General features: G+C 71.1%; 56 protein-coding genes, 1 tRNA gene and 1 riboswitch (2 of these 58 cut by a window edge). Of the genes, 39 read left to right on the top strand and 18 right to left on the bottom strand.

What is annotated here, in order from left to right:
• The 14 genes from ABLE68_RS14395 to ABLE68_RS14460 form a co-directional block, all read left to right on the top strand.
• Positions 1-255, top strand: the 3' end of a protein-coding gene (locus ABLE68_RS14395; RefSeq protein WP_348872236.1) for an NtaA/DmoA family FMN-dependent monooxygenase. It extends 1,083 nt beyond the left edge of the window; the window shows 255 of its 1,338 coding nt (coding positions 1,084-1,338); its start codon lies beyond the left edge, outside the window; its stop codon occupies positions 253-255.
• Between the two features lie 43 nt (positions 256-298).
• Complete coding sequence (locus ABLE68_RS14400) at positions 299-1,876, top strand: ABC transporter substrate-binding protein (protein WP_348872237.1); 1,578 nt, start codon at positions 299-301, stop codon at positions 1,874-1,876.
• Complete coding sequence (locus ABLE68_RS14405) at positions 1,873-2,916, top strand: ABC transporter permease (RefSeq protein WP_348872238.1); 1,044 nt, start codon at positions 1,873-1,875, stop codon at positions 2,914-2,916. The genes ABLE68_RS14400 and ABLE68_RS14405 overlap by 4 nt, the downstream gene beginning before the upstream one ends.
• Positions 2,913-3,854: an ABC transporter permease gene (locus ABLE68_RS14410; protein WP_348872239.1), complete on the top strand. Its 942-nt coding sequence runs from the start codon at positions 2,913-2,915 to the stop codon at positions 3,852-3,854. The genes ABLE68_RS14405 and ABLE68_RS14410 overlap by 4 nt, the downstream gene beginning before the upstream one ends.
• On the top strand, positions 3,838-4,842 hold the full coding sequence (locus ABLE68_RS14415) for an ABC transporter ATP-binding protein (protein ID WP_348872242.1): 1,005 nt from the start codon (positions 3,838-3,840) through the stop codon (positions 4,840-4,842). The genes ABLE68_RS14410 and ABLE68_RS14415 overlap by 17 nt, the downstream gene beginning before the upstream one ends.
• Positions 4,839-5,858 carry an ABC transporter ATP-binding protein gene (locus tag ABLE68_RS14420; RefSeq protein WP_348872243.1) on the top strand — a complete coding sequence of 340 codons (1,020 nt, stop codon included), beginning with the start codon at positions 4,839-4,841 and terminating at the stop codon, positions 5,856-5,858. The genes ABLE68_RS14415 and ABLE68_RS14420 overlap by 4 nt, the downstream gene beginning before the upstream one ends.
• Positions 5,855-6,982, top strand: a complete 1,128-nt coding sequence (locus ABLE68_RS14425; protein WP_348872245.1) for an LLM class flavin-dependent oxidoreductase — start codon at positions 5,855-5,857, stop codon at positions 6,980-6,982. The genes ABLE68_RS14420 and ABLE68_RS14425 overlap by 4 nt, the downstream gene beginning before the upstream one ends.
• Before the next feature lie 13 nt (positions 6,983-6,995).
• Positions 6,996-8,117 (top strand): LLM class flavin-dependent oxidoreductase, encoded by a 1,122-nt coding sequence (locus ABLE68_RS14430; protein WP_348872248.1) that lies wholly within the window; start codon positions 6,996-6,998, stop codon positions 8,115-8,117.
• A complete protein-coding gene (locus ABLE68_RS14435) occupies positions 8,104-9,252 on the top strand; it encodes a CaiB/BaiF CoA transferase family protein (protein WP_348872249.1) in 1,149 nt (382 codons plus the stop codon). Before ABLE68_RS14430 ends, ABLE68_RS14435 begins: the two co-directional genes overlap by 14 nt.
• Entirely contained in the window at positions 9,249-9,863 is a 615-nt protein-coding gene (locus tag ABLE68_RS14440) for an enoyl-CoA hydratase/isomerase family protein (RefSeq protein ID WP_348872250.1), read from the top strand. The genes ABLE68_RS14435 and ABLE68_RS14440 overlap by 4 nt, the downstream gene beginning before the upstream one ends.
• A gap of 104 nt (positions 9,864-9,967) precedes the next feature.
• A complete protein-coding gene (locus tag ABLE68_RS14445) occupies positions 9,968-10,516 on the top strand; it encodes a cysteine dioxygenase family protein (protein ID WP_348872251.1) in 549 nt (182 codons plus the stop codon).
• A gap of 11 nt (positions 10,517-10,527) precedes the next feature.
• Positions 10,528-11,235, top strand: coding sequence for an alpha/beta hydrolase (locus ABLE68_RS14450; RefSeq protein ID WP_348872253.1), 708 nt, complete (start codon positions 10,528-10,530; stop codon positions 11,233-11,235).
• Complete coding sequence (locus ABLE68_RS14455) at positions 11,232-11,732, top strand: NADPH-dependent FMN reductase (protein WP_348872255.1); 501 nt, start codon at positions 11,232-11,234, stop codon at positions 11,730-11,732. The genes ABLE68_RS14450 and ABLE68_RS14455 overlap by 4 nt, the downstream gene beginning before the upstream one ends.
• A complete protein-coding gene (locus tag ABLE68_RS14460) occupies positions 11,729-12,256 on the top strand; it encodes a flavin reductase family protein (protein WP_348872256.1) in 528 nt (175 codons plus the stop codon). The genes ABLE68_RS14455 and ABLE68_RS14460 overlap by 4 nt, the downstream gene beginning before the upstream one ends.
• 12 nt (positions 12,257-12,268) lie before the next feature.
• On the opposite strand, the gene ABLE68_RS14465 is transcribed toward ABLE68_RS14460, so the two are convergent.
• A tRNA-Arg gene (locus ABLE68_RS14465) sits at positions 12,269-12,342 on the bottom strand.
• A 263-nt stretch (positions 12,343-12,605) separates the two neighbouring features.
• Between ABLE68_RS14465 and ABLE68_RS14470 the strand changes: the two genes are divergently transcribed.
• On the top strand, positions 12,606-13,313 hold the full coding sequence (locus ABLE68_RS14470; protein WP_348872257.1) for a LuxR C-terminal-related transcriptional regulator: 708 nt from the start codon (positions 12,606-12,608) through the stop codon (positions 13,311-13,313).
• Here ABLE68_RS14470 and ABLE68_RS14475 read toward each other — a convergent pair.
• Positions 13,297-15,657, bottom strand: coding sequence for an arylsulfatase (locus ABLE68_RS14475; RefSeq protein WP_348872258.1), 2,361 nt, complete (start codon positions 15,655-15,657; stop codon positions 13,297-13,299). The genes ABLE68_RS14470 and ABLE68_RS14475 overlap by 17 nt on opposite strands.
• Before the next feature lie 278 nt (positions 15,658-15,935).
• A riboswitch (cyclic di-AMP (ydaO/yuaA leader) is annotated at positions 15,936-16,093 on the top strand.
• A 9-nt stretch (positions 16,094-16,102) separates the two neighbouring features.
• On the opposite strand from ABLE68_RS14475, the gene ABLE68_RS14480 reads away from it, so the two are divergent.
• Positions 16,103-16,441, top strand: coding sequence for a transglycosylase family protein (locus tag ABLE68_RS14480; RefSeq protein WP_348872260.1), 339 nt, complete (start codon positions 16,103-16,105; stop codon positions 16,439-16,441).
• Positions 16,442-16,454: 13 nt separating this feature from the next.
• On the opposite strand, the gene ABLE68_RS14485 is transcribed toward ABLE68_RS14480, so the two are convergent.
• Both ABLE68_RS14485 and ABLE68_RS14490 read right to left on the bottom strand, forming a co-directional pair.
• Entirely contained in the window at positions 16,455-17,345 is an 891-nt protein-coding gene (locus tag ABLE68_RS14485; RefSeq protein WP_348872262.1) for a Dyp-type peroxidase, read from the bottom strand.
• Between the two features lies 1 nt (position 17,346).
• A complete protein-coding gene (locus tag ABLE68_RS14490) occupies positions 17,347-18,723 on the bottom strand; it encodes an aminopeptidase P family protein (RefSeq protein WP_348872263.1) in 1,377 nt (458 codons plus the stop codon).
• Positions 18,724-18,782: 59 nt separating this feature from the next.
• Here ABLE68_RS14490 and ABLE68_RS14495 point away from each other — a divergent pair, with 59 nt between their 5' ends.
• The 5 genes from ABLE68_RS14495 to ettA all read left to right on the top strand — a co-directional run bounded on the left by ABLE68_RS14495 (position 18,783) and on the right by ettA (position 25,609).
• Positions 18,783-19,916: a PrsW family intramembrane metalloprotease gene (locus tag ABLE68_RS14495; protein WP_348872264.1), complete on the top strand. Its 1,134-nt coding sequence runs from the start codon at positions 18,783-18,785 to the stop codon at positions 19,914-19,916.
• The gene (locus ABLE68_RS14500) at positions 19,913-21,619 is read left to right on the top strand and encodes a dynamin family protein (protein ID WP_348872266.1); all 1,707 of its coding nucleotides are present in this window, start codon (positions 19,913-19,915) and stop codon (positions 21,617-21,619) included. Before ABLE68_RS14495 ends, ABLE68_RS14500 begins: the two co-directional genes overlap by 4 nt.
• A 72-nt stretch (positions 21,620-21,691) precedes the next feature.
• Positions 21,692-23,347, top strand: a complete 1,656-nt coding sequence (locus ABLE68_RS14505; protein ID WP_348872268.1) for a GTPase family protein — start codon at positions 21,692-21,694, stop codon at positions 23,345-23,347.
• 129 nt (positions 23,348-23,476) lie between these two features.
• Positions 23,477-23,878 (top strand): single-stranded DNA-binding protein, encoded by a 402-nt coding sequence (ssb, locus tag ABLE68_RS14510; RefSeq protein ID WP_348872270.1) that lies wholly within the window; start codon positions 23,477-23,479, stop codon positions 23,876-23,878.
• A gap of 48 nt (positions 23,879-23,926) precedes the next feature.
• Complete coding sequence (gene ettA / locus ABLE68_RS14515; RefSeq protein WP_348872272.1) at positions 23,927-25,609, top strand: energy-dependent translational throttle protein EttA; 1,683 nt, start codon at positions 23,927-23,929, stop codon at positions 25,607-25,609.
• A gap of 120 nt (positions 25,610-25,729) precedes the next feature.
• On the opposite strand, the gene ABLE68_RS14520 is transcribed toward ettA, so the two are convergent.
• The 3 genes from ABLE68_RS14520 to ABLE68_RS14530 form a co-directional block, all read right to left on the bottom strand.
• Entirely contained in the window at positions 25,730-26,230 is a 501-nt protein-coding gene (locus tag ABLE68_RS14520; RefSeq protein ID WP_348872274.1) for a MarR family winged helix-turn-helix transcriptional regulator, read from the bottom strand.
• Between the two features lie 186 nt (positions 26,231-26,416).
• Positions 26,417-27,631 (bottom strand): acetyl-CoA C-acetyltransferase, encoded by a 1,215-nt coding sequence (locus ABLE68_RS14525; RefSeq protein WP_348872276.1) that lies wholly within the window; start codon positions 27,629-27,631, stop codon positions 26,417-26,419.
• 81 nt (positions 27,632-27,712) lie between these two features.
• A complete protein-coding gene (locus ABLE68_RS14530; protein WP_348872279.1) occupies positions 27,713-28,333 on the bottom strand; it encodes a TetR/AcrR family transcriptional regulator in 621 nt (206 codons plus the stop codon).
• 117 nt (positions 28,334-28,450) lie between these two features.
• Here ABLE68_RS14530 and ABLE68_RS14535 point away from each other — a divergent pair, with 117 nt between their 5' ends.
• Positions 28,451-28,630: a hypothetical protein gene (locus ABLE68_RS14535; protein WP_348872282.1), complete on the top strand. Its 180-nt coding sequence runs from the start codon at positions 28,451-28,453 to the stop codon at positions 28,628-28,630.
• Positions 28,631-28,686: 56 nt separating this feature from the next.
• Positions 28,687-29,538 carry an acyl-CoA thioesterase gene (locus ABLE68_RS14540; protein WP_348872284.1) on the top strand — a complete coding sequence of 284 codons (852 nt, stop codon included), beginning with the start codon at positions 28,687-28,689 and terminating at the stop codon, positions 29,536-29,538.
• Here ABLE68_RS14540 and ABLE68_RS14545 read toward each other — a convergent pair.
• From ABLE68_RS14545 to ABLE68_RS14560, 4 genes are all read right to left on the bottom strand, one after another.
• A complete protein-coding gene (locus ABLE68_RS14545; RefSeq protein ID WP_348872286.1) occupies positions 29,502-30,071 on the bottom strand; it encodes an RNA polymerase sigma factor in 570 nt (189 codons plus the stop codon). The genes ABLE68_RS14540 and ABLE68_RS14545 overlap by 37 nt on opposite strands.
• Positions 30,072-30,079: 8 nt before the next feature.
• A complete protein-coding gene (locus ABLE68_RS14550) occupies positions 30,080-30,793 on the bottom strand; it encodes a hypothetical protein (protein ID WP_348872288.1) in 714 nt (237 codons plus the stop codon).
• 25 nt (positions 30,794-30,818) lie between these two features.
• Positions 30,819-31,355: a hypothetical protein gene (locus ABLE68_RS14555; RefSeq protein ID WP_348872290.1), complete on the bottom strand. Its 537-nt coding sequence runs from the start codon at positions 31,353-31,355 to the stop codon at positions 30,819-30,821.
• 102 nt (positions 31,356-31,457) lie between these two features.
• Positions 31,458-31,832: a globin gene (locus ABLE68_RS14560; protein WP_348872292.1), complete on the bottom strand. Its 375-nt coding sequence runs from the start codon at positions 31,830-31,832 to the stop codon at positions 31,458-31,460.
• A 98-nt stretch (positions 31,833-31,930) separates the two neighbouring features.
• On the opposite strand from ABLE68_RS14560, the gene ABLE68_RS14565 reads away from it, so the two are divergent.
• Positions 31,931-32,356, top strand: coding sequence for an OsmC family protein (locus ABLE68_RS14565; RefSeq protein ID WP_056153779.1), 426 nt, complete (start codon positions 31,931-31,933; stop codon positions 32,354-32,356).
• Between the two features lie 7 nt (positions 32,357-32,363).
• Here ABLE68_RS14565 and ABLE68_RS14570 read toward each other — a convergent pair whose 3' ends face one another.
• Positions 32,364-33,389, bottom strand: coding sequence for a mechanosensitive ion channel family protein (locus tag ABLE68_RS14570; RefSeq protein WP_348872293.1), 1,026 nt, complete (start codon positions 33,387-33,389; stop codon positions 32,364-32,366).
• 62 nt (positions 33,390-33,451) lie between these two features.
• Here ABLE68_RS14570 and ABLE68_RS14575 point away from each other — a divergent pair, with 62 nt between their 5' ends.
• Entirely contained in the window at positions 33,452-33,805 is a 354-nt protein-coding gene (locus ABLE68_RS14575) for a hypothetical protein (RefSeq protein ID WP_348872295.1), read from the top strand.
• Positions 33,792-34,178 carry a DUF5130 family protein gene (locus tag ABLE68_RS14580; RefSeq protein WP_348872296.1) on the top strand — a complete coding sequence of 129 codons (387 nt, stop codon included), beginning with the start codon at positions 33,792-33,794 and terminating at the stop codon, positions 34,176-34,178. Before ABLE68_RS14575 ends, ABLE68_RS14580 begins: the two co-directional genes overlap by 14 nt.
• 189 nt (positions 34,179-34,367) lie before the next feature.
• On the opposite strand, the gene pepN is transcribed toward ABLE68_RS14580, so the two are convergent.
• Positions 34,368-36,914 carry an aminopeptidase N gene (pepN, locus tag ABLE68_RS14585; RefSeq protein ID WP_348872298.1) on the bottom strand — a complete coding sequence of 849 codons (2,547 nt, stop codon included), beginning with the start codon at positions 36,912-36,914 and terminating at the stop codon, positions 34,368-34,370.
• A gap of 62 nt (positions 36,915-36,976) precedes the next feature.
• On the opposite strand from pepN, the gene chrA reads away from it, so the two are divergent.
• The 7 genes from chrA (at position 36,977) to ABLE68_RS14620 (ending at position 44,694) form a co-directional block, all read left to right on the top strand.
• Positions 36,977-38,332 (top strand): chromate efflux transporter, encoded by a 1,356-nt coding sequence (chrA, locus tag ABLE68_RS14590; protein WP_348872299.1) that lies wholly within the window; start codon positions 36,977-36,979, stop codon positions 38,330-38,332.
• A gap of 38 nt (positions 38,333-38,370) precedes the next feature.
• Positions 38,371-38,979: a mycothiol-dependent nitroreductase Rv2466c family protein gene (locus tag ABLE68_RS14595; RefSeq protein WP_348872301.1), complete on the top strand. Its 609-nt coding sequence runs from the start codon at positions 38,371-38,373 to the stop codon at positions 38,977-38,979.
• Positions 38,980-39,044: 65 nt separating this feature from the next.
• Positions 39,045-40,727 (top strand): sensor histidine kinase, encoded by a 1,683-nt coding sequence (locus tag ABLE68_RS14600; RefSeq protein ID WP_348872303.1) that lies wholly within the window; start codon positions 39,045-39,047, stop codon positions 40,725-40,727.
• 73 nt (positions 40,728-40,800) lie between these two features.
• A complete protein-coding gene (metG, locus tag ABLE68_RS14605; RefSeq protein WP_348872304.1) occupies positions 40,801-42,591 on the top strand; it encodes a methionine--tRNA ligase in 1,791 nt (596 codons plus the stop codon).
• On the top strand, positions 42,591-43,259 hold the full coding sequence (locus tag ABLE68_RS14610; RefSeq protein ID WP_348872306.1) for a glutamine amidotransferase-related protein: 669 nt from the start codon (positions 42,591-42,593) through the stop codon (positions 43,257-43,259). Before metG ends, ABLE68_RS14610 begins: the two co-directional genes overlap by 1 nt.
• The gene (locus ABLE68_RS14615; protein ID WP_348872308.1) at positions 43,252-44,064 is read left to right on the top strand and encodes a class I SAM-dependent methyltransferase; all 813 of its coding nucleotides are present in this window, start codon (positions 43,252-43,254) and stop codon (positions 44,062-44,064) included. The genes ABLE68_RS14610 and ABLE68_RS14615 overlap by 8 nt, the downstream gene beginning before the upstream one ends.
• Positions 44,065-44,082: 18 nt before the next feature.
• Positions 44,083-44,694, top strand: coding sequence for a LysE family translocator (locus ABLE68_RS14620; protein WP_348872311.1), 612 nt, complete (start codon positions 44,083-44,085; stop codon positions 44,692-44,694).
• On the opposite strand, the gene arfB is transcribed toward ABLE68_RS14620, so the two are convergent.
• The gene (gene arfB / locus ABLE68_RS14625; RefSeq protein ID WP_348872312.1) at positions 44,691-45,119 is read right to left on the bottom strand and encodes an alternative ribosome rescue aminoacyl-tRNA hydrolase ArfB; all 429 of its coding nucleotides are present in this window, start codon (positions 45,117-45,119) and stop codon (positions 44,691-44,693) included. The genes ABLE68_RS14620 and arfB overlap by 4 nt on opposite strands.
• A complete protein-coding gene (locus ABLE68_RS14630; RefSeq protein ID WP_348872314.1) occupies positions 45,116-45,523 on the bottom strand; it encodes a CoA-binding protein in 408 nt (135 codons plus the stop codon). Before ABLE68_RS14630 ends, arfB begins: the two co-directional genes overlap by 4 nt.
• 133 nt (positions 45,524-45,656) lie before the next feature.
• Here ABLE68_RS14630 and ABLE68_RS14635 point away from each other — a divergent pair, with 133 nt between their 5' ends.
• Entirely contained in the window at positions 45,657-46,997 is a 1,341-nt protein-coding gene (locus ABLE68_RS14635; RefSeq protein WP_348872317.1) for an Ig-like domain-containing protein, read from the top strand.
• 84 nt (positions 46,998-47,081) lie between these two features.
• Positions 47,082-48,254, top strand: a complete 1,173-nt coding sequence (locus ABLE68_RS14640; protein WP_348872318.1) for an acyl-CoA dehydrogenase family protein — start codon at positions 47,082-47,084, stop codon at positions 48,252-48,254.
• 1 nt (position 48,255) lies between these two features.
• On the opposite strand, the gene ABLE68_RS14645 is transcribed toward ABLE68_RS14640, so the two are convergent.
• Positions 48,256-48,753 (bottom strand): DUF2231 domain-containing protein, encoded by a 498-nt coding sequence (locus tag ABLE68_RS14645; protein ID WP_348872320.1) that lies wholly within the window; start codon positions 48,751-48,753, stop codon positions 48,256-48,258.
• Positions 48,754-48,880: 127 nt separating this feature from the next.
• Between ABLE68_RS14645 and ABLE68_RS14650 the strand changes: the two genes are divergently transcribed.
• Positions 48,881-49,615: a dienelactone hydrolase family protein gene (locus ABLE68_RS14650; protein ID WP_348872323.1), complete on the top strand. Its 735-nt coding sequence runs from the start codon at positions 48,881-48,883 to the stop codon at positions 49,613-49,615.
• A gap of 9 nt (positions 49,616-49,624) precedes the next feature.
• Positions 49,625-50,896 carry a phenylacetate--CoA ligase PaaK gene (paaK, locus tag ABLE68_RS14655; protein ID WP_348872325.1) on the top strand — a complete coding sequence of 424 codons (1,272 nt, stop codon included), beginning with the start codon at positions 49,625-49,627 and terminating at the stop codon, positions 50,894-50,896.
• Here the strand turns inward: paaK and ABLE68_RS14660 are convergent.
• Positions 50,893-51,759, bottom strand: a complete 867-nt coding sequence (locus ABLE68_RS14660) for a crotonase/enoyl-CoA hydratase family protein (RefSeq protein ID WP_348872326.1) — start codon at positions 51,757-51,759, stop codon at positions 50,893-50,895. The two genes, paaK and ABLE68_RS14660, sit on opposite strands and share 4 nt — an antisense overlap.
• Positions 51,756-53,024, bottom strand: a complete 1,269-nt coding sequence (locus tag ABLE68_RS14665) for an LCP family protein (protein ID WP_348872327.1) — start codon at positions 53,022-53,024, stop codon at positions 51,756-51,758. The genes ABLE68_RS14660 and ABLE68_RS14665 overlap by 4 nt, the downstream gene beginning before the upstream one ends.
• Positions 53,025-53,159: 135 nt before the next feature.
• On the opposite strand from ABLE68_RS14665, the gene ABLE68_RS14670 reads away from it, so the two are divergent.
• Entirely contained in the window at positions 53,160-54,584 is a 1,425-nt protein-coding gene (locus ABLE68_RS14670; protein WP_348872328.1) for an LCP family protein, read from the top strand.
• 46 nt (positions 54,585-54,630) lie between these two features.
• On the top strand, positions 54,631-55,537 hold the 5' portion of the coding sequence (locus tag ABLE68_RS14675) for a 5'-3' exonuclease (RefSeq protein WP_348872330.1). 131 nt of this gene lie beyond the right edge of the window; the window shows 907 of its 1,038 coding nt (coding positions 1-907); it begins with the start codon at positions 54,631-54,633; its stop codon lies off the right edge, out of view.

Genomic DNA, 55,537 nt, shown 5'->3' on the forward strand with positions numbered 1-55,537 from the left:
CGCCAGTTCCGCAAGAGCGAGTTCGTCGGGACGGCCGAGACGGTCGCCGACAAGCTCATCGAGTGGTGGGACGCCCGCGCCTGTGACGGCTTCAACGTCGGCGTCGACCACCCGGCCAACTTCCGGCGCGTGGTCGACGAGCTGGTCCCCGTGCTCCAGGAGCGCGGCGTCTTCCGCAGCGACTACGAGCACTCCACCCTCCGCGGGCATCTCGGGATCCCCGTTCCTCCCAACCGGTACGCCACCGCCGGCTGACCGACCACCCCCGTACCCCGAAAAAACGAGACCGAGGTCCTTCATGTCCCGCGCCCTGATCCGCACCCAGAAGTCCGACAGCCCAGCACCCATCGCCCTCAGCAGGCGCCGACTCCTCGGCATCGGGCTGGGCGCCGGAGCGCTGTTCGCCCTCGACGCCTGCGGCGGCACCTCCGGGTCGACCGGGGCCGGCTCCGCCGGCGGCACCGGCACGATCACCTGGGCCTGGCAGCTGCCGACGACCTGGGACCCGGTGACCTCGTCGGCCGGCTCCGACGTCCAGATGCTCGCGCTGACGTACGACGCGCTCACCGCGCTCGACAAGTCCGGCAACGCGGTCGGGTGGCTCGCCGAGAGCTGGAAGTACAACAGCGACGGCACCCAGGTCACGTTCACGCTGCGGCCCGGCCTCAAGTTCTCCGACGGCTCGAAGCTGGACGCCGCCGCCGTGGCGAAGTCCATCAACCGGGCCCGCACCGAGGAGGGATCGCTGGTCGCGCCGCAGATGCTGGACGTCAAGGACGTGACCGCGAAGGGCGCCCTCGACGTGGTCGTGGACCTGACCGCGACGAACTACCAGTACCCGCTGCTGTTCGCCGGCAAGACGGGAATGGTCGTCAACCCGGCCGTCTTCGAGAAGGACGCGAAGTCGTTGGCGACCCAGCCGGCCGGATCCGGCCCGTTCGCGCTGACCTCGTACACGCAGAACGACCACGCCGAGCTGAAGAAGAACCCGAACTTCTACCTCGCCGACGAGATCAAGGTCGACGAGTTCAAGCTCTACCCGCAGCCCGACCCGGCGACGGCGGTGGCCTCGGCGAGCTCGGGCCAGTACAACGTCGTACGGATCCCCGCCTCCGGCATCGACGCCGCGAAAAAGGCCGGGCTCGAGGTGCAGGTCCTCGACTCGATGTTCGTGTCGGTGCTCGACGTCAACACGACCAAGGCGCCCTTCGACAACCCGGCCGTCGTCGAGGCGCTGCACTACGGCATCGACCGCGAGGGCATCAAGAAGACCACGAACTTCGGCGTGGGCGACGTGAACTACCAGCCCTTCCCGCAGGGGTACGTCGGCCACAACGACGACCTCGACGACATCTACGCCTACAACCCCGACAAGGCGAGGCAGATCCTCGCCGACGCCGGCCTGAAGGACGGCGTGAAGGGGACCTTCTCCGTCCCGGCGCCGACGCCGCCGGCCGCCGAGCAGATCCAGGCTCAGCTCAAGGACATCGGGATCGACCTGGAGATCGAGACCATCCCGCTCACGCAGTTCACGCAGCTCGTCTACATCGACCACTCGAAGGCGCTCGTGTACGACGGGTTCGCCGGCCGGGAGTCGCCCGTGCAGGCCTTCCAGGTGCTGTTCAGCGACACCGGCCTGATGAACCCGGCGCGCGGGACCAACGCCGCGCTCCAGAAGCAGCTGGAGAAGGTGCGTGCGACACCGACCGACGACGCGTCGTACCCGGCCCTGCTCCAGGAGGCCACCAAGCTCGCGGTGACCAACTTCCCGAACACGTTCCTCTACGACGCGCCGTCGGTGATCGTCCGGGCGAAGTCCGTCTCCGAGCTGCAGCAGCTCCCGAGCCTTCGCCGCTGGGAGGGCATCACCGCATGACCTCCACCACCCTGACTGCCGTCCCCGTCGCGCCTCGCACCCGGCGCGACGGGGCGGCGCACCACGTGCTCGCGGTCGCCCGGCCGTTCGGGCGCCTGGTGCTGACCACGGTCACGGTGCTCTTCCTCGCCTCCGTCGTGACGTTCGCCCTCGGTGCGCTGAGCAAGAGCAACCCGGCCGCCGCCGTGCTGGGGGAGACCGCGACGCCGGACGACATCGCCCGGATGAACCACCAGTTCGGTCTCGACCAGCCCCTCGTCCCTCGCTACTTCACCTGGCTCGGGAACGCCCTGCACGGAGACCTGGGCCAGTCGTGGTTCACGACCGTGCCGGTGTCCGACTCGATCCGGCAGGCACTGCCCGTCGACCTGTCGATCGCGCTGCTGGCCCTGGTGCTGGCGATCGTGATGGGCGTCGCGGCCGGTGTCGGCGCGGCGCTGCGCGAGGGCGGCCTCGTCGACCGGGCGGTCACGGTGGTCTGCTCGATCGTCGCGACACTCCCGCCGTTCGTGATCGGCATCGCCCTGATCGTGCTGCTCTCGGTGAAGGCCCAGCTGCTCCCGGCCGGTGGCTACGTCGCCTTCGACCAGAGCCCGACCCAGTGGCTGCGGTTCGCGATCATGCCGGCGCTGGCGCTGAGCCTCGAGGTGGCCGCCAACATCGCCCGACAGCTGCGCACCTCGCTCGTCGGCGCGCTCCGGGAGAACTACGCGATCGGCGCCGAGATGCGTGGCTACTCGCGACGCCGGGTGCTCTTCGGTCACGTGCTCCGCAACGCGATCGCGCCGACGCTGGCGGTGATCGGCATGGCGATCCCTCTCATCATCGGCGGCGCCGTGATGACCGAGAAGCTCTTCAACCTCCCGGGCATCGCCCAGCTCGCGCTCCAGTCGGCGCAGCGCGGCGACGTGCCCGTCGTCCTCGGCACCCTCCTGGTGACCGCGGTGATCGTGCTCGCCGGCAGCCTGGTGATCAACGCCCTCCAGGTGCTGCTCAACCCCGCCGCCCGTCGCGGCGGCGCCCACGGAGGTCCCCGATGACAACGGTCCGCAACCTGCTCCGGATCCCGAGCGCCCGCGTGGCGCTGGTGATCCTCGGCGCCGTCGTGTTCCTCGCGATCTTCGGCGAGCGGCTCGCGCCGCACGACCCGCTCCACCAGTTCCCCGACGTGCTCGCCAACCCGAGCGGCCACTACCTGCTCGGCACCGACTACGTCGGCCGCGACGTGCTCAGCCGGCTGATGGCCGGCACCCGGCTCTCGGTCATCGGCGCTCTCGAGGCGGTCGCCGTCGGGCTCGTCCTCGGCGTACCGACCGGACTGGCGTCGGTGTGGATGGGCCGCGCCGGCGAGTGGGTCTCGCTGCGGATCAGCGACACCCTGATGATCCTGCCCTTCACGGTCTTCGCGATCGCGGTGGCCGGCACCCTCGGCAACGGGCTGCACCAGGCGATGATCGCGGTCGGCGTGCTGACCAGCCCCGGCTTCTTCCGGATCACCCGTGCGGTGGCGCTCGGCCTGCGGACGACGCAGTACGTCGAGGCTGCCGAGCTGATGGGCGCCTCGCGCTGGTGGACCCTGCGCACCCACATCTGGACCAAGATCCTGCCCAACGTCGCGGTCGCCGGGGCGCACGCGATGGGCACCGCGCTGCTGATCGTCGCGTCCCTGTCGTTCCTCGGACTCGGCATCGTCCCGCCGACACCGACCTGGGGCGGCATGCTCTCGGCCGACCTCGGCTTCCTGGAGCAGCAGGCCTGGGCACCGATCTTCCCGGGGGTCCTGCTGATGCTCACCGTCGGCGCGCTCAACATCCTGGCCGACTGCATCCGCGAGGCGAGCACGGGCCAGGTCCGCCGCCGACGCAGCCTCTGGACCCGCGCCACCACGCGACGCGACAACACCCCCATCGGCGTACCGGCTCTGGCCGGCGGTGTCGTCGTGACCGAAGAGGAGGACCAGCGTGTCTACGCTGCTTGAGCCCCGCACCGACGCCGCTCCGATGCTCGACGTCGAGCGTCTGCAGGTCAGCGTCGGCGACAACCTGGTCGCCGTCCGCGACGTGTCGTTCGAGATCCGCAAGGGCGAGTCGGTCGGCCTGGTCGGCGAGTCCGGCTCCGGCAAGACGCTCACCTGCCGCGCGGTGCTCGGCCTCCTGCCCGAGAGCGGCGAGGTCGACCACGGCTCGATCGTGCTCGGCAACGGGTCGGACTCGGTCGACCTCACCACGGCACGGCGCGGCACCTGGAACCAGATCCGCGGCACCCGGATCGCCGCGGTCTTCCAGGACCCGGCGTCCTACCTCAACCCCTCGCTCACGGTCGGTCACCAGGTCGACGAGCAGCTGCGGGTCCGCGGGGGGCTCAAGCGCAAGGACGCCCGGGCGCGCACCCTCGAGCTCTTGACCGAGGTCGGCATCCACGACGCGGCGAACGTCTACCACCAGTACCCGTTCGAGCTCTCCGGCGGGATGCTGCAACGCGTCATCATCGCGATCGCGGTGTCGCTCAACCCGGAGCTGCTGATCGCCGACGAGGCGACGACCGCGCTGGACACCGTCGTCCAGGCCGAGATCCTCGAGCTGCTCCGGCGGCTGCGGCGTACCCACCAGCTCAGCCTGCTGCTGGTCACCCACGACCTCGCGGTCGTCGCGGAGACCTGCGAACGGGTGCTGGTGATGTACGGCGGAGAGATCGTCGAGAGCGGGCCCACCGAGCAGGTGCTGGGCGATCCTCAGCACCCCTACACCCAGGCGCTGATGCGCGTCGCCTCCATCGGCGACTGGTCGCGGCGCACTCTCGACACCATCGCCGGACAGCCGCCGGCGGCGGGGGAGGAGCTGCCCGGCTGCCGGTTCGCTCCGCGGTGCCAGTACGCCGCCCCCGCGTGCGTCGAGCGCCCGGTCCCGCTGGTCGACCTGGGTGGCGACCGCGCCGCCCGCTGCGTCCGCGTGGGGGTGACGGCATGAGCGCCCCCCTGCTCCGGGTGACCGACCTGTCGGTCACCTACGCCAAGCCGCGCCGCGGCACCAACGTCGGCACCGGTGCCGCCCTCAACGGTGCGACCCTCGAGGTCCACCGCGGCGAGATCGTCGGCATCGTCGGCGAGACCGGCAGCGGGAAGACGACGCTCGCCCGCGCCACGGTCGGGCTGGTCGCGCCGGCCGCAGGCGAGATCGAGTTCGACGGTCAGGACCTCGGCTCGTTCAAGGGCCGCGCGCTGCGCGACTTCCGACGGGCCGGGCAGGTGCAGCTGGTCTTCCAGGACCCGCTGCGCTCGCTCGACCCCGACCTCACGGTCGCCCGGATCGTCGGTGAACCGCTCGACATCGCCGGTGGCCGCTCCTCGAAGGAGAAGGCGGCACTCGTCGACGAGGCGCTCACGCAGGTCGGGCTCGACGCGGCCTCGGTCCGCGGTCGCAGGCCGCGCCAGCTCTCCGGGGGTCAGCGGCAGCGGGTCTCCCTGGCTCGCGCGATCGTCACGAAGCCAAAGCTGCTCTTCTGCGACGAGCCGGTCAGCGCGCTCGACGTCTCCAACCGCAACCTGGTGCTCAACCTGCTCGACCGGCTGCGCCGCGACCTCGACCTGGCGGTCGTGCTCATCGCGCACGACCTCTCGTCGCTGGCCGGCATCGCCGACCGGGTCGCGGTCTTCTACCGCAGCCGGTTGGTCGAGCACGGTCCGACGCGCGACGTGCTGGAGAACCCGGCACACCCCTACACGGCCCTGCTCACCGCGTCTGCCCCGAGCGTCGAGCGGCACCACGAGATCCGCCCGTCCGACGTACGCCTCGACGACGACAGCCGTGCCGGGTGGGTGGCTGAGGGCGGCTGCGTCTTCGCGGCCCGCTGCCGCTTCGCCCACGACGCCTGCCGCACCCAACCGCCCCTCGAGCGCCTCGACGGCGCCGACCACCGCTCGGCCGCCTGCTACGTCGCCGGCCAGTGGGAGACCCAGCCCGTGTCCCAGAAGGAGTCCGCATGACCGACCTCGAGTTCATCGGCATCACCGCCACCCAGCGCGTCGCCACCGAGGGCGGTGGCAGCGCCGTCACCGCCGGCTTCCACACGCACACCGAGGTGGGCGCTCCGGTCGGCCCGCTGGTCGACAAGGAGTTCGCGGCGGAGCTCGCCCGCACCCACGAGGCCTCGGGCTTCGACCGGGTGCTGATCGCCCACTCCTCGTCGATGCCCGACGGCTTCGTGATCGCCGACCAGACCCTCGAGGCGACCGACACGCTCAAGGTGCTGCTCGCGCACCGGCCCGGCTTCTGGGCGCCGACCATCGCGGCCCGTGCCTACGCCACGCTCGACGCCTTCCACCCCGGCCGGGTGGCGATGCACGTGATCACGGGCGGGGACGACGCCGACCAGCAGCGCGACGGCGACTACCTGACCAAGGAGGAGCGCTACCGGCGCACGGACGACTTCCTCACCGTGGTCCGCAAGGAGTGGGAGTCGACGACGCCGTTCGACCACGAGGGCGAGTTCTACAAGGTCACGGGCGCGTGGTCGTCGATCCGCCCCGAGCCGACCATCCCGATCTACTTCGGCGGGGCGTCCGACGACGCGATCCGGGTCGGTGGCAAGCACGCGGACGCCTACGCCTTCTGGGGCGAGCCGCTCGACGGCATCCGCCAGCGGATCGCGGAGGTCCGGGCCGCGGCGGCGCCGTACGGACGCAACCCGAGGTTCTCGGTGAGCCTGCGCCCGATCGTCGCCGACACGGAGGAGGAGGCCTGGGCCCGCGCCGAGGACATCCTCGCCCGCGCCAAGGCCAAGGCCGACGGCGTGGACCCCGGCCAGGTGCGCGCGATGGGCCAGACCGCGGTCGGCTCTCGGCGCCTGGTCGCGGCCGCGGAGGAGTCCGACGTCCACGACACCCGTCTCTGGACCGCCCTCGCCAAGGTCACCGGCGGCGCCGGCAACTCGACCTCGCTGGTCGGCACCTACGAGCAGGTCGCCGCCGGACTCCTCGACTACGTCGACCTGGGCGTCACGACCCTCCTCATCCGCGGCTTCGACCCGTTCGAGGACGCCAAGAAGTACGCCCGCGTGATCGACCTGGTCCGCGCCGGCGCCCACGACCGCCCGGCTCTGGCCGGCTGACAGGAGACCTGACATGACGTACGACGACGTGGAGATCCTCGGCATGATCGGCACCGCCGACGCCTCCGAGATCCGACCCCCCAGCGGCCCGGTGATCGACCCGGACTACACCGCCCGCTTCGCGAAGGCCCACGAGGACGGCGGCTTCGACCGGGTCCTCATCGGCTACGGCTCCGGCTGGTCCGAGGGCAACCAGGTGGCGGCGTACGTCGCCGGCCACACCGAGCGCCTCGGGCTGCTCATCGCCCACCGTCCCGGCGTCGTGCACCCGACGCTCGCGTCGCGGACGTTCTCGACCTTGGACCAGTTCAGCAAGGGGCGGGTCGCGCTCAACATCGTGACCGGCAGCAGCAACGTCGAGCAGCGCCGCGAGGGCGACTACGTGCCCCACGACGAGCGCTACTCGCGCACCGACGAGTACCTCGGCATCCTGCGCGACGCCTGGGACACCCGCGGTCCGCGCGACCACGAGGGCATCTACTACCGGTTCGAGGGCTTCGACCCGCAGGTCTTCCCCTACCAGGACCGCCACCTCGAGCTCTTCTTCGGCGGCAGCTCGCCGGCGGCGTACGTCGTCGGCTCGAAGCGCGCGGACACCTACATGCTGTGGGGCGAGCCGCTCAAGGAGACGGGCGACCAGATCGCCACGGTCTCCCAGCGGGCCGCCGAGGCCGGTCGCGCGCATCGGCCGCGGATCTCGGTCTCCTTCCGGCCGATCCTCGGGCGCACCGACGCCGAGGCCTGGGAGCGCGCGCACGGCATCCTCGACACGATCAACGGCGCGGTCGGCGCGCAGTTCAAGGAGAAGGTCAGCAAGCTCCACCCCCAGGGTGCGGCGCCGGAGAACGCCGGCTCGCAGCGGCTGCTCGCGGTCGCCGAGAAGGGCGAGCTGCACGACCGCTGCCTGTGGACCCCCACCACGAAGGCGGTCGGTGGTGGCGGCAACTCCACCGCTCTGGTCGGCTCGCCCGAGACCGTCGCGGCGGCGATCCTCGACTACGTCGAGATCGGCGTCGACACCGTGCTCATCCGGGGCTACGACCCGCTCCAGGACGCCATCGACTACGGGCGCGACCTGCTGCCCCTGGTCCGCCAGGAGCTCGCCCACCGAACGTTGACCCGTGCGACCGCTTGACGGAGTGCGGGTCGTCGAGCTCGCCCACGTCGCCGCCGGGCCGTTCGCGGGCATGCTGCTCGCGGACCTCGGCGCCGACGTGGTCAAGATCGAGCCCCCGACCGGTGACCAGATGCGCGGCTGGCCGCCCTTCGCGAGTGACGGCGACGAGCGGTTCAGCCACAACTTCGCATCGGTCAACCGCAACAAGCGCTCGGTGGTCGCCGACCTCAAGGACCCGGCCGACCTCCAGCGCGCTCGCGACCTGATCGCGGCGGCCGACGTCGTGGTCGAGAACTACCGGCCGGGCGTGCTCGACCGGCTCGGACTCGGCTACGACACCGTCAGCGAAGGCCACCCCGGGCTCGTCTACTGCTCGATCTCCGGCTACGGACTCACCAGTCCCTACGTCAACGACGGCGCGTACGACGTCGTGATCCAGGGCATGTCCGGCCTGATGAGCGTGACCGGTCCGGCCGACGGCGGTCCGGCCAAGGCCGGGGTGCCGGTCGGAGACTTCGCGGCCGGCCTCTACGCGGCGTACACGATCGCAGCACTGCTTCCGCAGGTCGGTCGCACCGGCGTCTCGGTGCGCGTCGACTGCCCGATGCTGGACTGCCTGCTGGGCATCTCGGCCCTGCAGACCAGTGAGTACTGGGGATCCGGGCACGAGCCCGGCCGGCTCGGCACGGCGCACCCGCGCAACGCGCCCTACCAGGGCTTCACCGCGGCCGACGGCGACTTCACCGTCGCGGCCGGCAACGACCGGCTCTGGGCGGCGGTCGCGGATGTCGTCGGGCTGCCCGAGCTGGTCGCCGACCCGCGATTCCTGACCCAGCTCGACCGGGTCGCCCACCAGCACCAGCTCGAGGCACTGCTCCAGCAGCGGTTCGCGCTGCGCAAGCGGGAGGAGTGGCTCACCGAGCTGCGCGCCCGGGGGGTGCCGTGCGGTCCGCTCAACACCTTCGGCGAGATCCTCGCCGACCCGCACGTCGAGGCGACCGGTCTGGTCGGTGAGCTCGACGTACCGGTCGCGGGACCGACGCCGACCGTGGTCTTCCCGGTGCGCATCGAGGGTCAGGACGCCCGGCTCGACCGGGCTGCCCCGGTGCTGGGCGCGGATGTGGACGTGTACGACGAGTGGGTGAGCGCATGAGCCTCCTCGTCGACCGCGGTGCGGCGTGGACGGTCACGCTCCACCGGCCCGACCGCGCCAACGCGCTCTCCGCCGAGCTCGTCGAGGACCTCCACGAGGTGCTCGACGAGGCGGACGAGGAGTGTCCCGGGGCGCTGGTGCTCCGGGGCAACCAGCGCCACTTCGCGGCCGGCTTCGACCTCGGCGGGCTGGCCCACGAGTCGGATGCCTCGTTGGCGCTGCGGTTCCTGCGGATCGGCCTGCTCCTCGAGCGGCTGCTCTCCGCGCCGTACGTCACCGTCGCGGTCGCCGAGGGGGCGGCCGTCGGCGCGGGTGCCGATCTGGTGCTCGCCTGCGACCACCGGCTGGTCGACCCGTCCGTGACGCTCCGCTTCCCGGGCAGCGCCTTCGGCGTCGTCCTCGGCGCCCGACGCCGGACCGAGCTCGGCGCGCACCAGGTGACCGGGTCTCCGTCCTCGCTCGACGCCACCCTGCGCGCGGCACCACCCACCCGTCCACCGCACGACGCCGACACCGAGCTCGCCGACCTGGCCCGCTCGGTCGCCGTGCCGGGCCTGCGCGACCGCATCGCGGCCTACGCCGGCCTCACTCTTCAGAAGGAGATCGCATGAGTCACCCCACGAAATCCTCAGCCTCCCCCGCTTCGCTCCTCCGTCCGACGATTCCGCGGGGACCCCGACAGGCGACCCAGCAGATCGTCCCCGTCCGCAGCGAGGTGCCCGAGATCGCGGCCTTCGCGCAGACCGTGCAGGAGCTGGTCCGATCGGGCCTCGACGAGAAGTCGCTGACCGCGGCGATCCAGGCCGAGCTCACCGAGGTGCTCGCAGCCGGCTTCGAGCTGCCGGCCGACAAGGTCCAGCCCGACACCGAGCGCTACGTGATGTATCCGCTGCACGTCGCCGAGGACGGCTCCTTCTCGATCGCGAGCGCGGTCTGGAACGTCGGGCAGGGCACGCCCGTGCACGGCCACGAGACCTGGGGCGTCGTCGGGATCTACAGCGGCGTCGAGGTCGAGACCCGCTACGAGAAGCCGACCGTCCCCGACGTACCTCTCGTTGCCGAGGGCACCGACGAGTGGGGCGCCGGCCAGGTGACCGTCTGCTGCACCACCGACGACGACGTGCACCAGGTCCGCTGCGGCGGCGACGTCCCCGTCGTCGGGATCCACGTCTACGGCGCCGACATCGGCACACTGCCGCGCCGTTCCTACGACCCGGACACCGGTGCCGTGCACTGGTTCACCTCCAGCTGGGCCCACCGATGAGGAGCACTCAGATGACACACACCGAGATCACCGCCTGGGACGAGCCGGTCGGCGGTACGCCGCGTGGCACCGTCGTGGTCCTGCCGGGCCGCGGCGAGACGCCCGCGTCGTACGCCCGCTTCGGCGGGCGGCTCTCCGCCGACGCCTACAAGGTGCGGCTGGTGCCGCTCTCGCTGGACGACGTCGACGATGCCGTCGTCGCGGTGGAGAAGCTGCTCGCCGACGAGTCGCTGCCGTCGCCGAAGGTGCTGCTCGGCACCGATGCCGGAGCGACCCTCGTCGCCACGGTTGCCGAGTCGCTGCCGGTGGACGCCGCCGTGATCGCGGGCATCGTGCTGCCGGAGTCGGCCGAAGTCGACTCGTGGTCCGACGAGGTCGAGGCGCGCTCGGCGTGCCCGGTGCACCGACGGGTGATCGAGGAGGACGAGGACTTCGGTCGAGGGGCGCTCAGCCAGCCGCTGCCGTGGACCTCGGTCGACCTGGTGGCGCCGACGAAGCCGACGCTCGTCCTGCACGGCACCGCCGACGTGGTCACGCCGCCGAGCGTCGTGGAGCCCTACCTCGGTGCCTCGACCGCTCGCGTGCGGCTGGTCGAGGGCGGTCGTCACGACGTGCTCAACGACCTGTCGCACCGGTCGGTGGCGGCCACGATCGTGCTCTTCCTCGAGTCGCTCCGGCTCGGGTCCGACCTTCCCGACGTCGTCACGGCAGCCCGATGAGCGGCATCGCCGTCGTCGTCGGCAACCCGAAGCCGGCCAGCCGCACACTGGCGGCCGCGACGTACGTCGCCCGCGAGCTGGCCGGCGAGCCGGACCTCGTGGTCGACCTCGCCACCCTCGGGCCCGCCATGCTCGACTGGTCCGACCCGACCGTCGCCGACCTCGTCGCGCAGGTCGGTGCCGCCGACCTGGTCGTCGTCGCCAGCCCGACGTACAAGGGCACCTACACGGGGCTGCTCAAGCTCTTCCTCGACCGGTTCGCCGGCGGGACCGGGCTGAGCGGGCTCGCCGTACCTCTGATGCTCGGCGGCGGCCCTGCCCACTCCCTCGCGCCCGAGCTGTCGCTGCGGCCGGTGCTCACCGAGATCGGCGGCACCGTGCCCGGCCGAGGGCTCTACGTCCTCGACGCGCAGCACGACGACCCGGCGGCGTACGCCGACTGGCTCGACCGCACCCGACCGACAGTCACCACCCTCCTGAAAGGACGTGCCGCGTGACCGCCTCGACGCTGTCCACCAACCTGACCACCAACCAGGACCTCGATCCTGCCCGGCTCCGTCAGGCCTTCGGCATCTTCCCGTCGGGGGTCGTCGCCGTGGCCGCCGAGGTCGACGGCAGGCCGGTCGGCCTCGCTGCGAGCTCGTTCGCGTCCGTGAGCCTCGACCCGCCCCTGGTGTCGATCAACCTGGCGGTCTCGTCGAAGACGTGGCCCGTCCTGCGCCGCGCCGACCACCTCGGCGTGACCGTCCTGGCCGACCACCACGACGTGGTCTGCCGCCAGCTCGCCGGTCCGGTCGACGAGCGTTTCGACGAGATCGCCTACACGGTCGCGCCCGGGGGAGCCGTCACCCTCGACGAGGGCCTGGCGCAGTTCGACTGCACGATCTACCAGGAGGTCGAGGCGGGCGACCACGTCCTCGTGCTGCTCGAGCTCCACTCCGTGCGCCACGTCGACCACGCCGACGCCAGCACGCCGCTGGTCTTCCACCGCAGCGCCTTCGGCAAGCTCCAGCAGGGCTGATGCCGACCGCGGTGCCCCCGGCAGGATTCGAACCTGCGACCTAGAGATTAGAAGGCTCTTGCTCTATCCAGCTGAGCTACAGGGGCGGGAGTCCGGAAGCCAGCCCCGCTGTGCTTCCGCCCCGGCAGATTATGCAGCACCGTCCACCTGAGGACATGAACTGAGGGCTTGCGGGGCACTGCTCCCGTACCGCACGCGGCTGGGTGAAGCCTCACGCCACTGCTGCGGGGACTCGAGGTCGAGTTGCATGGCCCGTCGCTCACTCTGCGGCGGGTCATGGCCACGTCCCGGTCCAACCCTTTGGGGTGAAAGGTTTGGGTCGGGCTGCGGCGACGGGAAAGATTCCCGCATGCGTAGCAACGAACCTGTGCGCGTCAGCGTCGTGAGTCCGCAGCCGATCGTCGCGGCCGGTGTCGCTGGCCTGCTGGCTCGGCACCCGGACCGGGTCGAGCTCGTGCCCACGCCACGCCTCGGGCAGCCCGGTGTGTCCGACGCCGAGCTGTCGGTGGAACCGGACGTGGTGCTGTACGACGCCATCGGGATGCTCCGCGGCGATGGCCGCGACCTGGATCACCTGGTCGACCACGCGACGTCGCACGTCCTCGTGATCTCCCACGACCTGCGCCCGGACCTGGCGAGCCGGGCCTTGCAGCGCGGGGCGCAGGGGTACTTCTCGCTGGCGGTCGACACTGACGACCTGCTGGCTGCGATCGACTCGGCGGTGACGGGCTGGGTGGTCGGCGACGCGGGGGAGGACCCGACCGTCGGCTCCGGGGTGAGTGCCGCCGCGGCCCTGCGCAACGGCAACACCGTGGGGCTCTCGGACCGCGAGGCCGAGACGCTGTCACTGATCGCGCAGGGGCGGAGCAACAAGGAGATCGCCGCCCAGCTCTACCTGTCGATCAACTCGGTCAAGACCTACATCCGCACGACCTACCAGAAGATCGGGGTCACCAGTCGCTCGCAGGCGGTGAGCTGGGCCATCCAGAACGGCATCAGCCCCGAGCCCGGCACGACCCGGGGCGACCGCGGGACCGGGGCTACTGCCGGGTCGTGATGATCCGCATCCGCTCCTCCGGCGTGATCAGGTGGTCGCTGTCGTCGGCGTCCTCGCCGAGGTCGATCTGGACGCGGTGGATGCGACCGGTGAACTCGCTGCCACGGGTGTCGTAGTCGTCGCTGACCTGCGTCCCGGTGTCGGAGCCGAGGTCGAGCGTCTCGTCCGTCGAGAAGATGAGCGGGACGGTGTGCTCGATGCGCCCGCCGCCGACCCTGCCGCCGTCGACGTAGAGGTCGACGGTTCCGCCCTTGCCCAGACCTCCGCCGTCGTACGCGAACTCGACCCGGACCTGGTGGTCTCCCGCCGCTACCTGGGTGTCGCCGCGCACGTGGAACCGCTCGAGGCCGAAGAGGTTGTAGCAGTACGTGGGACGACCCTCGAGCAGGTAGAGGCTCCAGCCGCCGAACGCCCCGCCCTGGGCCACGATGACCCCGGATGCGCCCCCGTCGGGGACGTGGATGTCAGCGGTGACGGCGTGCGACTTGTTCTTCACGTTGAGCACGGTGTTCTCGGTCAGTCGCCGCATGCCCCCGAAGAGCAGCTGGCGGGTGCCGCTCACCAGGCTGGGACGGCCGGCGAGGACGGGGTCGAACCGTTCCACGCGGCGGTCGTCGAGGGGGAAGACGTTGTACTTCGCCGCCTCGAGGAGGAACTTGCGCTGCAGGTCGGCGAGTCTGTCGGGGTGCTCGGCGGCGACGTCGTGGGCCTGGGTCCAGTCGTCGGGCGCGTAGAGCTCCCACACGTCGTCGTCCATCGCGCCCGGGGTCGTCGGGTCCCAGGGGATCGAGTGCCGCGTCACGGCGGTCCAGCCCCGGTGGTAGATGCCGCGGTTGACGAACATCTCGAAGTACTGGATGTCGTGCCGGTCGGCGGCACCGGCCTCGTCGAAGGTGTAGGCCATGCTGACGCCCTCGTAGGGCTTCTGCTGCACGCCGTGGACGAACGTGGGCTCGGGGAGCCCGGCGGCTTCGAGCACGGTGGGCGCCACGTCGATGACGTGGTGGAACTGGTTGCGGATCTCTCCGCGGGCGTCGATGCCACCCGGCCAGTGCACGATCGTGCCGTTGCGGGTGCCGCCCCAGTGGGAGGCGACCTGCTTGGTCCACTGGTACGGCGTGTTCATGGCGTGCGCCCAGCCCACGGCGTAGTGGTTGTACGCCGACGGCGTGCCGAAGTCGTCGATGCGCTCCGCCATGAACTCGGTGGTCTGGAGGGCCGTCGCGCCGTTGAGGTTGATCAGCTCGTTGAACGTGCCGTGGAGGTCGCCCTCGGCCGATGCGCCGTTGTCGCCGATGATCACGTAGACGAGGGTGTCGTCGAGGATCTCCAGCTCGGCCAGCGCGTCGATCAGGCGCCCGACGTGGTGGTCGGTGTGCTCGAGGAAGCCGGCGTACACCTCCATCTGGCGGGCGAGCACCGGCTTGAGGTCGTCGGGCATCTCGTCCCAGCCGGGGATTTGCTCGTGGCGCTCGGTCAGGTCGGCGTCCTCCGGCACGACGCCGAGAGCCTTCTGGCGCGCGATGGTCTCCTCGCGCAGCGCGTCCCAGCCCTGGTCGAACCTGCCCTTGTACCTGTCCGACCACTCGACCGGCACGTGGTGGGGAGCGTGGGTGGCCCCGGGGGCGAAGTAGGCGAAGAACGGCTTGTCCGGCATCAGCGCCTTCTGCTGCTGCACCCAGGCGATCGCGTGGTCGGTCATGTCCTCGGTGAAGTGGTAGCCCTCCTCCGGCGTACGGTCCGGCTCGACGGGGGTGGTGTCGCTGTAGATCGCCGGGGCGTACTGGTTGGTCTCGCCGCCGAGGAACCCGTAGAAGTGCTCGAACCCGCCGCCGCCGGACGGCCAGTTGTCGAAGGGCCCCATCGGGCTGGTCTGCCAGACCGGCACCTCGTGGCACTTGCCGAACTGGGCAGTGGAGTAGCCGTTGAGCTTGAGCGTCTCGGCCAGCGGGGCGCAGGTGTTGGGCCGCAGCGAGCTGTAGCCCGGCGCCGAGGTCGCGATCTCGGTGATGCCGCCCATGCCCACCGTGTGGTGGTTGCGGCCCGAGAGCAGCGCCGCCCGGGTCGGCGAGCAGAGCGCCGTCGTGTGGAAGCGGGTGTAGCGCAGGCCCTGTTCGGCGAGCCGGTCGAACGTGGGGGTGTTGATCGGCCCGCCGAAGGCGCTGGAGGCCCCGAACCCGCAGTCGTCGATCAGGACGACCAGGACGTTGGGCGCGCCCTCCGGGGGCAGCAGCGGCACGATCGGCGGGAAGGCCGTGTCCGGGTCCTTGGCGTCGTACGTGACGGGGCCGCGCGCTGCCTGGTCGGGGATGGGAAGCACCTGACGCTGCACGGTCTCGGTCACGACGACTCCTTGTCTGCTCGCCGCCGCTCCACCGCGATCGGCAGCTCATCGTGGCCGTCGATCCAGGGACGTCGCGCCACCCGAACCGGGTGAAGCGGCGGGGTAGTCACGGACGTTGTGGTGGCTCCACGGGCAAATCGACCACCACGACGTCCGTGACTACCCCTGAACGAAGTGGCGCGTCTCACGCCCGCACCGCCCGGTCTCGATTTGAGGTCGGGTGGGGCGGTCTGCCTACCCTCGACGGGTCCCGGCACACCGGGACGGCCACCCGGGCACGCCGAGTCCTGTCCGGTCGGGGGGTCCCGCATCACAGCACGGACAGGAGCGGGGGAACCAGGTTCCTCGGGTCGCGACGCGACCCTCGGGGTGAAGCCACATCGATGGCCGGGCAACTCCAGCCCGAACCCGACAGCTAACTCCGCAGGCGTCGTAGGAGTCCTTCATGCGCATGCGCACCCTGCTGTCCACGGCTGCCCTCGCGGCCACCACCATCACCCCCGTCGTCGCGATGAGCGCCCCGGCGGACGCCACCCCCACCCGGACCTGGGACCGGATCGCTCGCTGCGAGTCGGGCGGCAACTGGCACATCAACACCGGCAACGGCTACTTCGGTGGCCTGCAGATCAGCAGCGGCACCTGGCACGGGTACGGCGGCGGCAAGTTCGCCCGGATCCCGAGCCGCGCCAGCAAGGCCCAGCAGATCCGCGTCGCCGAGCGGATCCAGAACGGTCAGGGCTGGGGCGCGTGGCCGACCTGCTCGCAGCGGGCCGGCGTGCGCTGACCCTGACCCGGGTTCAGTCCTCGGGCGTGGCGAAGGTCAGCAGGTCGCTCGCCGAGGGCACGAAGTAGTAGCCGCCCGTGAGCGGCGTCGAGTAGCGAGTCAGCTCGTCTCGTACGCCGCCACGGCCGGCCATGCTGTCGAGCATGTCGGCGAGCGGCGCCTGCGTGGCGCTGAAGCCGACGAAGACGGTGCCGTGGTCGGTCACGGTGCCGTACGGCGTGTTGCGCCGGAAGATCTGACCGAACTCCTCCTGGTCCGTGCGGGCCACGTGGGAGGTCGCGGGCTTGTCCTCGAGCTCGATGCTGTCCGGCTTGGTCCGGCCGATCACCTGCTCCTGCTGGTCCTGGCTCAACGCGCTCCACGCCGCGGCGTCGTGCGCCCACTTCTGCAGCAGCAGCACCGACCCGCCCTCACCGGGGGAGCCGTCGGGCACCAGCACCTCGGTCGGGGCGAGCAGCAGCGAGTGGTTCTCCGACCCGTCGATGAAGCCGGTCAGGTCGAGGTCGCGGTGGTAGGACCAGCTGACGATCTCCTCGGCCACGACCGCCACGTCGCGCAGCGCCGCGATCATCTCGGTCGCCGCGTCGAAGACCACGTCGTACGACGCCCCCGCGATCCACAGCACCAGGTCGTGCTGGGTCGCGGGCATCGTGAATCCCTCGATCCCGTCGACCGGCTCGTCGAAGCCGTGCAGGTCCTCCGGCGTCCGGTCCGGCGCGACGGCACGCCACACCTCCGGACGGAACCCGGTCACCAGGTTGACCCCGCCCATCGTCGTCCGCGGCTCGGTGAGGTCGGCGACGGCGGACACCAGTGCCGCAGCGTCCGCGCCCGTCAGGTCGAGCTCGAGATAGGTGTGGGCGAGGTTGCCGAGCGCGAAGATCCCGGTCTGGGGGACGGTCACCTCAGCGCCGGTGCTCGCCCATCCACGCCTCGACGTCGGTCGAGGTGCGGGGGAGCGCGGCGGAGAGGTTGCGCGAGCCGTCGGCGGTGACCACGATGTCGTCCTCGATCCGGATGCCGATGCCGCGGAGCTCCTCGGGGACGAGCAGGTCGTCCTCCTGGAAGTAGAGGCCCGGCTCGACGGTCAGCACCATGCCCTCGGCGAGCGTGCCCTCGGCGTACGCCGCCGGCGCGGCCTGGCCGCAGTCGTGGACGTCCATGCCGAGCATGTGGCTGGTGCCGTGGAGCGTCCAGCGCGCGTAGACCCGGCTCTCGGGGTCGAGCGCCTCCTCGGCGCTGACCGGCAGCAGCTGCATCGCCTCGAGTCCGTGCGCCAGCACCTCCATCGCGGCGTTGTGGGCGGCCCGGAAGGGCTCACCGGGCCGGATCGCGTCGATGCCGGCCTGCTGGGCGTTGTAGACGAGGTCGTAGAGCTCGCGCTGCAGGTCGGTGAAGCGGCCGTCGATCGGCAGCGTGCGGGTGACGTCGGCGGTGTAGAGCAAGCGGTTCTCGACACCCATGTCGAGCAGCACCAGCTGGCCGGGGGTGATCGGTCCGGAGTTCTCGATCCAGTGCAGCGTCGTGGCGTGGGAACCGCCCCCGACGATCGAGTCGTAGCCGATGTCGTTGCCCATCGCCCGGGCCCGGCGGAAGAAGGTGCCCTCGATCCAGCGCTCGCCGTACTTCAGGACGTCGTCCCACTCGCGCACGGAGTCCTCGAAGCCGAGCGTGGTGATGTCGCACGCCTCCTGGAGCTGCGCGACCTCCCAGTCGTCCTTGATCAGCCGCAGCTCGGAGGCGACCCGGGTCAGCTCGGGGTCGACGTCCAGCACCCGCGTCTTGCGGTCGCCGTCGTCGTACGACGGGAGCTCGTCGATGTGGCGGACCTCGATGCCGAGGGAGTCCGAGATCTCCTTGAGCGAGGGACGACGGCCGGCCCAGAGCTCGCCGTACTGCCGGTCGCGGAAGAACTCGTCGGTCTCGCGCGAGGAGCGCGGCCGGGCGTAGAGCACGGACTCGCCGTCGTCGACGACCAGCACGGCGTCGCTCGTCTGGTTGCCCGAGAAGTAGGTGTGGGCCGTGTCGGGCCGGAACCGGTAGTCGGTGTCGTAGGCGCGCACCTTGTAGGTGCCGGCCGGCAGCACCAGCCGCTCGCCGGGGAAGGCCTCCGCGAGCTTCGCGCGGCGCTGTGCGGCAGGTCCGGCGACGGGCTCGACCGCGAGGTCGAGGTCGCGGTCACCCCAGCCCTGGCGCATGAAGGCGGCGTAGGCGGCGGGGACGGCCGGGTCGTGCGACTCGGTCTTCGGCTCGGCGGTCTCAGGAGTGGTCTGCTCGCTCACGCACCTCACTCTACGCCGGGAGTCGGGGCTCGAAGAGTGCCCCCGATAGGCTGCGGGCCATGCCCGGAACCCGCCGTGAGAGCGCCGCGTCGTCGGTCGCCTTCACGGTGGTCGTCACGGTGCTGGTCTGCCTCGGCGCCCTCGCGATCCTCGCGATCCTGGCCTTCGCGGGTGCTCCGCGGACGGTCGTCCTGGCCACCGCGCTCGCGGCCGTCCCGGTCGGTCCGCTGGTCGCCTGCTACCTCTGGCTGGACCGTTATGAGCCCGAGCCGCGGAGCATGCTCGCCTCGGGTCTGCTCTGGGGCTCGTTCGTGGCGACCGCCGCCGCGATCGTGCTGCAGGGCCTCGGTGGCCTCATGGGTGGCGTCACCGACCGGCTCTCGCTCGAGCTGGTCGCGCCGCTGACCGAGGAGCTCTGCAAGGGGCTCTTCCTCTTCCTCCTGCTGTGGTGGCGTCGCGGCGAGCTCGACGGCGTCCTCGACGGGATCGTCTACGCCGGCATGGTCGGCATCGGCTTCGCCTTCACCGAGAACATCCTCTACCTGGCCGCGGCGTACAACGGCACCGACGGCATGGGCCCGGGCGGCATCGAGGCCGTCACGACGACGTTCGTGGTGCGCTGCGTCGTCAGCCCCTTCGCGCACCCCCTCTTCACCGCGTTCACCGGCATCGGCGTCGGCCTGGCCGTCAACGCCCGCAGCCGCGGTGCCCGCGCGCTGTGGCCGCTCGCCGGTCTCGCCTGCGCCGTGGTCGCGCACGCCACCTGGAACACCGCGACCGTCTACGGCGCCGACAGCTTCGGGATCGCGTACGTCGTCCTGATGGCGCCCGTCTTCGTCGGCATCGCCTCGCTGGCCATCTGGTCGCGGAGCTCGGAGCGCCGGCTGCTGGCCTCGGCGCTCACCGACGCCGCCAACCGCGGCCTGGTCCCGGCGACCGACATCGGCTGGGTCGTCGACCTCGGTGCGCGCCGCCGCAGCCGCGCCTACGCACGCAGCGTCGGCGGCAAGCCGGGCGAGCGGGCGATGCGCGACTACCAGCAGGCGACCATCGAGCTCGGCTTCCTCCACTACCGTTACCTGCGGGGCACGCCGCCGCCGGACTACGCCGCCCGCGGCCAGCAGTTCCTCCAGCGCATCGACGAGCTCCGCCCGACGATCGCTTTCCCCGGACAGGTGGTACCCACCCGATGACGGTCTCTCCCGACCACGACTCCCGCATGCTCACGGCGCTGGTGCAGCTCCGTGGCGCGCTGCAGGACGCCCGGCTGCCGCTGGACGTCGCCGGGGTGGAGGAGCGTCGTACGTCGCGCCAGCAGCTGGTCGACCAGCTCGAGGACTACGTGCTGCCGCGGCAGATGAGCGTCGAGGCCCCGCTGCTCGCGGTGGTCGGTGGATCGACCGGCGCGGGCAAGTCCACTCTGGTCAACTCGATTGTCGGCCACCGGGTGACCGCCTCGGGGCTGCTGCGCCCGACCACCCGGTCACCGGTCCTCGTGCACCACCCCGACGACGCCCACTGGTTCGGCCAGGACCGCCTCCTGCCCGACCTGGTCCGGGTCGACCACTCGACCGACGACCCCGACTCGCTCCAGCTGGTCGCCTCCGACACCGTGCCCGTCGGCCTGGCGATCCTCGACGCACCCGACGTCGACTCGGTCGAGGAGCGCAACCGGCTGCTCGCCGCCCAGCTGCTCGCCGCCGGCGACCTGTGGCTCTTCGTGACGTCGGCAGCGCGCTACTCCGACCAGGTGCCGTGGGACTACCTCAAGCGGGCCGCCGAGCGCTCGACGTCGGTCGCGATCGTGCTCGACCGCACCCCGGCCGACGCGATCAGCACCGTCGCCGCCCACCTGGCCCGGATGCTCGCGAGCCGCGGTCTCAAGGACTCGCCCCTGTTCACCGTCAACGAGGCGCCGGTCGACGAGGACGGGCTGCTGGCGCCCGCCGAGGTCGCCGACATCCGCACCTGGCTCGTCTCGCTGGCCGGCGACAACGGCGCCCGCGACGCCGTCGTACGCCAGACCCTCGACGGCACCGTGCGCACCCTCGGGCGCCAGGCGCACGTCATCGCCGACGCCGTCACCGAGCAGATCACCGCGCTCGACGAGCTCCGGACGGCTGCCACCGCGGCGTACGCCGAGGCCGAGGCTGCTGCTCTGGCAGCCACGACCGACGGCTCGCTGCTGCGGGGCGAGGTCGCCGCGCGCTGGCGGGAGTTCGTCGGGACCGGCGAGCTGCTCAAGTCGCTCGACAACAAGGTGAGCCGGCTGCGCGAGCGGGTGGTCAGCGCGGTCAAGGGCACCGCCCAGCAGGCCGACCGCGTCAGCGTCGCCGTCGAGGCCGGTCTCGAGCTCATGGTCCTCGACCACGCCGAGAGTGCCGCCGGAGCCGCCCGGGCAGCCTGGGACGAGCTCGGCACGGCCGGTCCCGTGGTCGCCGCGGCCGAGGGCGACCTCGGTCGCGCCTCACGCGACCTGCGTCGCCGGGCGGAGGGCGAGGTCCGCGCCTGGCAGCAGGAGCTGGCCGACCTCGTGAAGACGCACGGCGCCGCGGAGCGCAGCTCCCGCTACCTCGCGTACGGCGCCCGGGGCCTGGCCGTGACGCTGGCCGTGGTCTCGCTGGCCGACGACTCCGACACCAGCGGATCGAGCGTCGCGGTCGGTCACACGCTGCTGGACGCCGTCTTCGGCGCCGACCAGACCCGCACCCTCGTCGCGCAGGCCCGCGCCGGGCTGCAGCGGCGGGTGTCGGCGCTCCTCGAGGGCGAGCGGGGCCGCTATCTCGGCCTCCTCGACGCCGTGGACCTGCCCCCTGACGCGGCGCAGGTGCTGCGCTCCGCGGCCCGTCGGGTCGACGACCGCCGCTTCGAGCAGAGCCGTCCGGGGGGCGACTGAGGCGTGCCCTAGGGTGGGAGCGCACTGTTTTCACGGCAACACCACCGCCCTGCGGGCGGGTCGAGGGAGAAGATGACGTCCTTGCTCGAGGGGACCGGCCGACTGGTCACCCGCGGTACCGACATCGGTGCGCGCATCGAGGGCCTCGACGATGCCAACCGGGCCGCGCGCGGCCGGCTCGACGACGCCCTGGTGGACGAGTCCGCCGAGGTCGTCGAGCGAGCGGCCGGCCGGCTGCGACTGTCGGCGACCCACACCGTGGTCGCCATCGCGGGCGCCACCGGGTCGGGCAAGTCGTCGACCTTCAACGCGTTGACCGGCCTGGAGCTCTCCGCCGTCGGCGTACGCCGTCCCACGACGTCGTGGGCCACCGCCTGCGTGTGGGGCCGCGACGGTGCCGACGAGCTGCTCGACTGGCTCGGGATCCCGCCGCGCCACCAGACCACCCGTGACTCGATGCTCGACCTCGGCCGCGGCGAGAGCCAGGGCGAGCTCGACGGCGTCGTGCTCCTCGACCTCCCCGACCACGACTCGACCGAGGTGGCCCACCACCTCGAGGTCGACCGGCTGGTCGCGCTCGCCGACGTGCTCGTGTGGGTCCTCGACCCGCAGAAGTACGCCGACGCAGCCATCCACGACCGCTACCTCGCGCCCTCGGCCGAGCAGCAGGACGTGATGCTGGTCGTGCTCAACCACATCGACACCGTGCCCGAGGACCGGCGCGAGTCGATGCTCGCCGACATCCGCCGGCTGCTCGACGACGACGGCCTCGACCGGGTGCCCGTCCTCGCGGTGAGCGCTCGGCAGGGTACCGGCATCCCCGAGCTGCGCGCCGAGATCGGGCGCCGCGCCGCCGAGAAGCAGTCCACGCGGGCGCGCCTCGACGGCGACGTGCGTGGCATGGCCGCGAAGGTGGCCGAGGTCTCCGGTGACGGCGCCACCCGCGTCGTCGAGACCACCCGGCTCACCGCCCTCGACGACGCCTTCGCCGAGGCCGCGGGCGTGCCCGTGGTCGTCGAGGCCGTCGAGCGCTCGCTGCGCATGCGCGGCTTCCGGGCCACCGGCTGGCCCGTGCTCGGGTGGCTCGGTGGCATCAAGCAGGACCCCCTCAAGCGTCTCGACCTCGACCTGGGTGAGGACGGTCGGGCGCTGAGCGGTCGCTCCCGGACCGCGCTGCCGGAGGCGACCCAGGTCCAGCGGGCCCGGGTCGACACCGAGGTCCGCACCCTCGCCGACGACGTCAGCGACGGACTCGCCGCCCCGTGGGTCGAGTCCGTACGCCGGGCCTCCGTCTCACGGCTCGACGAGCTCGGTGACCGCCTCGACGCCGGTCTCGCGGCCACCGACCTCGGTGCCGCCAGGCTGCCCGCGTGGTGCGGGCTGGTCCGCGTCGTCCAGTGGCTGCTGCTGCTCGCCGCCGTCGTCGGCCTCGGCTGGACCGGGGTGCTGCTCGGGACCGGCAAGCTCCAGGACTCCGACACCCCGCAGGTGGCCGGGATCGCCGTGGCTCTCGTGCTCCTCGTCGGCGGGGTCGTGGTCGGCCTGCTCCTCGGGCTGCTGTCGCGTCTGCTCGTCGGGCGGATGGCGCGGCGTCGCGCCGAGGAGGCCGACGTACGCCTGCGGCACGCGGTCAACGAGGTCACCCACGAGCTGGTGGTCGAGCCGGTCGAGGCCGAGCTGATGGCCTACACGACTGTCCGCAACGGGCTGGTCAAGGCCCAGTCCTAGGCCACCAACCCTCCACAGGGCGCCCCTCGGGCGGCCTTCTCCACAGGCGTCCCCTCCGGGCGGCCCGGTCGTCGGTGCTGCCGCCCAGTCTCGATCTGTCGCACCGACCGATCGAGGCAAGGAGACCTCATGAACGAAACACAGATCACGCTCCAGGGCTGGCTCGGGGGAGACGTCGTCCTCCGCAAGGCGGGCGAGGTCCCGGTCGCCAACTTCCGGGTCGCGTCCACCCCACGCCGCTTCAACCGACGCACCGAGTCGTGGGGAGACGCGCCGACGCAGTGGTACACCGTCAACGTCTGGCGGGCGCTCGCCGACAACTGCGCGCAGTCGCTGCGCCGCGGCGACCCGGTGGTCGTGCACGGACGGCTCAACGTGCAGGTCTACGTCAACGCCGACAACATCGAGGTGACGACGTTCGAGATCGAGGCCGACCACGTGGGCCACGACCTGAGCCGGGGGACCAGCGCGTTCACCCGCACGCCGCGAGCGGTGCCTACCGGGGACGAGGCAGCGGTCACGGCCGCCTGATCACCCCGATCGGGTCTCCGAGCCTGCGGCCCCGTAGGCTCGGGGACCATGGCGGAATATGTGTTCACCCTGCGCAATGTGCGCAAGGCCCATGGCGACAAGGTCGTCCTCGACAACGTGACCCTCTCGTTCCTCCACGGGGCGAAGATCGGCGTGGTCGGGCCCAACGGAACCGGCAAGTCCTCGCTGTTCAAGATCATGGCCGGGCTCGACAAGGCCAACAACGGCGACGCGATCCTCGACCCCAACGCCACGGTCGGGATGCTGCAGCAGGAGCCGCCGCTGACCGAGGGCAAGACCGTGCTGGAGAACGTCGAGGAGGCGGTCTCCGAGCTCAAGGGCAAGATGGCCCGGCTCGACGAGCTCTACATGATGATGGGCGACCCCGACGCCGACCTCGACAAGGTCAACGCGGAGGCCGGCGACCTCCAGAGCGAGCTCGACGCCGCCAACGTGTGGGACCTCGACAGCCGTCTCGACCAGGCCATGGACGCGCTGCGCTGCCCGCCGCCGGACGCGATCGTCGACAACCTCTCCGGTGGCGAGCGCCGCCGGGTCGCGCTCTGCAAGCTGCTCCTCCAGCAGCCCGACCTGCTGCTGCTCGACGAGCCCACCAACCACCTCGACGCCGAGTCGGTCCAGTGGCTCGAGGGCCACCTCAAGGACTACCCGGGCGCCGTCCTCGCGATCACCCACGACCGTTACTTCCTCGACAACGTCGCCGAGTGGATCCTCGAGCTCGACCGGGGTCAGACCCACCCCTACGAGGGCAACTACACGACCTACCTCGAGACCAAGAAGGAACGCCTCAAGATCGAGGGGCAGAAGGACGCCAAGCGCGCCAAGATGCTGGAGAAGGAGCTCGAGTGGGTCCGCTCCAACGCCAAGGCCCGACAGACCAAGAGCCGCTCGCGTCTCGCGCGCTACGAGGAGATGGCGGCCGACGCCGACCGGATGCGCAAGATCGACACCTCCGAGATCAACATCCCGGCCGGTCCGCGCCTCGGTGACATCGTGCTCGAGGCCCGCGACCTGACCAAGGGCTTCGAAGGTCGCACCCTCATGCACGACCTGTCGTTCACGCTGCCGCGCGCCGGCATCGTCGGCGTCATCGGTCCCAACGGCGTCGGCAAGACCACGCTCTTCCGGATGATCACCGGCTCCGAGCAGCCCGACCAGGGCGAGCTCAAGGTCGGCACGACCGTGAAGCTGTCGTACGTCGACCAGAGCCGCGGCGGCATCGACCCCAACAAGAACGTCTGGGAGGTCGTCTCCGACGGGCTCGACTTCATCAAGGTCGCCAACTTCGAGATGAACTCCCGCGCCTACGTCGCGTCGTTCGGCTTCAAGGGTCCCGACCAGCAGAAGAAGGCCGGCGTCCTCTCCGGTGGTGAGCGCAACCGTCTCAACCTCGCGCTCACCCTGAAGATGGGCGGCAACCTGCTGCTGCTCGACGAGCCCACCAACGACCTCGACGTGGAGACCCTGTCGTCGCTCGAGGACGCGATCCTCGACTTCCCGGGCTGCGCCGTGGTCACCTCCCACGACCGGTGGTTCCTCGACCGCGTCGCGACCCACATCCTCGCCTGGGAGGGCGACGACGAGGACACGGCCAAGTGGTTCTGGTTCGAGGGCAACTTCGCGTCCTACGAGGAGAACAAGATCGAGCGCCTCGGCCTCGAGGCGGCCCGCCCGCACCGGGTCACCCACCGCAAGCTCACGCGCGACTAGCTCGTCGGTTGAGGAGGTTGCGCTAGCAACCGTCTCGAAACCCGGTGAGACGAACGGCGTCGTCGTTCGTCTCACCGGGTGTCGATACGCCCGTCGCTCTCTTCTGATCCGCTTCGCGGATCAGGAGCGACGCATCTCCATTTCTGGGTGCCCGGCGACGAGGTTGTCGGAGACGGCGTTCATCACCCGGCCGACGGCGGCGAAGTCCTCCGGGCTGACCAGGTCGACGAGGTGCTCACGCACGCCGCCGACGTGGACGTGCGCCATCCGTCGGAGCAGGGAGTAGCCCTTGTCGGTCATCGTGGCGACGACGCCGCGGCCGTCCTCAGGGGAGCTACCCCGCTCGACGAGGCCGGCGCGCTCCATCCGGGCGATCGTGTGGGTGACCCGGCTGCGGCTGTGGGCGAGCGCGTCCGCGAGCTGCGCCATGCGCATCTGACGACCCTCGCGCTCGGAGAGGCGGACCAGGATCTCGTACTCGACCAGCGACAGCTCGCAGGCGCGGTGCAGGTCGTCGTCGAGGCGGCCGAGGAGGAGGGTCATCCCCATCAGCAACGCCCGCCAGGAGCGCTGCTCGTCCTCGCTCAGCCAGTTGGTCAGGGGACCCCCGATGTCCGTCACCCGGGCAGTGTAGACATGCCCGCCCCTGGTCCAGACACCCCAAACGGCCCCCGGGATGATCCCAGGGGCCGTTCGGAGGAGCAGGAGGCTAGATGCGACGTCTCGACGCGGCGGTCGCGACCTCGTGCCTCGGTCGCGCGGCCCGCTCGACCACCATCAGCAAATCTCGCGGTCGCTGCGCTCGCGCTAGATCCGCTCGAGGATCAGGGCCATGCCCTGACCGCCGCCGACGCACATCGTGATGAGTCCGGTGGACTTGTCGTGCCAGTCGAGCGAGTTGAGCATCGTGTTCTGCAGGCGAGCACCGGTCATGCCGAAGGGGTGGCCGACCGCGATCGCGCCACCGTTGACGTTGAGGCGGTCGATGTCGATGCCGAGGTCCTGGTAGGACGGCACGACCTGGGCCGCGAACGCCTCGTTGATCTCGACCAGGTCGATGTCGCCGATGCTCATGCCGGCGTACTTCAGCGCGTTCCTGGTCGCCTCGACCGGGCCGAGGCCCATGATCTCGGGGGAGAGGCCGGAAACGCCGGTGGAGACGATCCGGGCGAGCGGGGTCAGCCCGAGCTCGGCGGCCTTGGTGTCGGACATGACGATGACCGCGGCCGCGCCGTCGTTGAGCGCACAGCAGTTGCCCGCGGTGACCACGCCGTCGGGGCGGAAGACCGGCTTGAGGTCCTTGATCCCGTCGTAGGTCACGCCGGCGCGCGGGCCGTCGTCGGTGCTGACCACGGTGCCGGACGGCGTGGTGACGGGCGTGATCTCGCGCGCCCAGAAGCCGTCGTTGATGGCCTTCTCGGCGAGGTTCTGCGAGCGCACGCCGAACTCGTCGAGCTCCTGGCGGCTCAGCCCGCGCAGCTTGGCGACATTCTCGGCCGTCTGGCCCATGGCGATGTAGACGTCGGGGAGCTGGCCGTCCTCGCGAGGGTCGTGCCAGCCCTGACCGCCCTCGGCGGTCTTGTCGGTGCGGGCCTTGGCCTCGTCGAACGCGTGGTTGTGGGTGTCGGGCCAGTGGTCGGAGGTGCCCTTGGCGAAGCGGGACACCGTCTCGACGCCGGCCGAGATGAAGACGTCGCCCTCGCCGGCCTTGATCGCGTGGAACGCCATCCGGGTGGTCTGCACGGAGGACGAGCAGTAGCGGGTGATCGTCGCGCCGGGGACGTCGTCCATGCCGTTGAGCACGTTGACGACGCGCGCCATGTTGTTGCCGGACTCGCCACCCGGGAGCCCGCAGCCGAGGTAGTGGTCGTCGATCGTGCTGGGGTCCAGCGCCGGGATCTTGTCCAGCGCGGTCTTCACGATGAAGGCGGTGAGGTCATCGGGGCGGAACTCGGTCAGCGACCCCTTGTTGGCCCGACCGATAGGGGTGCGGGCTGCGGAAACGATGACTGCCTCGGGCATGGGAACTCCGTTTCAAGGGGATCGGTGCTGCTGCGGGAGCCACAGTAGCCCCGCCCGCTCATCGCGCAGATGAGGCGTACGTCACGCCGGCTCGTGCGCCGCCAGCGAGGTGCCGAGCAGCTCGAGCGAGCGGGTCAGGAAGGTCCGCCGCTGGTCGTCGGGCTTGAGGAGCGCCGCGAGCAGGATGCCGTCGTACGACGCGACCAGGGCCTCGGCCCGCGCGGCACTGTGCTCCTTGCCGGTGGCCTCCATGATCGTTGCAACGATCTCGACCAGGCGTGAGCGGTGGTCGGCGAGGAGCTGGGCGAGGGCGTCGTCCCGGGTGGCGGCCATGGTCAGCTCGAGCCGGGCGACCAGCAGCTCGCGCTGGTCGACCCAGCGCTCGAAGAGCTCCAGAGCTCCCTCGACCCCGGCGGCCTCGCCGCCGTCCTCGAGGGTGCAGCGGAGCTGCTCGGCGAGCGCGTTGACGTCGGCGAGCAGGGCGGCCGCGACGTACTCGGTGAGAGCCGCCTCGAGCGCGGCGCGGGTGCGCAGGTAGGCCGAGCAGCTGCCCTCGGGCAGTCCGGCCCGCCGGTCGACGGCGCGGTGGGTGAGCCCGCGGAGCCCCTCGTCGGTGATGACGTGGAGGGCGGCGTCGAGCAGCTGCCGGCGCCGCGGGCTGAGCGCGGGCGCCTGCTCCTCGGGAGCTTCCGGGTCGGGCATGGACACCTTCCAGCAGGTCTGTGACCGGAGACACTACCCGCCCGGGTTGCGTTCTCCGTTGCGGTCGGCGTACCTTCTACTTACGTAGAAACTCTACATTCGTAGAAAGGAATCGTGATGACCGTCATCACCCCGCTCGGTTCGTTCATGATCATCGCTTTCCTCGTGCTCGGCACCGTCGCCGCCATCGTCTCCGCCGGCGTCCTGGTCCAGTTCGTGGCCTCCAACCGCAAGGTCCGCCTGGCCCGTCACGAGTCGATCCCGACGTACTACCGCGGCCTGGCCGCCACCCACTGATCCTCGCGTCGGACGCCGGCGGGCCCAGCCCGCCGGCGTCTGGCAGCATCAGCGGCGTGCGACACCGCTACTCCTGCCCGATGCGCTGGGCCGACATGGACCAGCTCGGGCACATCAACAACGTCGTCTACGTGGACTACCTCCAAGAGGCCCGCGTCGACATGATGCGTGCGCACGGCCCGACGGCCGCGCCCGGTGAGCTGGCCTTCAGCACCGTCGTGGTGCGCCACGAGGTCACCTACACCGCACCGCTGAACTTCGAGCACCGCCCGGTCACCGTCGAGTGCTGGGTCACCCAGATCCGAGCCGCCTCGTTCACGATGGCCTACGAGGTCTTCCACGAGGATCCCGACGGGGAGCGCCGGGTCTACCTCCGCGCCAAGACCGTGCTCACGCCGTACGTCTTCGAGACGGAGAGCCCGCGGCGGATCGCGGGGAACGAGCGGGAGATGCTGACCCGGTTCCTCGAGCCCGAGGCCGCGACACCGCGGACGCCGTTCCCGGCCCAGCGCCCCGACGTGGCGGTGCACTACCCGGTCAACGTGCGGTTCTCCGACGTCGACGTCTACGGGCACGTCAACAACGTGAAGTACTTCGAGTACTTCCAGGAGGCGCGGATCTCGCTGTTCTCCGGCCTCTGGGACTTCGGCGCCGTCACGGTCGTCGTCGCCCAGACCGATGTGGACTACCGGGTCCCGATCCTCTTCCGCGCCGAGGCGTACGACGCGTGGTCGTGGATCTCCCGCGTCGGGGAGCGGTCGATCACCGTCGAGTCGGTGATCGGCGACGGTGACGCGGTGCTGGCCCGCGCCCGGGTCGTGATCGTCTTCTTCGACCAGGAGACCCAGCGCTCGACGCGGCCGCCCGAGGCCTACCTCGACAAGCTGCGGGCCCTGCTGTCGCCCTGATCCGGCTCCCCGCGCCGTAGCCGCCGCAGGCCGCGGTGATGAGCGACCCGGACCGCGACGGCGCTCATCCCGAGGGCGCGCGCCGTCGCCTCGACGTCGAGGCCGACGACGTCCAGGCAGCCCACGACGTCGCGCTCACGCGGCGGCAGGCTCGCCAGAGCACGCAGGATCCAGTCCCGGCCGACGAACGCCGACTCCGGACCGGCGACGGCCGGAGGGTCGTCGAGCCGGTGCAGGTCGGTGGGATGGGTGTTCCTGCGCTGGCTGCGGCGGTGGACGTTGCCGTCGAGCTTGCGGGCGATGCCGAAGAGCCAGCCCGCGAACTCCGACGAGGTGCCGGTGAAGCCGTGCACCTTGTCCGCGGCGGTCAGCCAGGCCTCGGCGGCCAGGTCCTCGGCCGAGACCGCCGCGTCACCGGTGGAACGGGCGCCGAGCCAGACCACCAAACGTCCACCGTGGGCGCGGTAGAGAGCGCGCCACGCCTCGGCATCGCCTCTCTTGGCGGCCGCCACCACGTCGTCGTCGGTGCTCACGTGCGTCGTCAGTCGTCCGTTCCCAGGCCGGACGGCTCGACGGAGGGCGACGCGTCGTCCGGACCCTCCCCGTCGTCCTCAGCCTGGTTGCCCGGATCCGGGTCGGTCTCGGAGGTGCCGTCGGACTGGTCGTCCGAGCCGTCCGCGGTGCCGTCGGACTGGTTGTCCGACTGGTCGTCGGACCCGTCGTCGCTGTGGTCGCCGCTCTGGTGGCCGCTCGGCTGTCCGGACTGGTCGTCGCCTGCGTGGTCGTCGGCTGCGTGGTCGTCGCCTGCGTGGTCGCTGCCGGCATGGTCGGTGGGCCCGTGGTCGGCACCGGACGACGGTTGGTCCTCGAGCTCGATCCCCGTCGACGTCGTCGTCCGTTCAGTGGCGGGGCTCCGGCTCGCGGACGGGTCGGGCGACGCGTTCGCGTGCTCGCTCGCGCGAGGCGTGGTGCTGGGTCGGCTGTCGGAAGGGGGACGGCTGGCCGGGGGGACGGGTGGCGGCGACGGGTCCGGAGCGTCGCCGCGGCCGAGACCAGCAACCCAGGCGATGCCGACCACGACCGCGGCCACGCTCACCGCGGCCAGGGCGACACGCCATCCGGCGCGCGGTGGTGCCGCGCCGACGGACGCGGGCCCGGCCGCGGCGAGCGAGCTCAGCTGGGCGAGGAACACCTCGTCCGGCTCGAGGACGGGTGCCTCGACCCTGAGGTCAGCCCGGCTGATCGGTTCGGTCATCGATGTGTCCTACCCCGGAGCGGGGTCAGTCGTCCTGGTTGCCGTTGTCGTGGTTCGCCGAGCCCTGCTCGTCGTCCTGACCGTCGTCGTCCGAGCCCTGGTCGTCGTTGTCGTCGCCCTGGTCGTCATCCTGCCCGACCTGGGTCCCGTGGTCGTCGTCCCCGTCGGCGTGATCGCCGTGGTGAGAGTCCTCGGGCGCCTCGGTCTCGGGTGCCTCGGTCTCGGGCGCCTCGGTCTCGGGCGCCTCGGTCTCGGGCGCCTCGGTCTCGGGTGCCTCGGTCTCGGACTCGTCGGCCGGAGCGGGCGTCACCTCGTGCGTCGAGCCGTGCTTGGACCCGTGCTTCGAGCCGTGCTTGGACCCGTGCTTGGACCCGTGCTTAGTGCGGGCCTCGGCCGCGCGGGCCTGCCCGTGCTCGGCGTGGGAGCTCACGGTGTGGCCGTTGCCGTTGACGACCGGAGACGGAGCGTCCGATCCGCCCTGGGTGGCGTACGCCGTACCGAACGCGAGTGCGCCCGAGAGTGCTGCCGCCGCGCCAACGGCGGTGATGGTGGTCCTGCGCATGCGGGGCCTCCTGTGTCAGGGATGGCGGTTGGTCCGCCCTTCACCCCACACCTGTCGCGAGACCGGCCCTGCGTTACACGTGACCCGAGAAATCTTTCGGGATCACTCGAAGGTGTTGACCATGAACTGCGCCGCGTGGGTGACGTAGTCCCAGAACTGCGCGTCCTGCTCGGGCGTGAGCGACACCTCGTCGAGCCCGGCGCGGAAGTGCATCAACCAGTGGTCCTTGGTCTCCGGCGTGACCGCGAACGGCGCGTGCCGCATCCGCAGCCGCGGGTGGCCCCGGGTGTCGGAGTAGGTGGTCGGGCCGCCCCAGTACTGCACCAGGAAGAGCAGGAAGCGCTCCTCCGCGGGCCCGAGGTCCTGCTCCGGGTAGAGCGGCCGCAGCACCGGGTCCTCGGCGACGCCCTCGTAGAACTTCGCCACGATCCGACGGAAGGTCTCGAAGCCGCCGATCTCCTCGTAGAACGTGGTCATGCATCCCATTGTGACGAGGGGGTCACCAGGGCCCGACACCGGCGTGCCAGACTCGCGCCAACCAGTCTTTTCGGCAACGCACGAGGAGTGATCCGCACATGGCTACGACCCGCAACGCCAGCACTCACTGGGAGGGCACCCTCTTCGAGGGCGCCGGCCAGGTCACGCTGGAGTCTTCCGGCACCGGCACGTACGACGTCTCCTGGGCCTCCCGCGCCGAGGACGCGAACGGCAAGACCAGCCCCGAGGAGCTGATCGCTGCTGCCCACTCGTCCTGCTTCTCGATGGCCCTCTCCAACGGCCTGGCCAAGGCCGGTACGCCGGCCACCTCGCTCGACACGAGTGCCGCGGTCGACTTCGTGCCGGGCACCGGCATCACCGAGATCCGCCTGACCGTGAAGGGCGTCGTCCCCGGCATGAGCGAGGAGGACTTCGTCGCCGCCGCCGAGGGCGCCAAGGTCGGCTGCCCGGTGAGCCAGGCGCTGGCCGCCGTACCGATCAAGCTCGAGGCCTCGCTGGGCTGACGCCCGCTCAGGCTCCGGTGACGGGCTCCTCTTCGTCCGAAGAGGGGCCCGTCGGCGTCTCGTCGCGGTGCCACACGACCCGCTGCGGCAGCGGGATCTCGATGCCCTCGTGGTCGAAGCGGGCCTTGATCCTCTGGCGCAGCGCGCGGGCGACGCCCCACTGCTCCATCGGGGCCGTCTTGAGCAGCACCCGCAGGGTGACCGACTCCGGCCCGAAGACCTCCACGCCGGTGACCTCCGGCTCCTCGATGATCACGCCGCTGAAGTCCTCGTCGTCCCACAGGTCGTGGGCGACCTCGCGGAGCACCTGCTGCACGCGGACCAGGTCCTCGCGGTAGGCGACGTTGACGTCGACGACCGCGCGCGACCAGTTCTGGCTCATGTTGCCGACGCGGACGATCGCGCCGTTGGGGACGTACCAGACCGTGCCGCTGAGGTCGCGCAGCCGGGTGACCCGCAGGCTGACCGCCTCGACGGTGCCGCTGGCCTCGCCCACGTCGACCACGTCGCCGACGCCGTACTGGTCCTCGACGATCATGAAGATGCCGGACAGGAAGTCGCGCACCAGCGACTGGGCGCCGAAGCCGAGTGCCAGTCCGAGGATGCCGGCCGAGGCGATGATCGGGGCGATGTTGACCCCGAGCTCGCTCAGGACCATCGTCCCGATGATGGCGACCAGGATGCCGGTGATGATGCTCTTCAGCAGGTCACCCATCGTCTTGGCGCGCTGGACGCGACGGGTCGAGGTCGCCAGGTCCTGGGCCGACGAGGTCGCCGCGGTCCTGCCGCGCAGCCCGAACCGGCTGACGCCGTTGGGCAGCATGCCGTCCTCGGCTCGGGCGACGAGCCGGTCGACGAGCCGGTGCAGGATCCACCGGACGATGAAGAAGAGGACGACCAACCAGGCGATCGCGAGGGGCTTCCCGATGAGGATGTCGGAGGCGTTGGCGAGCTTCTGGTTGTCGGTCCAGCCGAAGACCGCATTGCACAGAGCGTCGGAGCTGTCGCAGGTCACGTCGTCGAAGCCGAACATGGGCCCCATGTCTACAGCACCGGGCAACGGTGTCGAAACACGGAGCCGATACGCTTTGCCCCGTGACCACGAAGCTCGCGCACCTCGCCCGTCGTACCTCTGTCGTCCTCGTTGCGGGGGCGCTCGTCGTTGCTGCCGGCGGTCCGGCCGGGGCGGACGTGCCGGAAGGCTGGAGCGACCCGAAGGCGGTCGACCCCTGGCATGCCGCGCTGCTGCTCGCGGGCGTCCCGCTGCTGATGTTCCTGGTCATCACGCTGCTGGTGGTGATCCCCGGTCTCGTCAAGGGTGAGCGGTTCACGCCGGGCGGCGTCGCGACCCAGGACGAGTGGTTCGGCGGCCCCAGCAAGGGCACCGCCGAGCTGCCCGCGCCGGACACCGAGGAGTCGAAGGCGGGTGGCGCAAGTGCCCGTTGGTGAGTTCAACAGCGCGGAGCGCTACCGCATCGACGAGGCGATCCGCCAGGCCGAGCAGGTCTCGCGCTTCGAGTTCAGCGTCTTCGTCGGCCGCGCCGGTGCCGACCCGCGCGCGTTCGCGACGCAGCTGCACAACTCCCTGGTCGCGCCGTCCCGCAGCATCCTGATCATGCTCGACCCGCCCGCGCGGGCCCTCGAGATCGTCACCGGCGGCACCGTCCGCCGCTCGCTCAGCGACCAGGAGGTCGAGCTGACGACGCTGCAGATGCAGACGTCGTTCGCGAACGGCGACCTCGTGGGCGGCCTGCTCCGCGGCATCCAGATGCTCGCCGACCACGCCCGCGCCCCGGAGACACTGCACGCCGAGCAGCCCTGAGGGCAGCAGCGGCGCGCGAGGAACGAACGCGTCGCGTGGGCTGCACCAGATTGAGCAAGCTCCGCGGCTGAGGGACGAAGCCGCGACGGCGCGTCGAAATCCGGTGAGACGACCCAGGGCGGTGACCACGGAGGTCTCCGCCCTGGATCAGTTCCGGGGTCTCGAGGTTCGACCACCGGTTGGTGTACGTCAGGCCTGGGCGTCGCGCTTCTGGTTGGCCAGGGCGCGGGCCACGTCGGCCCGGCCCTCGCGCACGTAGCGCTTGGCGGCCGGGTTGGCCGGGGAGGACTCGAGCCAGGCGTCGACGCGGTCGAGGAGCTCCTGGCTGGCGAGCTGCTTCGGGAACATGAACTCCAGCGCGGTCGAGGCGCGCTGGGTGCCCTTCTCCTCCCACAGCGTGTCGGCCGCGGCGAGGTACTTCTCGACGTACGGCGTGAGCACCTCGTCCTGCCCGTAGACCTGGAAGGCGAGCACCACGCTGCGCTGGGTCTCGTTGGCCACGTCGTCGCGGACCATCGCGATCTCCCACGCCTCGGCCTTGGCCTCGGCGGTCGGGCGGAGCGCCCGCGCGGCGGCGGCGTGCTCCTGCCCGGAGATCGTGTTGTCGCGCTCCAGCTCCGCGGCGATCCGGTCGGCGTCGGCGCGACCGTTGCGGGCCAGGCCGTTGAGCAGCACCCAGCGCAGGTCGGTGTCGACCGCGAGCCCCTCGAGGACCAGGGACCCGTCGAGCAGCTGCTCGAGGTCGGTCAGCGCGGACTCGCTGTGCGCGGCACCCGCGAACGCGCGGGCGAAGGACAGCTGGTGGTCGCTGCCCGCCTCGGCGTTCTCGAGGAGCTTGCGCAGGCCCTGCTCCCACGTGGCGCGCAGCGCGGTGCGGTTGGCGGGTGCGGAGTACTGCGTCACGGCCAGGGCCGCGTAGACCGGGATCCGGCTCACGCCGGACGGGTCGGTCTCGGTGCCGATCGCGCTGAGCACCAGCGTCACGAAGTCGGTCGCGCTCATCTCGCCGTCGCGGGTCATGTCCCACGCCGCGCCCCAGCAGAGAGCCCGCGCCAGCGAGTCGTCGAGGGTCGCGAGGCCGCTGACGACCGTGGTCAGCGAGCGCTCGTCGAGGCGGATCTTCGCGTAGGCGAGGTCGCCGTCGTTGAGCAGCAGCAGGTCGGGCTGCTTCTGGCCGACCAGCTCGGGGACCTCGGTCAGGTCGCCGTGCACGTCGATCTCGAAGGACGCCCGGCGGACCAGGTGACCGTCCACCTCGTCGTAGGCGCCGATGCCGATCCGGTGGCGGCGCAGGGTCGGCCACTCGTCGGTCGCGGTCTGGCGTACGGCGAACGACGCGTAGCTGCCGTCCGCGTCGAGCTCGAACTCCGGCGAGAGGGTGTTGACGCCCGCGGTCTGCAGCCACTCCTGCGCCCAGGACTCGAGGTCGCGGCCGGAGGACTTCTCCAGGGCGGCCAGCAGGTCCTTGAACTCGGTGTTCGAGAAGGCGTGGTCCTTGAAGTAGGCGCGCACGCCCTCGAGGAAGTTGTCGAGGCCGACCCAGGCCACCAGCTGCTTGAGCACCGAGGCGCCCTTGGCGTAGGTGATGCCGTCGAAGTTGACCTCCACCGCGCGCAGGTCGACGTTGTCGGCCGCGATCGGGTGGGTGCTGGGCAGCTGGTCCTGGCGGTAGGCCCAGTTCTTGCGGACGTTGGTGAAGCCGGTCCAGGCGTCGTCGAACTCGGTGACCTCGACGGCGGCGTGGTAGCAGGCCCACTCGGCGAACGACTCGTTGAGCCAGAGGTCGTCCCACCAGCGCATGGTGACGAGGTCGCCGAACCACATGTGCGCCATCTCGTGGAGGATCACCTCGACGCGGAAGGCGTAGAACATCCGGTCCTGGCGGCTGCGGGGGAGGTACTCGTCGCGCAGCGTCACGCAGCCGGCGTTCTCCATCGCGCCCATGTTGTACTCCGGCACGTAGAGCTGGTCGTACTTGCCGAACGGGTAGGGGAAGTCGAAGGCGTCCTCGAAGTAGGCGAAGCCCTGCTCGGTGACCTTCACGAGCTCGTCGACGTCGAGGTGCTCGACGAGGGACTGGCGGCAGTAGTGGCCGAGCGGGATGTCGCCGTACTTGCCGGCGTACGTGTGCTGGACCTCGTGGTACTCACCGGCGACGATCGCGGTGACGTACGTCGAGAGCGGCTTGGTCGGCGCGAAGCGCCAGACGGCCTTGGCGTCGCCCAGCGCCTCGGGCTCGGGCGACGGGGAGTTGGAGACGACCTTCCAGTGGTCGGGCGCGGTCACGGTGAACGTGAACGGCGCCTTCAGGTCGGGCTGCTCGAAGGTCGTGTAGACGCGACGCGCGTCCGGGACCTCGAACTGCGAGTAGAGGTAGACCCGGTCGTCAGCGGGGTCGACGAAGCGGTGCAGGCCCTCACCCGTGCGCGAGTAGGGGAGGTCGGCGGTGACGACCAGCTCGTTGTCGGCCGCGAGACCGGTCAGTGCGATCCGGCTGTCGGCGTAGGCGGTGGCCGGGTCGATCGACGCTCCGTTGAGGGTGATCGCGTGGATCGTCCCGTCGACCAGGTCCGCGAAGGTCTCTGCACCGGGCTCGGTGCAGGTGAACCTGATCGTGGTGGTCGATCCGAAGGTCTTCTCGCCGGTCGTGAGATCCAGGTCGATGGAGTACGACGTGACGTCCAGGAGAGCAGCGCGGGTGGCCGCCTCGTCCCGGGTGAGGTTGGTTCCAGGCATGCGCAGCATCCTGCCACCCGGCCGGTCGCCGACGAAAAGCAGAAGGACGACATGATGGGCCGGTGACCGAGTCGCAGCGCCACGTCGTACCGCTGCGGGTGGCGTTCCGCGCCTGGTTCCTCATCTCCTGGCAGACGTTCGGCGGCCCGGCGGGTCAGATCGCCGTCATGCACCGCGAGCTGGTCGACGAGCGCCGGTGGATCGGCGAGCGCCGCTTCCTGCACGCCATGAGCTACTGCATGCTGCTGCCCGGCCCGGAGGCGCAACAGCTCGCGATCTACAGCGGCTGGCTGCTCAACGGCTGGGTCGGCGGGGTGATGGCCGGCGTGCTGTTCGTCGTGCCCGGCTTCCTCACCATCCTCGCGCTGTCGTGGGTGTACGTCGCGCACGGTGACTCGACGCTCGTCACCGGGGTGCTCCTCGGGCTGGCCGCTGCGGTGATCCCCATCGTGGTCCAGGCCGTGCACCGGCTCGGCAGCCGCGCCGTGCGCAACCGGGTGCTGCTCCTGCTGGCGCTCGGGGCGTTCGTCGCCCTCGCCGTGCTGGCCGTCCCGTTCCCGCTCGTCGTGCTGGTCGCGGGTCTGGCCGGCTGGCTGCTCGGCCGTCGCCGACCGGACCTGGTCCGGCTGCCCGAGCCGGTGCTCGAGGAGGGCGCCGTACCTCCCCTGATCCCCGACGACGCCCTGCACCGGGCGCCCCGCTCGGTCCGCCGCAACCTCGTCGTGCTGGTCGTCGGGCTGGTCCTCTGGTTCGCCCCGGTCGCCGTCGCCCTCGCGCTGGCCGGCGGTGAGCCGAGCGTCTTCGTCGACCAGGGGCTGTTCTTCGGCGGCATGGCGCTGGTGACCTTCGGTGGCGCGTACGCCGTGCTGGCGTACGTCGCCCAGGCCGCCGTCGAGCACTACGGCTGGCTGACCGCGCAGGAGATGGTCCGCGGACTCGCGCTCGCGGAGACGACGCCCGGCCCGCTGATCATGGTGGTGCAGTTCGTCGCCTTCCTCGGCGCGTTCCGCAACCCGGGGACGCTCGACCCGTGGGTCGCTGCCGTGCTGGCGTCACTGCTCGTGGTGTGGGTGACGTTCGTGCCGGGCTTCCTCTTCATCTTCCTCGGCGCGCCGTACGTCGAGCGGCTGCGCGGCAACGAGGCGCTCTCGGCCGCACTCACCGGGGTCACGGCTGCGGTCGTGGGCGTGATCGGCAACCTGGCGCTCTACTTCGCGGTGCACACCCTCTTCGCCGAGTCCGAGCGAGCCGGGTGGGACCACTTCGGCCTGCTCGTCCCGGTCTGGTCGTCCTTCCAGTGGGAGCCCGCCGCGCTCGGTGCGCTCGGCGCGGTGCTCGTCTTCGGGCTGCGCTGGTCGGTGCTGCGCACGCTCGGCGTCTGCGGGCTCGCCGGCCTGGCGCTGACCTTGCTGACCTGACGGGGAATGCGGACCCGGGTCCGGGTGGTTGCCCCACCATGACGTCGAAGACGAACGCTGACTTCTGGTTCGACCCCGCCTGCCCCTTCGCCTGGATCACCTCGCGGTGGATCCTCGAGGTGGAGAAGGTCCGCGACATCGAGGTGACCTGGCACATCATGAGCCTGGCCTTCCTCAACGAGGACAAGGACATCTCGGAGGAGTACCGCGGCTTCCTCAAGACCGCGTGGCAGCCCGTGCGCGTGGTCCAGGCCGCCAAGGAGAAGTACGGTCAGGAGGCCCTGCTCCCGCTCTACACCGCGCTGGGCACCCGGATCCACATCGAGAAGCAGGACAAGGACCGCGCGATGATCGAGGCGGCCCTCGAGGAGGCCGGCCTCGACGTCTCCCTCGCGGACGCGATGGACGACTCGTCGTACGACGACGCGATCCGCGACTCCCACCGCCGGGGCATGGACCAGGTCGGCAACGAGGTCGGCACCCCGACCATCGCCTTCAACGGCCACGCGTTCTTCGGCCCGGTCATCAGCAAGGCCCCGAAGGGCGAGGACGCCGGCAAGATGTGGGACGCCTTCGTCACCCTCTCGGCCTTCGAGCACTTCTACGAGCTCAAGCGCAGCCGCACCGAGGATCTCGACTTCAGCTGATCCTCCTGCGCCTCCGTCGCAGCAAGATCCCTGCGGAGGACGGCGGCGCGTCGTACTGTTCGCGCGTGGGTGTGAAGGCCCGGGTAGCCCGTGGAGCGGTCGTGTCGGCCGTGGTCGTCGCGGTCGTCGTCGACGCGACGGCGGAGAGATACGCCGTGGCCAATGCCGCCTACCTCGGGGTGATGGTGGGCGCGAGCCTGGCGGCCTGGTTGGGCTTTGCCCGGTCCGTGCTGGAGGACCGGACGGTGCCGCTGCTGATCGCTGCCGGTATCTCGGCATCTGCTCTGGGCGAGGTGCTGTGGGCCTTGGTCGACGCGGCTGGGGGCGACACCGACGTCTCCGTGGCCGACCCCGCGTGGTTCGCCGGGTACATCTTCCTCTGCGGCGCGGTGTGGGTGGTGCTCCGCGAGAGCCGACCCGATGGTCAGGCCACCTTCGAGTACGTGCTCGACGCGTTGACGATCGTGTCCGTCAGCATCCTGGTCTTCTGGCGCATGTCGGTCGGAGAGATCGTCGCCGACCCGACGCAATCTCCGTTCGTCCGGCTCGTCTGGGCGGCGTACCCGATCCTCGACGCGGTGCTGCTGGCCCTCGTGGTCCGTGCCCTGCTCAGTCGGAGCGCCCGTGCCGCCATCGACGGTTGGTTCGCCGTCGGTGTCTGCCTGTGGCTGGCGGCCGACATCGCCTACTTGCAGACGTCGACGAGCGACACCGCCGACACGCTCATGGAGGCCGCATGGATGGTCGCTCCCGTCCTGATCGCGCGCTCCGCCTGGCGGACGAGGCCGGTGGTCCCGACGGCCCCTCGCGCAGGTGCGGTCGGAGGCTGGGTGGTCCCGATGATGATCGCTGTGTGCCCACTGCTCATCCCGCCCGGTCTGGAGCTCGTGGCTGATCTGCGGGGACGTCCCGACCACCCCTTCCAGCTCCTCATCGGGATGGCCGCGGTCATCACGCTCGCCTTCGTGCGGACCGGTCGTCTCATCCGCTCGGAGCAGCGGGCGCAGCGCGAGAGCGAGGTGGCTCGAGACGCAGCGCTCGCGGCGTCCGAGACCAAGTCCGTCTTCCTCGCGAACATGAGCCACGAGATCCGCACCCCGCTGACGTCGATCCTCGCCTCGGGCGAGCTGCTCGACGACACCGACCTGGATCCCGTCCAGCGCAAGCTCCTCGAGAGACAGCACCACTCGGGCGTACGCCTGATGTCCCTGGTCGAGCGCATCCTCGACTTCTCCCGGATCGAGGCGGGCGAGGCCGTCCTGGACAGGGTCGACGTCGATGTGCGCGCGCTGGTGGCGGACCTCGCCGACACCTTCCGGCCGCGGGCGACGCAAGCAGGGGTCCGCTTCGACATCGAGATCGATCCTGGGGTGCCGCCCCTTGTCGTGGGTGATCCGATCCGCGTCTTCCAGGTGGTGTCGAACCTGGTCGACAACGCGCTGAAGTTCACCGAGGCCGGCTCCGTACGGCTGAGCGTGCGACCGGGTCACGGTGACCTGGTGGTGTTCCGGGTGACCGACACCGGGATCGGGATCAGCGAGGCGGACCAAGCCTCCGTGTTCGAGTCGTTCCGCCAGGTCGACGGGTCGACCACCCGGCGGTTCGGTGGCAGCGGTCTGGGCCTCGCGATCTGTCGGGAGCTCACCGAGCAGATGGGCGGCACCATCGAGGTCGAGAGCGAGCTGGGCGTCGGCAGCTCGTTCGTCGCGTCGATCCCGCTGCCCTCACCCGTGGCCGTCGGCGGGTGAGACGAGTCACCGTCCGACACCCGGGCGCGACCGGGCGGCGAATGCGGTGGCGGAGCATCCCTAGGATCAACCCATGAGCAAAGTCCTGTCCGCCGTCGCCTGGCCGTACGCAAACGGCCCGCGCCACATCGGCCACGTGGCCGGTTTCGGTGTGCCCTCCGACGTCTTCAGCCGCTACATGCGGATGGCGGGCCACGACGTGCTCATGGTCTCCGGCTCCGACGAGCACGGCACCCCGATCCTGATCGCCGCCGACGAGGCGGGCGTGACGCCGCAGGCCCTGGCCGACCAGAACCACCGGATCATCGCCGAGGACCTGACGTCGCTCGGGCTGACCTACGACCTCTACACGCGCACGACCACGCGCAACCACCACGCGGTCGTGCAGGAGCTGTTCACCGGGGTCTACGACAACGGCTACTTCGTCGAGCAGACGACGTACGGCGCGATCTCGCCGTCCACGGGCCGCACCCTGCCCGACCGCTACATCGAGGGCACCTGCCCGATCTGCGGGTACGACGGCGCGCGGGGCGACCAGTGCGACAACTGCGGCAACCAGCTCGACCCTCACGACCTGATCGACCCGCGCTCGAAGATCAACGGCGAGACGCCGGAGTTCATCGAGACCCAGCACTTCTTCCTGGACCTGCCGGCCCTGGCGGAAGCGCTCACCGAGTGGCTCGACGGGCGCGAGGCGTCCGGCACGTGGCGGCCCAACGTGATCCGCTTCAGCCAGAACATCCTCAAGGAGATCCGGCCGCGGGCGATGACGCGCGACATCGACTGGGGCATCGCCGTCCCGCTCGACGGCTGGCGGGAGAACCCCACCAAGAAGCTCTACGTGTGGTTCGACGCGGTGATCGGCTACCTGTCCGCGTCGATCGAGTGGGCACGGCGCACGGGCGACAACGACGCCTGGCGCCAGTGGTGGAACGACCCCGAGGCCCTGTCCTACTACTTCATGGGCAAGGACAACATCACCTTCCACAGCCAGATCTGGCCGGCCGAGCTGCTGGCCTACTCCGGCAAGGGTGACAAGGGCGGCACGCTCCACGAGCTCGGAGATCTCAACCTGCCCACCGAGGTCGTGTCGTCGGAGTTCCTGACCATGGAGGGCAAGAAGTTCTCCTCGTCGAAGCGGGTCGTGATCTACGTCCGCGACCTGCTCAGCCGCTACCAGCCCGACGCGTTCCGCTACTTCGTCGCGGCGGCCGGCCCGGAGAACCAGGACTCCGACTTCACCTGGTCGGAGTTCGTACGCCGTACCAACGACGAGCTCGTCGCGGGCTGGGGCAACCTGGTCAACCGCACCGCCAACCTGATCGCCAAGAACTTCGGGGAGATCCCGAAGGCCGGCGCGCTGACGGCCGAGGACCAGGCGCTGCTCGACTCCGTCGAGGCCTCCTTCGGCGTCGTCGGTGACCTGATCGCTCGGCACCGCCAGAAGCAGGCGATCGGCGAGGCGATGCGCGTGGTCGCCGAGGTCAACAAGTACGTCTCCGACACCGAGCCGTGGAAGATCAAGGACGACCCCGAGCGGCTCGGCACGGTCCTGCACGTCGTCGCGCAGTGCGTGGTCGATCTCAACCTCGTGCTCTCGCCGTTCCTCCCGTTCTCCGCCAACGCCGTCGACGCGGCCTTCGGCGGCGCCGGTGACCTGGTCCCGATGCCGCACATCGAGGAGGTCGACGACCTCGACGGCGGCGCGCCGTACCCGATCATCACGGGGGACTACTCCGGTTTCCCGGCCTGGGAGCGCACGCCGATCGTCCCGGGCACCGTGGTGGTCAAGCCGACGCCGGTCTTCACGAAGCTCGAGCCGTCGGTGGTCGACGAGGAGCTGGCCCGCCTGGCGGGCGAGTGATGGCGCGGGTCGCGCTGCTCGGCGAGGACCGCGGGCACCGCAGCCACCAGGAGCTCAACGCGCTGAGGCCGATGCTGGACGTCGAGACGGCCTGGGTGGCGTCCGACTCCGGCTTCGCCGTCGAGGACTACGACGGGGTCTGGCTGGTGCCCGGCTCGCCGTACGCCGACGACGATGCGGTGCTGCGTGCGCTGACCGTCGTCCGCGAGCGCGGCATCCCGTTCCTGGGATCGTGCGGCGGCATGCAGTACGCCGTCGTGGAGTTCACCCGCTCGGTGCTGGGCGCCCCCGCGACGCACGCGGAGTCCGACGGGGTCGGCGACGACAACGTGGTCGGTGCCCTGGCGTGCAGCCTGTACGGCGAGGAGCGCGTCGTGACGCCGGTGGGAGGAACCCGCTTCGCGTCCTGGGTGCACGAGCCCTTCGTCGGCATGCACTTCTGCAACTACGCGCCGACCGCGGAGGCCGTCGACCGACTGGTCGGGGCGGGCGTCGTGGTCGGCGCGACCGCGGACGACGCCGGCGCCGAGGTGCTGGAGTTCCCGGACCACCCGTTCTACGTCACCAGCATGTTCCAGCCGCACATCGGCGCGCTCGCCGGTGCGCCGGTGCACCCGCTGGTGCGTGAGTTCGTCCGCGCCGTGCGGCAGAGTGCTCGTCGTGCGTGAGGGAGAGCCGAGCAGGACCGCCTTCGGAGCCGCCGCGCTCCGCGCCGCCCACCAGGAGTCCGACGAGCCGCGGATCTTCACCGACCCGCTCGCCCGCCAGATCCTGGGCGGCGAGGAGCCGCCGGACCCGTCGTGGGACCAGCCCCGGCTGCGCCTCTTCATCGCGGTGCGGCACCGGTTCGCGGAGGACTCCCTCGCGGCGGCCGTCGCGCGCGGCACCCGCCAGGTCGTCGTGCTCGGCGCGGGGCTCGACACCTTCGCCTACCGCAACCCCTTCCCGGACACCCGCGTCTTCGAGGTCGACTTCCCGGCGACCGGAGCGTGGAAGCGCGAGCGCCTCGCCGAGACCGGCATCGCGGTGCCGGACAACGTCGCGTACGTCGGGGTCGACTTCGAGCGCGACTCGCTGGCCGAGCGCCTGGCCGAGGCCGGGTTCGATGCGACCCGGCCTGCCTTCTTCCTCTGGATGGGCGTGGTGCCCTACCTCTCCGACGAGGCGGTGCGGGCCACGCTGGGCGTGATCGCCGCCGTGCCCGACGGCGAGGTCGTCTTCGACTACATCCGACCCGTCGACCGCTCGCCCGAGCGGGCGCGGCCCGACCGCGCGACGCTGATGTCCCACGTCGCCGGTGTCGGTGAACCGCTGCGCGCGGGCGTCGAGAGCGAGGCGCTGCACGCGATGCTGGCCGAGCTCGGCTTCACCGAGGTCGAGGACATCGGCCGTCGCGAGATCCGTGCGCGCTACCTCGGGCTGCCGCCGGGCGACGCGGAGGGCGACGCGCACGTGCTGCGGGCACGCACCTGACGTCGTACGCTCCCGAGCGTGAGCCTGGCCTTCCTCATCACCGCCCTGGTCATCGTCGCCACGCCCGGCACCGGTGCGCTCTACACGATCGCGACCGGCCTGGCCCGCGGGACCCGTGCCAGCATCCTGGCCGCCTTCGCCTGCACGCTCGGGACCCTGCCGCACCTGCTCGCGGCGGTGACCGGTCTGGCCGCGGTGCTGCACGCGAGCGGCGTCGCGTTCGAGGCGATCAAGTACGCCGGTGTCGCCTACCTGCTCTGGATGGCCTGGGCGACCTGGCGCGACACCGGAGCGCTGAGCGTCGACACCGCGGGCGGTCCGGCCTCGAAGCGCCAGGTGATCGCGTCCGGCATCACGCTGAACCTGCTCAACCCCAAGCTGACGATCTTCTTCTTCGCGTTCCTGCCGCAGTTCGTCCCGGCCGGCTCGGCGCACCAGCTCACCCACATGCTGCTGCTGAGCGCGGTGTTCATGGCGATGACGTTCGTGGTCTTCGCGGGGTACGGCGCCGGCGCAGCAGCGCTCCGCGACCGGGTGCTGACCCGCCCCCGGCTGGTGCGCCGGATCCGGCAGGGCTTCGCCGTCTCGTTCGTGGCGCTGAGTGCCCGGCTGGCGGTCGAGAGCCGCTAGCCGTCGGTGACCCGGCCACGCAGCGACTTGGTCTGACCGCGCTGCTTCTTGGCGTCCAGTCGACGCTCCTTGGACCCCCGCGTGGGCTTCGTCGGGCGACGCGGCGGGGGAGGCGGAGCGAGCGCCTCTCGCAGCTGGTCGGCGAGTCGTTCGCGGGCGGCGACCCGGTTGCGGTGCTGCGACCGGTGCTCGGTCGCCACGACGCGCACCACGGGTCCCGGCAGGCGGGAGAGCAGCCGGTCTCGCTGCGCCTCGGTGAGGGTGGTCGACGCAGCGACGTCGTACTCGATCTCGACCCGGCTGTCGGTCGTGTTGACCGACTGCCCGCCCGGTCCGGGCGACCGCGAGAAGCGCTCGACCAGCTCGCCGTCCGGGATGTCCAGCCCCTCGGGCACTCCGGGCCCGGGCGGGACGCGGACGTTCATCCGCGCTTGCGCCACTCGATGGCGGGACAGGTGTCCATCACCATCGGGACGCCGGCGCCGGTCGTCCGCGCGAAGGCGTCCTCGTCGATCACGCCGAGCTGGAACCACACGCCACCGGCGCCGATCGCGACCGCCTGGTCCGCGAACTCGCCGGCCTGCTCCGAGCGGCGGAAGACGTCGACGACGTCGACCGGGAACGGCACGTCGGCGAGGGTCGCGTAGCCCTGCTCGCCGAGCACGGTCGGCGCGCTCGGGTGGATCGGGACGATCCGCCTGCCGCGCTGCTGGAGCAGGGCGGCGATCTCGTACGCCGTACGGCTCGGGTCGCCGGAGAGGCCGACGACCGCCCAGGTCTCGGCGTCGAGCATCGTCTGCACCTGCTCCGGGTCCTGCCAGCTCGTCACGAGATCCAGGGTAGTCACCTGGTGTTACTCCCAAGTTCGCCAATCGCCTGACGGTGCTGGGAGCCCGGTCTAGTGTGCGTGTGACCGTTGCCACTCGTGTGGCCCTCACTTGTTCCAGAGGAGCACAACCTTCATGACCCTTCGTCTTCGCGCCGCCGCCCTGGCCGGCACCGCCACCGTTCTCGCGGCCGGTGCCCTGGTCGGGACCGCGAGCACCGCCGCACAGGCGGCTGACCCGGCTGGTGTCGGCTACAGCTGCGTCACGTCGCTCAGCCCCGACCCGATCCCGGTCACCGTGGGGGTCACCGGCTTCCCGACGGCCGTCACGGCCGGCAAGACCGTGCCCGCCGGCCCCGTACCGGTCAGCTTCACGCTCTCGCGCGCGGTGCTCGACGGCATGGCCTCCAAGGGCATCAACCAGGCGGGCGTCAGCTCCAACGACTTCGCGATGGGCGTCGGCGCCACGAAGGTCGCCCTGACGGGCGTGAGCGTCGCCAAGAGCGCGACCCCCGCGTCGGGTGACATGACGATGACCGCGGACAGCAAGAACGCGCCGTTCGCGGCGCCCGCGGCTGGGTCCTACGACCTCACGCTGCCGACGACCTTCAACGCGACGGTCGACACCAACCTGATCCCGCTGCCCGTGGCCTGCACGATCGTCGACCAGAGCAAGGCGAAGATCGGCACCGTCACCAGCACCGCGCCGGTCGGCCCGCAGGGCTCGGCGTACAGCTGCGCGATCGGCGCCAACCCGCTGACGGTCTACGTCGACGCGACCACGGTCCCGGACTTCTCGCCGGCCACCACCGGCTCGACCATCCCGGCCGTCGCCGAGCAGATCAAGGTCAACTACACGATCCCGGCCGCGAGCGCCGCGCTCCTGGCGCCGGCCACCTCGGCCTCGTTCGGCAGCGGTGACTTCGGCTTCCGGATCGGCGACTCGGGCAGCAGCATCCCGTCCGCCGACCTGACCTCCGCCTCCGGCACGATCTCCGCCGGCGACGACCTGGTCCTGCCGGCCGAGAGCACCAACAACGAGTTCACGGTCCCGGCCGTCGGCACCTACGACCTCAAGCTGCCGTCGACCTTCACGGGCTCGCTCACGACCAGCAGCTCGCCGAACGCCTCCACCGGCACCTGCACGATCGTCGACGACTCGACCTCGACCGTCGGCGCGCCGTTCACGGTGACGAAGCAGAGCTCGTCCACGAAGGCCACCGCCCCGAAGAGCGTGAAGAAGGGCGCGGCCGTCAAGGTCTCCGTCACCGTCACGCCCGGCACGGCGTCCGGCAAGGTCACGGTCAAGGACGGCTCGAAGTCGGTCGGCAGCGCCATGCTGGCCAACGGCAAGGCGACCGTCACGGTCAAGGGCCTCAAGCCCGGCAAGCACACCCTCACCGCGTCGTACGCCGGTGACTCCTCCACCAGCGCCTCGAAGAGCAAGGCGATCACGGTGACGGTCAAGAAGAAGTAGCACCCGCACCACACGCTGACGCCCGGCCGGGTTCTGCCCCGGCCGGGCGTTCGCATGTCGTTACCCGTCGGTAAACTCGGGGCCATGAGCTCCGACTTCCCCCTCTACGCCCTCTCCGAGGAGCACCAGGCGATCCGCGAGGCCGTGCGTGCCCTGTGCGACGCGAAGGTCGCGCCGTACGCCGCCGACGTCGACGAGAACGCCCGCTACCCCCAGGAGGCGGCCGACGCGCTGCTGGCCGCGGACTTCCACGCGCCGCACGTGCCGGAGGAGTACGGCGGCGCCGGGGCCGACGCGCTCGCCACGGTGATCGTGATCGAGGAGGTCGCCCGTGCGTGCGCGTCCTCCAGCCTGATCCCGGCCGTCAACAAGCTCGGCTCGCTGCCCGTGCAGATCTCCGGCTCCGAGGAGCTGAAGGCCACCTACCTCGGCAAGCTCGCCCGCGGTGAGGGCGGCTTCTCCTACTGCCTCTCCGAGCCCGACGCCGGCTCCGACGCGGCCGGCATGAAGGCCCGCGCGGTGCGCGACGGCGACGACTGGGTGCTCAACGGCGTCAAGCGCTGGATCACCAACGCCGGCGTCTCGGAGTACTACACCGTCATGGCCGTCACCGACCCCGACAAGCGCTCGCGCGGCATCTCGGCGTTCGTCGTCGAGAAGTCCGACGAGGGCGTCTCGTTCGGAGCCCCGGAGAAGAAGCTCGGCATCAAGGGCTCGCCCACCCGCGAGGTCTATCTCGACAACGTCCGGATCCCCGGCGACCGGATGATCGGCGCCGAGGGCACCGGCTTCGAGACCGCCATGAAGACCCTCGACCACACCCGCGTCACCATCGCCGCGCAGGCCGTCGGCATCGCCCAGGGTGCGCTCGACTACGCGCTCGGCTACGCCCGGGAGCGCAAGCAGTTCGGCAAGCCGATCGCCGACTTCCAGGGCCTGCAGTTCCTGCTCGCCGACATGGGCATGAAGGTCGAGGCGGCTCGTCAGATGACGTACGCCGCCGCCGGCCGCTCCGAGCGCGGTGACAAGGACCTGACGTTCTTCGGCGCATCGGCGAAGTGCTTCGCGTCCGACGTCGCGATGCAGGTCACCACCGACGCTGTGCAGGTGCTCGGCGGTTACGGCTTCACCCGCGACTACCCCGTCGAGCGGATGATGCGCGACGCCAAGATCACCCAGATCTACGAGGGCACCAACCAGGTCCAGCGCATCGTGATCGGCCGCCAGCTCCTGGCCGGGGTCCAGTCGCAGCTGTAGGTCACACCGCTGCCGGCGGGGCGACCGTGGGGGCCACCAGGGAGCCCGTCGCGTCGCCCCAGGCGGCTCGCGCCCCGGAGTCGCCGACGCGGTAGACCTGGACCCCGCACGCCACCGCGGCGACGACCGCCAGCACGGCGACGACGGTGAGCGTCGCGCCAGCAGGCTCGGTGTCCTGCCGCTCGCGGCGCCACTGCAGGTAGACCAGGGCCGCGGACGTGATCAGCAGCGCGAGCGCGAACCAGACGAGCTGGTCGCCGAGCTCGGCGTGCTCGCCGGGGTCTCCGACCCGCTTCTCCAGCTCCTCGCCGCTCGACGTCGCGATCGGGCAGAGGATGGTGGCGACCAGGGCCGCGCCGACCACCAGGACGCCGTAGGGCACGCGCCACTGCGGTCGGATCGCGATCAGGAGCGTGCCCAGGATCGCGAGGGGAAGCAGCACCACGACGCCGTGGACCACGAGCGGGTGCAGAGGGATCCCGTTGATCGTGTCGAACATCGGCCGGCCACCTTCGGGTCGTCGTCTGCGGGCAGTCCCATGCTAGGGGGGTGGCTGGGTCCGGTCCGGGGGCTCCTGCCCGACCACGCGGGACCTTGGTCACCAGCCGCCGTCTAACGTCGCGTGCATGGGTACGACGATCGAGATCACGACCGCGGACGGCACCGCCGAGGCCTACCTGACCGGTGAGCCCGGCACGCCGGGCGTGCTGTTCTACGTCGACGCGATCGGGCTCCGGCCGCAGATCGAGGAGATGGCCGACCGGATCGCGGCATGGGGCTACGTCGTCCTCGCGCCCAACGTGTTCTACCGCGACGGCAGCGCTGCCGAGCTCGCTCCGCAGGGCGACCTGCGGGAGGCCGGTGCCCGCGAGGCGTTCTTCGCCGGCGGTGTGTCGGAGCGGGTCGGCGGGCTGACTCCCGACAAGTCCGGCCCGGACGCCGACGCCTGGGTCGCGGAGCTCGCGAAGCACGCGGGCGAGGGTCCGATCGGCGTCACCGGCTACTGCATGGGTGCGCGGCTCGCCGTCCGCACCGCCGGGCAGTTCCCGGGTGTCGTCGCCGCCGTCGGTGGCTTCCACGGCGGCGGGCTGGTCACCGATGCCCCCGACAGCCCGCACCTCGCGATCGCGCCGTCGACCGCGGACTACGTGTTCGGTCACGCCGACCAGGACCGATCGATGCCGGTCGAGGCGGTCGCCGCACTGGGCGAGACCCTCGAGGCCGCCGGCCGCCCGCACCTCAACGAGGTCTACGAGGGCGCGCCGCACGGCTACTCGATGGCCGACACGTCGATGTACGACGAGGCCGGGGCCGAGCGGCACTTCCGCGTCCTGCAGGACCTCCTGGCGCGCACGCTCTAACCTGACCGGATGACCGGCGAGGTCCCGTCCATCGGACGCGGCGAGCTCGAGGCGCTCCAGCTGGAGCGCCTGCGCGACGTCGTCCGCCGCGTCCACGAGCACGTGCCCCACTACCGGCACGCGTTCGCCGAGGCGGGCGTCGGGCCCGACGACCTCCGGACCCTGACCGACCTGGCCCGCTTCCCGTTCACGGGGAAGGCCGACCTGCGGGCCAACTACCCCTTCGGGATGTTCGCGGTACCGCGCGAGCAGGTTGCCCGCGTGCACGCGAGCAGCGGCACGACCGGCAAGCCGACCGTCGTCGGCTACACCCAGGACGACATCGACACCTGGGCCGAGCTGATGGCCCGATCGATCCGGGCCGGTGGCGGTCGCCCCGGCGACCTCGTGCACATCGCCTACGGCTACGGGCTCTTCACCGGCGGGCTCGGTGCCCACTACGGCGCCGAGCGGCTCGGCTGCACGGTGGTGCCGGTCAGCGGCGGCATGACCGAGCGCCAGGTGCAGCTGATCCTCGACTTCGAGCCGCGGGTGATCATGGTGACCCCGTCGTACTTCCTGGCGATCCTCGACGAGCTCGACCGCCAGGGCGTCGACCCGCGCAGCACCGCGCTCGAGGTCGGGCTCTTCGGCGCCGAGCCGTGGACCGACGAGATGCGGCGCGCGGTCGAGGAGCGGGCCGGCATCCGGGCGGTCGACATCTACGGGCTGTCCGAGGTGATGGGGCCGGGCGTCGCCCAGGAGGCGGGGGAGACCCAGGACGGCCTGCACGTCTGGGAGGACCACTTCCTCCCGGAGGTCGTCGACCCGGTCACGCTCCAGCCGGTGCCGGACGGCGAGGTCGGCGAGCTGGTCCTCACGACGCTGACCAAGCAGGCGATGCCGGTCATCCGCTACCGCACGCGCGACCTGACCCGGCTGCTGCCGGGCACGGCCTACCCCGCGTTCCGGCGGATGGAGAAGGTCACGGGCCGCACCGACGACATGATGATCGTGCGGGGCGTCAACGTCTTCCCGAGCCAGGTCGAGGAGCAGATCCTCGCCGTCGACGGGCTGTCGCCGCACTACCTCTGCGTGCTCACCCGGCCCGGCAGCCTCGACGAGCTCACCGTGCAGGTCGAGGCCGCGACGGAGTCGTACGCCGCGGACCTGGGCGCTCGCCTCGCGGACCGGATCAAGCAGCGGATCGGCGTGACGGCGCGGGTCGAGGTCGTGGCGCCGTACGGCTTGGAGCGCTCGCTGGGCAAGGCGAAGCGGATCAGCGACCAGCGTCCCCGCTAGTAGATCTCCGGGAGCTCGGACGCCTTGCCGGTGAAGACGGGCGGGCGCTTCTCGAGGAACGCCGCGACGCCCTCCTTGCCGTCGCCGATCGACTGCCAGTACATCGCCAGCGAGTCCGACAGGTGTGCGTCGAGGGGTTCGGCGGCGGCACTGTTGCGGTAGAGCAGCCGCTTGGCCAGGCCGAGCGCGGCGGGGGAGCGGCCGACCACGAACGAGCGCGCCAGGTCGTACGCCGCGGGCAGGAGGTCGTCCGGCTCGTGCACGCTGCGCACGAGTCGGCCGGCCAGCACGGCGTCGGCGTCGAGGATGTCGGCGGAGTAGACCCACTCCAGCGCCTGCTGGATCCCGACGATCCGCGGCAGGAACCACGACGACGCGGCCTCGGGCACGATCCCGAGCCGGCCGAAGACGAAGCCGATCCGGGCCTTGGTCGACGCCATCCGGATGTCCATCGCGAGCGTCATCGTCGCGCCGATGCCGACGGCCGGTCCGTTGATCGCGGCGATGACCGGCTTCGGCAGCGCGTGGATCGCCAGCGTCACCTTGCCGCCCGTGTCGCGCACCCCGTCGTCGTACGGCGCCTGGTCGTACGACGCGCGGAACTCCTCCGGCGTCGGCCGCACCGACTCGTCGAGCCCGAAGACGTTGCCCGAGGCCGACAGGTCCATGCCGGCGCAGAACGCCCGACCGGCGCCGGTCACGACGACCGCGCGGACCTCGTCGGCCCACGCGTCGACCCGGAAGACCCGCTCGAGCTCGCGGGCCATCGTCAGGTCGAAGGCGTTGAGCTGGTCGGGGCGGTTGAGCGTCAGCGTGGCGATGCCGTCGGCATCCACCGCCCAGTCGAGGGTCTCGTAGCTCATCCGGTCACGCTCTTGGGCAGGCCGGTGGGCGTGCAGAGACTCTTGGGGATGTCAGCGGTCTTGTCCTGCTTGATGTAGCCGAACATCTGCTTCGACCGCTGCGGGTCCCAGTGCACCGCCAGGTCGGAGATGGGGACGACGCAGCTGAGGTCGACGTTCCGCATGGCCAGTGCCCACTTGGCCGCACCGACCGGCCCCATGTTGTCGCCGAAGGCGAAGAAGCCGGGGATCGCGTTCGCGAGGCGCCAGTAGCGCACCGGGTTGATGAACGTCCACGGCGAGAACGCCTCGCTGCCGACCGCCGCCACGACCTCGCGCTGGTGCTTCACGCGCGTGATGTCGCCGTAGCGCGGATCGCTGTGACGCGACCGCGCGTAGCCGAGGGCGGTCTTCCCGTCCGCCTCCTGGCAGCCCTTCTTGATGTCCAGGCCCGCCAGCTTGTCCTTCATGTCGAACGTCGGGCAGATCTGGATCCCGCCCACGGCGTCGACGACTCCCGCGAGACCGCCGAGGCCGATCTCGACGTAGTCGTCGATCTTGATCCCGGTGTTGAGCTCGATGGTCTTCGTCAGGAGCTTCGCGCCGCCGTCGGCGCCGCGACCGTTCGCGTAGCCGTAGGCGTAGGCCGCGTTGATCTTCGTGGTGCCGTAGCCGGGGACCTCGACCAGCGAGTCCCGCGGGATCGACATCAGCAGGTTCGGCCCGCTGCCGGTGTGCAGCAGCATGATCGTGTCCGTGCGCTGACCCGAGGCGTCGCCGGTGTGGTACTCCTTCCGCTGCTCCTTCGAGAGGTCGCCGCGGGAGTCGCTGCCCACCATGAGGTAGGTCGTCCCGGGCTGGTCGTCGGGGCGCTTGCCGCTCGGCTCGAAGTCGACCTTGTCGACCTTCGTCCACGCGTAGAGGGGTACGGCGGCCAGGTAGACGGCCCAGGCGAGGACCAGCACCAGCAGGATCGCGAGGTAGAACTTCGGGCCGCGGCTGCGACGGGGACCGCCGGCGCCCGGGGTCGGCGCGACCGGCGGGGGAGTCGGCGGCGTGCCCTGGCGTCCTCCCGGGGCGGTGCTCGGCGGGGGCAGGGGGGCGGCCGGCGGTGGGGTCGGTCGCTGCTGCGACGACTCGGGACGCGGCATCGTGGGCATCACCCTGGTCTCGTCGGGGCGCGGCTCGTGAGGCGGCTCGTCAGCGGCACCGCCGCCGCCGTACAGCCAGTGGTACTCGGGAGTCCCGTCCTCAGGCTCGCCGTCTCCCTGGGGACGATCGTTCATGCGGCGACGGTACCGGGTCGTCCGACACGCATTGGTGACCCCCGGCGCGTCGTACGCGGATGTGACCCATGTGACTGGTGATACTTGGCGGGCACCACCACTTCCCCGTTCCATGTACACCAGAGAGGCGTCTCGATGCCGCCCGTCTCTTCCCCCGGGTCGTTCACCGCCCACGAGCGTGCCGCACGGATCCGCTTCCGCCGTGCCGTGTCGCTGATGCTGATGACCCTCGTGCTGCCGGGTTCGGCGCAGCTGGTCGCCGGCAACCGCAAGGTCGGCCGGATCGCGCTGCTGACCTGGGCGCTGCTCGTGGTGACGGCCGTCCCCGCGCTGCTCGCGGCCGCGATCTGGCACGGTCTCGCCTTCTGGTTCGTCTTCGACACCGGCGCGCTGCTGGTCCTGCGGCTGCTGCTGACCGGGCTCGCGATCGGCTGGGCCTACCTCTTCGTCGACGCCTGGCGGCTCGGCCAGCCGCTCACGCTCAACATGGGCCACCGCCGCGCGGCGATCGGCGTCAACGGCGTGCTCTGCTTCTCCGTCGCTGCCGCCCTGCTCTTCAGCGCGCACCTGGTCGGCGTGCAGCGCGGGCTCGTCCTCGCGCTCTCCGGCGACGGCGTCGTCAGCGGCGCCCACGACGGTCGCTACAACGTGCTGCTCCTCGGTGGCGACTCCGGGGCCGGCCGCTGGGGACTCCGGCCCGACTCGATGACGGTCGCGAGCATCGACGCCGACACCGGTCGGACGGTCCTCATCTCGCTGCCCCGCAACATGAAGAACTTCCCCTTCGTGAAGGGGTCGGTGATGCACCAGCAGTTCCCCGACGGGTTCGACGCCGACTACCTCAACGGGGTGAGCACGTGGGCCGGCGACAACACCGGCCTCTTCCCCAAGTCGGACAACCCGGGCGTCGACGCCACGATCATGGCGATCGAGGGCATCACCGGGCTGAAGATCAACTACTGGGCGATGGTCAACCTCGAGGGCTTCAAGGACCTCGTCGACGCGGTGGGAGGCGTGACGCTCAACGTGCGCCAGCCGATCCCGGTGGGTGGCCTCGGGGACGACGTCACCGGCTACATCCAGCCCGGCGTACGCAAGCTCGACGGCCACGACGCGCTCTGGTTCGCCCGGGCGCGCGACGACTCCGACGACTACTCGCGGATGGCGCGCCAGAAGTGCGTCATGAACGCGATGCTGCAGCAGATCAGCCCGCAGACGGCCGTCACGAACTTCGCGGACATCGCGAGTGCCGGCTCGGCGCTGGTCTCGAGCGACATCCCGTCGAGCGAGTTCTCGAAGTTCGCCCAGCTGGCGCTCAAGGCGCGCGGCCAGAAGATCTCGACCCTCTCGCTGGTGCCGCCGATGATCAACACGGCCGATCCCGACATCAAGCTGATCAAGAGCAAGGTCGCGTCCGCCATCGACCGGGCCGAGGGCACCGCGTCGGCGCCCGGGTCGGGCCCGAAGGTCAAGGACGACACCGTCACCGGTGGCTCGCTCGGCTCGCTCCGCAAGGGGTACGCCGCCAACGAGGCCGACGACCTCGGTTCTGCCTGCTAGCGCAACCTCCTCAACCACCGGGGGTGGCGCATGGCAGGCTCGTCCTGTGTCATCCCGCACGCTGCTCGCCCTCGACGGCAACTCGCTCCTGCACCGGGCGTTCCACGCCTCGATGGGGAGCGGGTTCCACACCGCTGACGGCCGGCCGATGTGGGCGGTCCGCGGGCTGCTGTCCCAGCTCGTGTCGGCGGCCGACCGGGTGTGCGCCGACGCCGTGGTGGTCGGCTTCGACGACCCGTCGGCGAGCGTGCGCCGCGACCGGTGGCCGACGTACAAGGCCCACCGCGCGCCCAAGCCGGCCGCGCTGGAGGTCCAGCTCGAGGCTGCCGTCGACGCCCTGCGCGACCTCGGGGTCCAGGTCGTCGTGCCGACCGGGCTGGAGGCCGACGACGTGCTCGCCAGCGCCGCCGCCTACGCCCCCACGATCGGGGCCCGGACCGTCGTGGTCACCTCCGACCGCGACTCCTTCGCGCTGATCGGTGAACACACACGGATGCTCCGGATCCTCAACGGGGGCGTCGAGGCGTCACCGCTGCTCGACCCCGCGCGGCTGGTCACCCTGACCGGCGTCCGACCCGACCAGTACCTCGACTACGCCGCGCTCCGTGGCGACGCCTCCGACAACCTGCCGGGCGTCCCGGGCTTCGGCCCGAAGACCGCCGCGCGGCTGCTCGCGGTCCTCGGGTCGGCGCGCGCCGCCTTCGACGACGCTGCCGGCGACGGTGCCCGGTGCCGGGCCGTCGTCGGCACCGCCCTCACCCGGACGCTCGCCACGCCGGAGGCTCGCGCCGCCTGGGAGCTCAACTGCGCCGCGATGACGATGGTCGACACCGTCGACCTCGGGCTCGACCTCGAGGGCGGCGTCGGCTCCCTCCCGCTGGACGAGGCGGCGATCCAGGCGACGTACGCACGGTTCGGCCTGCACCTGCCCGCCGCCGTACGCGCGCTCGCGC

The organism is Nocardioides pollutisoli, from assembly GCF_040045055.1.
GTDB lineage: Bacteria > Actinomycetota > Actinomycetes > Propionibacteriales > Nocardioidaceae > Nocardioides > Nocardioides tweenelious.

Excerpts from the sequence above, each read along its gene's own strand:
- ABLE68_RS14400 (WP_348872237.1), top strand. The coding sequence starts at position 299 with ATGTCCCGCGCCCTGATCCGCACCCAGAAGTCCGACAGCCCAGCACCC.
- ABLE68_RS14405 (WP_348872238.1), top strand. The coding sequence starts at position 1,873 with ATGACCTCCACCACCCTGACTGCCGTCCCCGTCGCGCCTCGCACCCGG.
- ABLE68_RS14410 (WP_348872239.1), top strand. The coding sequence starts at position 2,913 with ATGACAACGGTCCGCAACCTGCTCCGGATCCCGAGCGCCCGCGTGGCG.
- ABLE68_RS14420 (WP_348872243.1), top strand. The coding sequence starts at position 4,839 with ATGAGCGCCCCCCTGCTCCGGGTGACCGACCTGTCGGTCACCTACGCC.
- ABLE68_RS14425 (WP_348872245.1), top strand. The coding sequence starts at position 5,855 with ATGACCGACCTCGAGTTCATCGGCATCACCGCCACCCAGCGCGTCGCC.
- ABLE68_RS14430 (WP_348872248.1), top strand. The coding sequence starts at position 6,996 with ATGACGTACGACGACGTGGAGATCCTCGGCATGATCGGCACCGCCGAC.
- ABLE68_RS14440 (WP_348872250.1), top strand. The coding sequence starts at position 9,249 with ATGAGCCTCCTCGTCGACCGCGGTGCGGCGTGGACGGTCACGCTCCAC.
- ABLE68_RS14450 (WP_348872253.1), top strand. The coding sequence starts at position 10,528 with ATGACACACACCGAGATCACCGCCTGGGACGAGCCGGTCGGCGGTACG.
- ABLE68_RS14455 (WP_348872255.1), top strand. The coding sequence starts at position 11,232 with ATGAGCGGCATCGCCGTCGTCGTCGGCAACCCGAAGCCGGCCAGCCGC.
- ABLE68_RS14470 (WP_348872257.1), top strand. The coding sequence starts at position 12,606 with ATGCGTAGCAACGAACCTGTGCGCGTCAGCGTCGTGAGTCCGCAGCCG.
- ABLE68_RS14480 (WP_348872260.1), top strand. The coding sequence starts at position 16,103 with ATGCGCATGCGCACCCTGCTGTCCACGGCTGCCCTCGCGGCCACCACC.
- ABLE68_RS14495 (WP_348872264.1), top strand. The coding sequence starts at position 18,783 with ATGCCCGGAACCCGCCGTGAGAGCGCCGCGTCGTCGGTCGCCTTCACG.
- ABLE68_RS14500 (WP_348872266.1), top strand. The coding sequence starts at position 19,913 with ATGACGGTCTCTCCCGACCACGACTCCCGCATGCTCACGGCGCTGGTG.
- ABLE68_RS14505 (WP_348872268.1), top strand. The coding sequence starts at position 21,692 with ATGACGTCCTTGCTCGAGGGGACCGGCCGACTGGTCACCCGCGGTACC.
- ssb (WP_348872270.1), top strand. The coding sequence starts at position 23,477 with ATGAACGAAACACAGATCACGCTCCAGGGCTGGCTCGGGGGAGACGTC.
- ettA (WP_348872272.1), top strand. The coding sequence starts at position 23,927 with ATGGCGGAATATGTGTTCACCCTGCGCAATGTGCGCAAGGCCCATGGC.
- ABLE68_RS14525 (WP_348872276.1), bottom strand. The coding sequence starts at position 27,631 with ATGCCCGAGGCAGTCATCGTTTCCGCAGCCCGCACCCCTATCGGTCGG.
- ABLE68_RS14530 (WP_348872279.1), bottom strand. The coding sequence starts at position 28,333 with ATGCCCGACCCGGAAGCTCCCGAGGAGCAGGCGCCCGCGCTCAGCCCG.
- ABLE68_RS14535 (WP_348872282.1), top strand. The coding sequence starts at position 28,451 with ATGACCGTCATCACCCCGCTCGGTTCGTTCATGATCATCGCTTTCCTC.
- ABLE68_RS14550 (WP_348872288.1), bottom strand. The coding sequence starts at position 30,793 with ATGACCGAACCGATCAGCCGGGCTGACCTCAGGGTCGAGGCACCCGTC.
- ABLE68_RS14555 (WP_348872290.1), bottom strand. The coding sequence starts at position 31,355 with ATGCGCAGGACCACCATCACCGCCGTTGGCGCGGCGGCAGCACTCTCG.
- ABLE68_RS14560 (WP_348872292.1), bottom strand. The coding sequence starts at position 31,832 with ATGACCACGTTCTACGAGGAGATCGGCGGCTTCGAGACCTTCCGTCGG.
- ABLE68_RS14565 (WP_056153779.1), top strand. The coding sequence starts at position 31,931 with ATGGCTACGACCCGCAACGCCAGCACTCACTGGGAGGGCACCCTCTTC.
- ABLE68_RS14570 (WP_348872293.1), bottom strand. The coding sequence starts at position 33,389 with ATGTTCGGCTTCGACGACGTGACCTGCGACAGCTCCGACGCTCTGTGC.
- pepN (WP_348872298.1), bottom strand. The coding sequence starts at position 36,914 with ATGCCTGGAACCAACCTCACCCGGGACGAGGCGGCCACCCGCGCTGCT.
- ABLE68_RS14595 (WP_348872301.1), top strand. The coding sequence starts at position 38,371 with ATGACGTCGAAGACGAACGCTGACTTCTGGTTCGACCCCGCCTGCCCC.
- metG (WP_348872304.1), top strand. The coding sequence starts at position 40,801 with ATGAGCAAAGTCCTGTCCGCCGTCGCCTGGCCGTACGCAAACGGCCCG.
- ABLE68_RS14610 (WP_348872306.1), top strand. The coding sequence starts at position 42,591 with ATGGCGCGGGTCGCGCTGCTCGGCGAGGACCGCGGGCACCGCAGCCAC.
- arfB (WP_348872312.1), bottom strand. The coding sequence starts at position 45,119 with ATGAACGTCCGCGTCCCGCCCGGGCCCGGAGTGCCCGAGGGGCTGGAC.
- ABLE68_RS14635 (WP_348872317.1), top strand. The coding sequence starts at position 45,657 with ATGACCCTTCGTCTTCGCGCCGCCGCCCTGGCCGGCACCGCCACCGTT.
- ABLE68_RS14640 (WP_348872318.1), top strand. The coding sequence starts at position 47,082 with ATGAGCTCCGACTTCCCCCTCTACGCCCTCTCCGAGGAGCACCAGGCG.
- ABLE68_RS14645 (WP_348872320.1), bottom strand. The coding sequence starts at position 48,753 with ATGTTCGACACGATCAACGGGATCCCTCTGCACCCGCTCGTGGTCCAC.
- ABLE68_RS14650 (WP_348872323.1), top strand. The coding sequence starts at position 48,881 with ATGGGTACGACGATCGAGATCACGACCGCGGACGGCACCGCCGAGGCC.
- paaK (WP_348872325.1), top strand. The coding sequence starts at position 49,625 with ATGACCGGCGAGGTCCCGTCCATCGGACGCGGCGAGCTCGAGGCGCTC.
- ABLE68_RS14660 (WP_348872326.1), bottom strand. The coding sequence starts at position 51,759 with ATGAGCTACGAGACCCTCGACTGGGCGGTGGATGCCGACGGCATCGCC.
- ABLE68_RS14665 (WP_348872327.1), bottom strand. The coding sequence starts at position 53,024 with ATGAACGATCGTCCCCAGGGAGACGGCGAGCCTGAGGACGGGACTCCC.
- ABLE68_RS14670 (WP_348872328.1), top strand. The coding sequence starts at position 53,160 with ATGCCGCCCGTCTCTTCCCCCGGGTCGTTCACCGCCCACGAGCGTGCC.